The organism is Streptosporangium sp. LJ11 (assembly GCF_051918945.1).
Lineage (GTDB): Bacteria > Actinomycetota > Actinomycetes > Streptosporangiales > Streptosporangiaceae > Streptosporangium.
This window is the reverse complement of record NZ_JBPXMB010000029.1, coordinates 56,820-112,646: the sequence shown is the minus strand read 5'-3', so window position 1 is coordinate 112,646 and position 55,827 is coordinate 56,820. Positions and strand designations below refer to the sequence as shown.

Here is a 55,827-nt window from a genome sequence, read left to right as displayed (position 1 = left end):
TGACCGGCGCCCTGGCCGCGATCTCCTCGGGGATGCCCCACATCCCGAGGTCGGCCCGCCACTGCTCGTCCATGGGACGAGCCTAGGAGAGCTTCCCCCGCCCGTCGATCGGCCACCCTGGGGCGTCTCCGGGCAGCGTGACGAACGTCCCAGCCGAGGTTGTTTTCTAGGGGTTACTCGCGGGTAGCATTACAGGTAACGTTACTGGCGAGTATGGAAAGTTCCGGACCCCCGGTTTCAAGGAGCAGACCCCATGGGCCACTACAAGAGCAATGTCCGTGACCTGGAGTTCAACCTCTTCGAGGTCTTCGGGCGTCGGGACATCCTGGGCACCGGCCTCTACGCCGATCTGGACGAGGACGTGGTGCGGAGCGTCCTGGAGGAGGTCAACCGTCTCGCCACGGGCGTGCTCGCCGACTCCTTCGAGGAGGGTGACCGCACCCCGCCGGTGTTCGACCCCGCCACCGGGACGGTGACGATGCCGGAGGGCTTCAAGAAGTCCTTCGCCGCCTACCGCGACGCGGGCTGGACCAACCTCGGCCTTCCCACCGAGATGGGCGGTCCCGGCCTGCCGAGCAGCGTCAGCTGGGCCCTGGCCGAGCTCGTCCTCGGTTCCAACCCCGCCATCTGGATGTACTCCAGCGGCCCGGCGTTCGCCCACATCCTCCACATGATCGGCACCGAGGACCAGCGGCGCTACGCCGAGCTGGCCATCGAGAAGCAGTGGGGCGCCACCATGGTGCTCACCGAGCCGGACGCCGGCTCCGACGTCGGCGCGGGCCGCGCGAAGGCCGTCAAGCAGGACGACGGCACCTGGCACATCGAGGGCGTGAAGCGCTTCATCACCAGCGCCGAGCACGACCTGTCCGACAACATCTTCCACCTGGTGCTGGCCCGCCCCGAGGGGCACGGCGTCGGCACCAAGGGCCTGTCGATGTTCCTGGTCTCGAAGTACCAGGTGGACCTGGAGACCGGCGAGCTCGGCGAGCGCAACGGCGTCTACGTCACCAACGTCGAGAAGAAGATGGGCCTCAAGGTCTCCACGACCTGCGAGGTCACCTTCGGCGGCGAGCACCCTGCCGTGGGCACGCTGATCGGCGAGGTGCACGAGGGCATCAAGCAGATGTTCATGATCATCGAGCACGCCCGGATGATGGTCGGCTCGAAGGCGATCGCCACGCTCTCCACCGGCTACCTCAACGCCCTCGCCTACGCCAAGCAGCGGGTGCAGGGCGCCGACCTCACCCAGATGGCCGACAAGTCGGCCCCCCGCGTGACGATCACCCACCACCCGGACGTACGCCGGGAGCTGATGCTCCAGAAGTCGTACGCCGAGGGCATGCGGGCCCTGGTCATGCTCACCGCCACCTACCAGGACGACGTGCTGATCGCCGAGCACGAGGGCCGCAGGAACGAGCACGCCGAGGCGATGAACGACCTGCTGCTGCCGCTCGTCAAGGGCGTCGGCTCCGAACGCTCGTACGAGCTGCTCGCCCGTTCGCTGCAGACCCTGGGCGGCTCCGGATACCTGCAGGACTACCCGATCGAGCAGTACATCAGGGACGCGAAGATCGACTCCCTGTACGAGGGCACCACCGCGATCCAGGGCATGGACCTGTTCTTCCGCAAGGTCCTGCGCAACCAGGGGGCCGCTCTCGGCTCGCTGTACGCCGACGTGAAGGCCTTCGCCGCCTCCGAGGCGGGCAACGGGCGGCTGAAGGAGGGGCGCAGGCTCCTGGGTGAGGCCGCGGACGACGTCAAGGCCATGGCCGACACCATGGCGGGCTGGGCACTCGGCTCGCTGGAAACCCCGCAGGAGGTCTACAAGGTCGGCCTGAACACCACCCGGTTCCTGCTCGCCCTGGGCGACGTGGTGATCGGCTGGCTGCTGCTGCGCCAGGCCGAGGTGGCCCTGGCGGCGCTGGGGTCGGCCACCGGAGGGAGCGACCACGCCTTCTACGCCGGCAAGGTCTCGGCGGCCTCGTTCTTCGCCCAGACCGTCCTGCCCCGCATCGCCGCCGAGCGCCGCACGCTCGAAGCCACCGACCAGGACCTGATGGAACTGCCGGAAGAGGCCTTCTGACCCGGCCCGGCCCGGCCTGAACCCCGCTGGTTCAGGCCGGAGGACCACCTGCTCCCGCGGCAGGCACGATGAGGGACCGGCCCCGTTCTCAGGGGCCGGTCCCTCATCCGTTGTCCGGCCTCTCGCATTGCGACTCGCCGCGAAGAAGGATGGATCGCCGCAAAGTCATTGACATCGATCCCTTGTTATTCTCATACTGAGATTGTCTCAATCTGAGAAGGACATGTGATGGATGAATCCGAGTTCCTGGCCGGATACGACCCGCGGGCATACCCGGCGGTGGCGGTGACGGTCGACGTGGTGGCGCTCACCATTCGCGGGGGCGGGTTGCGCGTTCTGCTGATCAGGCGGGCCGAGCAACCCCATGCGGGGCTGTGGGCGTTGCCCGGGGGGTTCATCCGGCCGGGAGAGGATCTGCCACAGGCCGCGGCGCGGGAGCTGGCCGAGGAGACGGGGCTGTCAGGGCCGTCTGAATCGTCGGGCCGGATCCACATCGAGCAGCTCGCCAGTTACGGGGCGCCCGAGCGTGATCCGCGGATGAGGGTCGTGTCGATCTCCTACCTGGCGTTCGCCCCCGGCCTGCCCGACCCCCGGGCGGGCTCGGACGCGGCCGACGCCTCCTGGCACCCGGTCGACAAGCTGCCGGAGCTCGCGTTCGACCACGACCGCATCCTGGCGCACGGGCTGGAGCGGGCCCGCGGCAAGCTGGAGTACACCCCGCTGGCCACCGCGTTCGCCGGTGAGAGATTCACGATCTCCGAGTTGCGCGGCGTCTACGAGACGGTCTGGGGCGTGCCGCTGCACGCGGGCAACTTCCACCGCAAGATCCTGTCGGTGCCCGGCTTCGTGGAGAGCACCGGCGAGACCACCGAGAGCGGCGGGGCCAGGGGCGGGCCGCGCGCCAAGCTCTACCGGGCCGGCGACGCCCGGCTCCTGCACCCCGCCCTGCTGCGGCCGGCCAGGGAGGAGCAGATCAGATGACCACCACGGCCGAGGCGATCGCGCTGGTGACCGCCGCCCGCACGCCCGGCGACCTGTTCGGCGGGGACTTCCCGCACCGGACGTACCGGAGGCTGGCGAGGCTGCTCCACCCCGACCTCGCGCCGGGAGCGGAGGCCGCCGAGGCGTTCACCCGGCTGGCGAGGCTGTGGGCGGCCCGCGAAGGGGCCCCGGAGCGGGCCAAGGAGACGGTGATCACCACCAGGCGGGGCACCTACCGGATCGGCGGCGTCTTCCGCCGGGGCGCGTCGGCCGTGCTCTACGAGAGCGGCCCCGACACGCTGCTCAAGCTTCCGCGCAGCCATGCGGACAACGACCTCATGCGCCGCGAGGCGGAGTCGCTGGAGACGATCGCGCGCGACGGCGACCCGTTGCTCCTGCCGTACGTGCCTCGCCTGGTGGAGTCGTTCCGGCACCGCTCGGAAGGGGTCGAGCGGCAGGCCAACGTGATCAGCCGGGTGCCTGACGGGTTCCTGAGCCTGGACGAGGTCAGGCGGCGGCGGCCGGTGCTCGACGTACGGGACGCGGCGTGGATCTGGCGGCGGCTGCTGGTGGCCGTCGGCGCGGCCCACCGGGCGGGGATCGTGCACGGCGCGGTGTTCGGGCAGCACGTCCTCGTCCACCCGATCGACCACGGCCTGGTGCTCGTCGACTGGAGCCAGTCGGTCCCGCTCGGCACCCCGCTCACCGCCCTCGTGTCCAGGCACCGCGACGACTACCCGCCCTCGGTCCTGGCCAGGAAGCCCGCGACCCCGGCCACCGACATCCACCTCGCCACCCGCTGCGTGGCCGCCCTCATGGGCGATCCCGTCCCCACCCCGGTCAGGCACTTCGTCCGGGGCAGCCTGCTCAGCCCGCCGGACGACGCGTGGCGGCTGCTGGGAGAGCTCGACGACCTGCTCGACGACCTGTACGGGCCGAGGAAATACCGGCCGCTCCATCTCTGACCCCGACCTTCACGATTTTCATAGAACGTTCCACCCCTGATCCGAGGAGATCACCCGTGGGAAGCGGAAACTGGTCCACCGACGTCTACTCCGCCGCCGCGAGCTACCGCGCGGCCAAGGGTTCGAGCGCCTTCGCCTACAGCGACAGCGGCGCCCGCTCCGCTCACCCCGACCTCGACCCGCACGGGGTGACGCTCCGCGAGAGCCGCGACTCCGCCGAGCACCCCAACTCCCTGGCCGTGGCCGTCCTGTTCGACGTGACCGGCTCGATGGGCGGGGTGCCCCGCACCCTCCAGACCAAGCTGCCCGACCTGCTCGGGCTGCTGCTGCGCAAGGGGTACGCCACCGACCCGCAGATCCTCTTCGGCGCGATCGGCGACGCCACCTGCGACCGGGCCCCGCTGCAGGTCGGCCAGTTCGAGTCCGACAACCGGATGGACGAGCACCTGGGCAAGATCCTGCTCGAGGGCGGGGGCGGCGGCCAGATGACCGAGTCGTACGAGCTGGCGATGTACTTCATGGCCAGGCACACCTCGATCGACTGTTTCGAGAAGCGGGGCCGCCGAGGCTACCTGTTCATCATCGGCGACGAGCTTCCCTACCCGCAGGTCAAGCGGCGCGAGGTCGAGAAGGTCGTCGGCGAACGGCTCAGGCACGACATCCCGACCAAGGACATGGTCGCCGAGCTGACCAGGATCTACGACGTCTACTACATCCTCCCCGCCGGAGCGAGCCACGCCGGTGACGGCCGGGTGCTGGCCGCCTGGCGCGAGCTGCTCGGCCAGAACGTGCTGGAGCTGGACGACCTGGACGCGGTCTGCGAGACCATCGCGCTCACCGTCGGCCTCGGCGAGGACGCCATCGACCTGCGGGAAGGGCTCGACGACCTCGACGAGCTCGGCTCGAACGCCGGAACCGCCGTGGGCAAGGCCCTCGCCAAGCTCGACCGGGGCACCCTCGTGGTGGCCGACGGGCTCGACCTGGGCGGCGACAGCGGCGTGATGCGGCTCTGAAGACCTCCCCGCCGTGCGGCGGCCACCGCGAAAGCGGCGGGGAGTGCCACCACGAAGGGAGACGGTCCCTCCCCGGCGGGAACAACGCCCCGCCGGGGAGGGACCGCCGGTGGAGAGGCCGGCGGTGACCGGCTCGCCGGAGAAAAACGGGAAGGGGAGGAGACGAGGGTGAACGGGTGGCCGCATGCGTGAGCACGTGATCGTGACCGACCTCGGGTACGGCGACGCGGGGAAGGGCACCGTCGTCGACTGGCTCTGCGCCCGCGAGCCCGTCCAGGCCGTCGTCAGGTTCAACGGGGGCGGGCAGGCGGGTCACAACGTCGTCCTGCCCGACGGGAGACAGCACACGTTCGCGCAGTTCGGGTCGGGCACGTTCAGGGGCGTGCCGACCCATCTGTCCAGGTTCATGGTCGTGGATCCGCTGTCGCTGGCCAGGGAGGCCGACCACCTGGTCGAGCTGGGCGTCGCCGACCCGTTCTGCCTGCTCACCGTGGACCGGGACGCCCTGCTCGCCACGCCGTACCACGTGGCGGCGGGGCGGGCCAGGGAGCTGGCGCGCGGTGCGGACCGGCACGGGTCGTGCGGGATGGGCGTCGGCGAGACCATGGCCTACGCCCTGGAGCACCCCGACCTCGCGCCGGTCGCGGGCGACTGCGAGGAGCCGGTCCGGCTCGCCCGCAAGCTGCGCGCGCTCCGCGAGGCCCTCGGGGTGACCGGGCCGCCCGTGGAGGACTGCGTCGACGCCTACCGGGCGTTCGCCGAGCGGGTGATCCTGGTCGGCTCATCGTTCATGACCGCGCTGCTGCGCAGGCGGCCCGTGGTCTTCGAGGGGGCGCAGGGCGTGCTGCTCGACGAGTGGCACGGTTTCCACCCGTACACCACCTGGAGTACGACGACCTTCGCCAACGCGCTGGAGCTGCTCGACGGGGTGCCCGCCACGCGGCTGGGCGTGCTGCGGACCTACACCCCCCGCCACGGCCCGGGACCGCTGGTCACCGAGGACGCGGCGCTCGCGCTGCCCGAGGCCCACAACGGGACCGGCCCCTGGCAGGGGCCCTTCCGCACCGGCCACTTCGACGCGGTGGCCCACCGCTACGCGCTGGCGGTCTCCGGCGGGGCCGACGCCCTCGCGCTCACCCACCTGGACGCGCCGGTGTCGCGGATGTGCGTGTCGTACGACATCGGCGAGCTTCCGGTGGGCGCGGCGGGAGACCTCGACGGGCAGGCCGAGCTGACGGAACGGCTGCGAGAGGCCGGGCCGCGCTACGCCGACGGGATCGACGACTGGCCCGCGGCGGTGGCGGAGGCCCTCGGGGTGCCGGTGTGGCTGGGCTCGTCGGGGCCCACCGCCGCGGACAAGGTCCTTCTCGGTGGTGTGATCATGCCAGAGAGGGTATGACCAACCTCAGACTTTCTCTTTACCTGGCGGACAGCCTTACCCGGAGGAACTCATGGGTGTCGGGGTCAGCATCTTCTTTCTCACGCTCGGTGCCATCCTCCGCTTCGCCATCGAACCCGACGTCCTCGGCGAGGCCGTGCACATCGACGTGATCGGCCTGATCTTCATGATCGTCGGTGCGGTCGGAGTCGTGCTGAGCATCGTGATGGCTCCCAAGCGCGGGTACACGTCCGAGGAGCGCCTGATGCACCGCGAGAACCACCCGCCGGACGTCTAGACCTCCCCGGACCCGGGAGCGCGCCGCCCTAGACCTCGTACTGCGCCGCCGCCCGCGAGGCCACGATCGGCTTGATGTACTCGGCGATCGCCGCCTGGTGCAGCGGGTGGTCGCGGTAGACGAGGAAGTCCTCGACGCTGTCGAAGTCCGCCACGATGGCGAACTGGTGGTTGCCCGGGTTCACGCCCGCGTCGGGGCCGAGGGTGTAGGAGCGGATCTCCGAGATGGCCTCGGGCAGCTTGGCGAGCTCCGTGGCGACCCTGGCCCGCTGCTCCTCGGTGGCCTCTTCCGTCCAGGTGAACAGCACGACATGCCGGAACATGATCTTCCCTTCGTTCGGGTGCCCAAGGTGTCCTGAGTGCCCGGCAAGCGTACGGCCAGGCGCGCCACGACCCGGCGGCGCCCCCGGCCGGATTCCGGCCGTATCCCGGCCCTATCCCGGCGGCTTCCCTGCAGCTTCCCTGCGATACGGAACGGCGCCGATCCGCCGGTCCTGTACGGGAACCCGCTCTCACGCCGGGCGCAGTGCGGACCCGCGGCGCCCGGCGGACTTGATCCTTATCTGGCTGGAGCGTCTCGGCACGGCTTCGAGCACGATCTTGTGGGCCGCCTCGGGAATGAACCGGAGGTCGTGGGTGATCAGGATGGTGGTGCGCCCGGCCATCAACCGCTTGAGCGGTTCCATGATCCGTGCCGCGGTGGGCGCGTCGAGGCCCGTCATCGGCTCGTCGAGGACGAGCACGGGCGCGTCACGCAGGATGGCCCTGGCGATGGCGATCCGCTGACGCTGCCCGCCCGACATCAGCCGGCCGCGCTGCCCGATCGGCGTGTCGTACCCGAGGGGAAGCGTGGTGACGAAGTCGTGGACGTCCGCCATCACGGCGGCCCTGACGACGGCGTCCAGGTCCGCGCCGGGACTTCCGTAGGCGATGTTCTCGCGTACGGTCCCGGAGAAGAGCAGGTTCTCCTGCTGCAGGATGGTGATGTTGTCACGCAGCGACTCACGTGACAGCTCCCGGATGTCCATCCCGTCGAGAAGGACGCGCCCGGCCGTGGGGTCGTAGAAGCGCAGCAGGAGCTTCGCGATCGTGGACTTGCCCACGCCGCTGGGTCCGGTGCACACGACCAGTTCGCCCGGCTCGACGGCGAAGGACAGGTCCCGCAGCGTGGGCCTCCTCCTGTTCGGATAGGTGAAGCCGATCCCCTGGAACTCGATGTGGCCTCGCCCGCGTCCCAGGTGGACGGCGTCGTCGCGATCGGTGACGGTCGGCCGGGTCGTCAGGATCTCGATGACGCGGTCGGAGCCCGCCGCCGCCTCGGAGACGGTGAGGGCGATCTGCCCCAGGTTCTGCACCGCCGGATAGAGGTAGGCGAGGTAGGCGGCGAAGGCGAGCAGGCCGCCGATGGTGAGGCGTCCCGAGGAGATCTCCCACGCGCCGAACCCGAGAATGGTGATCAGGCAGATGGTCTCGATGACCTGCAGGACGGGCCCGTACAGGGAGGAGAGCCACGCCTGCGCCACGTTGGCCCGCATCCAGGTGCTCGCCTCTCCGTGCAGCCGCTCGGCCTCGACGCCCTGACGGTTGTAGGACTGGACGAGCGACTGGTTGGACAGCCCCTCCTCGATGACGCTGTTCATGATCCCGTTGCTGAGCCGCTCGCGCGCCGACACGGTCCTGAACCTGCTCGCGAAGATCTTGGCGACCATCAGGAAGGCCGGGACCAGCAGGAACGTCAGCAGCGCCAGGTCCCACCTGATGTAGAAGGCGGCACCGGCGAAGAAGACGACGCTGATGAGCGTGGTGAAGAGCTTGACCAGGCCGGAGCCGATGAGTTCCTCGATGGCCTCGATGTCGTCGGTGAGCCTGGCCATCAGGTCACCCAGGCGGCGGTTGTCGAAGAAGTCGGGCGTGAGCGTCTGGATGTGCTCGAACACCCTGTCGCGCAGCCGCAGCAGGAAGCGCTCACCGCCGAGGGCGGTGAGGTAGGAGCCCACGAAGGAGACCAGCCCCGCGGTCGCCGCGAGGCCCAGCCAGGCGGCGGCGGGAAGCCAGAAGGCCCCCAGGTTCTGCTTGCTGAGGACCTCGTCCGTGATGTGGCCGAACAGGCCGATCGCGGCGACCTCGCAGACGGCCGCGACGATGGCGAGCGTGCCACCGGCCACGAGCAGATGGCGGATGCCGCGGGTGTACGGCCAGAATTCCCGGAAGGTCCTGCGAATGGAGACCGTCGGCGCCAGCGGGGGACGGCGCACCGCGGCCCTCGCCCCGTGAGGCGAGAGCGACTTTGAGAATGAGAGCCGACGGTTGACCCGCCGGCTCTCATTTGTTTCTGCTAGCACCGGATCTGGCTTACCACCACCACCCGCCGCCCCCGCCGCATCCGCAGCGGCGCCGGCGTCGGCAGCATCCCCACTCCAAGAACCGGCCTGTCGGGAAGAGCTGCTTGAAAGTCATGGCTTCCCCCTTCGTGCTGAGCTTGTCGCGCTTACCAACCACGACACTAGCACCCATACCCTGACAAATCACCAAATTCAGCACGCATTAAAGATGTTTTAACAAGCCATTCGTGGAAGCCATAAAACGTATTGAGGGTAAAGGCTGACAAAAGTTCCAAGCGTCGCCCCGCAACCTCGCCCGAGCTGCGGATACGCACCTTAAAGCTTGATCCACAGGAGCCAAAAAGAGGTTTCTCATTACCGCCCGACTGGCGGCCGGTACGGCGTCCCGGCGGCCGGGTGAGACCGTTCGAAGCCCTCGCGGTTTTCCCGTCGCGGCAATTGACACGCGAAGCCGGAAAATGTCATGCAGGCACTTCGGGGTATATCGGAAGGCCCTGCCCCTGACCTGCGGGCCGTCCACGGGGCCACTCCTGCGAACGGTCCGCGGGTCCGCCCCCGGGAGGGGGCGGACCCGCCGGTGTCGTGGGGTCAGCCCCAGGCGAGCATGCGGAGCGGGTCCTCGAGCATGGCGCCGACGTCGCGGAGGAACAGCGAGCCCAGCTCTCCGTCCACCACCCGGTGGTCGAACGAGAGGGCGAGCGTGCAGACCCTGCGCGGCACGACCTGACCGTCCACCACCCACGGCATGTCCCTGACCTGGCCGAAGGCCAGGATCGCCGACTCGCCCGGGTTGAGGATCGGGGTACCCGCGTCCACCCCGAAGACGCCCACGTTGGTGATCGTGATCGTGCCCCCCGCCATGTCGGCGGGCTGGGTGCGGCCCGCCCTGGCGGTCTCGGCGAGGGCTCCGAGGGCACCGGCCAGGTCGGGCAGCGACAGGCGGTGGGCGTCCTTGACGTTGGGGACGAGCAGGCCGCGGGGGGTGGCCGCGGCGATCCCCAGGTTGACGCGGTGCTTGACCACGATCTCCTGGCGGGCCTCATCCCAGGCAGAGTTGATCATCGGGTGGCGGCGGGCGGCGACGAGCACCGCCTTGGCGACCAGGAGCAGCGGGGAGACCTTGACCCCGGCGAAGTCGGGCAGCCCGCGGAGGCGCTGGACCGCGTCCATGGTCGCCGTCACGTCCACCTGGAGGAACTCCGTCACGTGCGGCGCGGTGAACGCGGACGCCACCATGGCCTGCGCGGTCGCCCTCCTGACCCCCTTTACCGGGATCCGCTCCTCGTCCTCGCCCTCCCACGTCACGGCCGGTACCCGCGGCCGGGCGGGGGCGGCCTGGACGTCGCTCTCCCGGGCGGGGGCGGCGAGCGCGGCCTGGACGTCGTCCCTGGTGATCGACCCGTGCGGACCGGTCCCCAGGAGGGAGGCCAGGTCGACCCCCAGGTCCTTGGCGAGCTTCCGCACCGGGGGCTTCGCCAGGACCGCGTCCCTCCCCGTCCCCGGCGGGGAAACCGTGGAAGAGGCCGCGGACGGGGCCGCAGGCGAGGCCGTGACCGCACCGGGCCCGTTCACGCCGGACCGCACCGTCTCGGGAGCCCGCGTCGCGGACACCGTTCCCGCAAGCGCGCCAGGCGTCGCTCCGGAAGGCGTACCGGACGTAGACGTACCGGCCGCGGCAGATGTACCGGACGCGCCTTCGGGGGAGGACGGTTTGCGGGGGCGGCGCTTGGCCGCGCCCGGCTTGACGCCGTAGCCCACCAGCACCGGCTGCCGCACCTCGGCCGGCGGGGTCGGCACCATGTCGTCGGCCAGGGCTTCCGCCCGGTCGGCCGGCTCCTCCCCCGCCCGCTCATCGGGAACGGGGGCCGGAGGGGGACCCGTGCCGTCGTCCACCGAGATGATCGGCCTGCCGACGTCCACGACCTCGCCCTCGTCCGCCATCAGCGCGGCCACCACGCCCTCGAACGGGCAGGGAAGCTCGACGACCGCCTTGGCGGTCTCGATCTCCACGATGATCTGGTTGACCTTGACCGGGTCCCCCGCCTTCACGTGCCAGCGGACGATCTCCGCCTCGGTCAGGCCCTCTCCCACGTCGGGGAGCTTGAACTCCTTCATCTCCAGCCCCTCCTCAGAACGCGAACGCGCGGTCGACTGCGTGCAGGACCCGGTCCAGGTCGGGCAGGTAGTGGTCCTCGAGCCGCGAGGGCGGGTAGGGGGTCGAGGGTCCTCCGGCCCTCAGGACCGGGGCCTCCAGGTGGTAGAAGCACTCCTCGGTGACGCGGGCGGCGACCTCGGCGCCGAAGCCGTTGAAGACCGGCGCCTCGTGCACCACGACGCATCGCCCGGTCTTGCGCACCGACTCCACGACCCTCACGGTGTCGAGCGGGTTGAGCGAGCGCAGGTCCACGACCTCCAGGGAGCGGCCGTCCTCCTCGGCCGCCTTCGCGGCCTCCAGGCAGGTCTTCACCATCGGCCCGTACGCGAGCAGGGTGAGGTCCGTCCCCGGCCGCACCACCTTGGCCTCGTCGAAGGGGGTCCAGCCGGAGGGGTCGACGTCCACCTCGGCCTTCTCCCAGTAGCGCCGCTTGGGCTCGAAGAAGATCACCGGGTCGTCGCAGCGGATCGCCTGCTGGATCATGGTGTAGGCGTCGGCCGGGTTGGAGCAGGCCACGACGCGCAGACCCGCCGTGTGGGTGAAGTAGGCCTCGGGCGACTCGCTGTGGTGCTCCACCGCGCCGATGCCGCCGCCGCACGGGATCCGTATGACGACCGGCAGTCTCAGCTTGCCCAGCGAGCGCAGCGGCATCTTGGCGAGCTGCGTGATGATCTGGTCGGCCGCGGGGAAGACGAACCCGTCGAACTGGATCTCGCAGACCGGCCGGTAGCCGCGCAGCGCCAGGCCGATGGCCGTCCCGACGATGCCCGACTCGGCGAGCGGGGTGTCGATGACCCGCTGCTCTCCGAAGTCCTTCTGCAGGCCGTCCGTCACCCGGAACACCCCGCCGAGCTTGCCGACGTCCTCACCCATGACGAGGACCTTGGGGTCGTCCTCCATGGCCTTGCGCATGCCCTCGTTGAGCGCCTTGGCCATCGTGAGAATGCTCATGCCTCGAACCCCTCCAGGTAGGTGGCGAACTCGGCACGCTCGGCGTCGATCAGGGAGTGCCGCTCGGCGTAGACGTTGTCGAAGATGGCCAGCGGCTCGGGGTCGGGCAGTTCGAGGCAGCGCTTGCGGACGTCCCGTCCCAGCTCGTCCGCCTCGGCCTCGACCGCGTCGAAGAACTCCTGGTCGGCGATCTGGTTCTTGAACATGTAGGCCCTGACCCGCTCGATCGGGTCCTTGAGCTTCCACGCCTCCAGCTCGGCGGCCACCCGGTAGCGGGTCGGGTCGTCGGAGGTGGTGTGGGCGCCCATCCGGTAGGTGAAGGCCTCGATCAACATGGGCCCCTGCCCGGACCTGGCGTCGGCCAGCGCCTTGCGGGTGACGGCCAGGCAGGCGAAGACGTCGTTGCCGTCGACCCGGACGCCGGGGAACCCGAACCCGCTGGCCCTGCGGTACAGCGGGATGCGCGACTGCTTCTCCAGCGGCTCGGAGATGGCCCACTGGTTGTTCTGGCAGAAGAACACCACCGGCGCGTTGAACACCGACGCCCAGATGAACGACTCGTTCACGTCGCCCTGGGAGGTGGCGCCGTCGCCGAAGTAGACGATGCTCGCGGCCTCGGCGCCGTCGCGCTGGATGCCCATGGCGTAGCCGACCGCGTGCAGGGTCTGGCTGCCGATCACGATGGTGTAGAGGTGGAAGTTGTGCTCGGCGGGGTCCCAGCCTCCGTGGTTGACGCCGCGGAACAGGCCGAGGAGGTTGACCGGGTCGACCCCTCTGCACCAGGCCACGCCGTGCTCGCGGTAGGTCGGGAACGCCATGTCGGCCTCGGTCAGCGCCCGGCCTGAGCCGATCTGCGCGGCCTCCTGCCCGAGCAGCGAGGCCCACAGACCCAGCTCGCCCTGGCGTTGCAGGGCCACGGCCTCCAGGTCGACGCGTCGGACCATGACCAGGTCCCGGTAGAGCCCGCGGATCTCCTCGGGCGTCAGGTCTATGTCGTAGTCGGGGTGCTCGACCCGTTCTCCTTCGGGGGTCAGCAGCTGGATGAGCTCCGGAGGTGCTTCCGCACCACGAGAGGCGTCGGCTGTCACGTGCCACTCCTGTGTGCTCGGGGCCGTCTGGATGGGTTCTCCACCGTGGTCCGGCCGATTCGCGACGCGTTCGACCCGTCTGGTGGTGGTTCGCCCGCGCTTGTGGCCATCGTGGCAGAGGTCACATACATGTGCGCAAGACCTGCCTCGGCGTCCATATGCTCCCCGTTCCCCGCGCGTTCCCTTTCACCCGCCCGTTTCGTCCGCGTGGCGCGGAGCGGCCCCGGCCCTCTCGCGCGTACGACCCGGGCCTCGGGCTGCCGTCATCTTCGCGCGTACGGCGCGGGGTTCCTCGCGCGGGATCCGGATCCGGATCGGCCCCCGCGCCGGAGCGCGGCCGGAGCCGGTTACTCTTGAGGCGCCGGACCGTCCCCGTCACAACCAGGAGGAACACCGTGGCGCGCGTCATCGTCGACGTCATGCTGAAGCCCGAGATTCTCGACGCGCAGGGGCAGGCGATCGCCCGCGCACTGCCGCGGCTCGGCTTCTCCGGTGTCTCAGCGGTACGGCAGGGCAAGCGGTTCGAGGTGGAGCTCGAAGGGCCCGCCGACGAGGCGGCACTTTCGGACGTCCGAAAAATGGCCGAGACCCTGCTCGCCAACACGGTGATCGAGGATTACACCGTCACCGTCGAGTCCTAGGCCTTCACTCCCCGCAGATCAACCGCCCAGATCCGGCTATATCCGGCTTTATGGGCGGAGCAATCCCACGGCTTGACCACCAGTCAATAACATTACGGTTATTTTGCGGTTAGCCCGGATTCTGCAGGGAAGCCTTCACGAGGTGACGTCTGACCCCGGGAGGAAACCGGTGGACATGGAGTTCTCGCTGGCTCTGCCGCGACAGGCCGTCGGTATTCCGATGGTCCGCAGAGCGCTCGGTGACTCCCTGCGCTCGCTCGGAGTCACGGAAGACTGCATCGCCGACATCCTGCTGGCGGTGACCGAGGCGTGCGCCAACGCCGTACGGCACGGGGGTCCGGCCAACCGCTACGAGGTCGACACCGCCGTCGGCCACGGCCGTTGCGACGTCCGCATCATCGACCGGGGCCAGGGCCTCGTCCGGGTGCCGGAGCACTACCCGCCGACCGACGCCGAGAACGGCAGGGGCCTTCTCATCATGCAGGCCGTGGTGGACGAGATCTCCTTCGACATCACCCCCGGCCGGGGCACCGTCGTGCACCTGCGCAAGCACCTCGACTGGGACGACGACGCCACCTACCCTCGTGGCCGGGTGCTCGCCGCCGTATAAGACCGTACAGACCCGGCCGGTCCCGGCAGCCCCGGGAAACAGGGCCCTCCGGACCGGCGCGGAGCCGATGGACCCGGCCGTCGCGGCCCCGCCCGGCCGGATCGGCCCCCGCCCTCGCCGCGTGCCGAGGCGAGGTGTGCCCGCCACCCCCGCACACCCGGCCGCCCTCCGCTGAGCTGTGCGATCGGACACTCCGCGCCTGACCGCTCGCCGGGAGCGGATAGCCTGGGAGCACCGCCGCAGACCGACGTCCGAGTGTGTGAGACGCCGGCGCGGCGCTCGTTTGTGGAGGGGAACGCTGTCATGAGTGCTGCCCGCGTGGGCGTGGTCACTTTTCCCGGAACTCTTGACGATCAGGACGCGGCTCGCGCCGTGCGCCACGCGGGCGGCGAAGCCGTCCCGCTGTGGCACGCGGACCCCGATCTCAAGGGGGTGGACGCGGTCTTCCTGCCGGGCGGGTTCTCCTACGGAGATTACCTGCGCTGCGGGGCCATCTCCAGGTTCGCGCCGCTGATGGAGGAGCTGATCCCCGCCGCCGGAGCCGGGCTGCCGGTGCTCGGCACCTGCAACGGCTTCCAGATCCTCTGCGAGGCCCACCTGCTGCCCGGGGCGCTGATGCGCAACGCCGGGCTGCACTACATCTGCCGCGACCAGGGCATCCGGGTCGAGAACACCACCACCCCCTGGACCACGGACTTCACCGAGGGCCAGGAGATCGTGCTGCCGGTCAAGCACGGCGAGGGCCGCTACGTCGCCGACGAGGCGACCCTGGGCGCGCTGGAGGCGGGCGGCCAGGTCGTCTTCCGGTACACGGGCGGCAACCCCAACGGCTCCCTGAACGACATCGCGGGCATCCGCAACGAGGCCGGCAACGTCGTCGGCCTCATGCCGCACCCCGAGCACGCCGTCGAGGACCTCACCGGCGCCCCGAGCACGGACGGGCGCGCCTTCTTCTCCTCGATCCTGAAGAAGCTGGTGAACGCATGAGTCTCGACACCGTCAAGCGGGCCGAGGACACCCCCGACGAGCGCCAGCCGTACGCCGAGCTGGGCATGAAGATCGACGAGTACGAGCGGGTCCGCCAGATCCTCGGCCGCCGGCCCACCGGCTCCGAGCTGGCCATCTACAGCGTCATGTGGAGCGAGCACTGCTCCTACAAGTCGTCCAAGGTGCACCTGCGCCAGTTCGGCACCAAGGCCCCCGAGTCGGCGGCGCTGCTCGTCGGCATGGGGGAGAACGCCGGGGTCGTGGACATCGGCGACGGCTGGGCCGCCACCTTCAAGATCGAGTCGCACAACCACCCGTCCTACGTCGAGCCCCACCAGGGCGCGGCGACCGGCGTCGGCGGCATCGTCCGCGACATCATGTCGATGGGCGCCCGGCCGATCGCGGTGATGGACGCGCTCCGCTTCGGCGCGGCCGACGCCCCCGACACCCGGCGGGTGCTGCCCGGCGTGGTCGAGGGCATCAGCCACTACGGCAACTGCCTGGGGCTGCCCAACATCGGCGGCGAGGTCGTCTTCGACCCCTGCTACATCGGCAACCCGCTGGTCAACGCCCTGTGCGTGGGCCTGCTGCGCAAGGACCAGATCAAGCTCGCGGTGGCCCCGGGACCGGGCAACAAGGTCGTCCTGTTCGGCGCGCTCACCGGCCCCGACGGCATCGGCGGCGCCTCCGTGCTGGCCTCGGCCACGTTCGAGGACGAGTCACAGGCCAAGCGCCCCAGCGTCCAGGTCGGCGACCCCTTCATGGAGAAGCTGCTGATCGAGTGCTGCCTGGAGCTGTACCAGGCGGACGTGGTCGTCGGCATCCAGGACCTCGGCGCCGCCGGAGTCTCCTGCGCGACCACCGAGCTGGCGGCCAAGGGCACCGGCGGCATGGACGTCAGGCTCGACCTCGTCCCGCTGCGCGATCCGTCGCTGCGGCCCGAGGAGATCCTGATGAGCGAGTCGCAGGAGCGCATGATGGCGGTCGTCGCCCCCGACGACATCGACGCCTTCATGGCGATCTGCGCGAAGTGGGACATCCCCGCGACCGTGATCGGCGAGGTCACCGACTCCAACCGCCTCGTGATGACCTGGCACGGCGAGACCATCGTCGACATCCCGCCGGGCACCGCGGCCGACGAGGGCCCGGTCTACGAGCGGCCGTTCCACGAGCCCGCCGGCCAGGCCGCGCTGAACGGCGACGACCCCGGCCGCCTCGACCGCCCCGCCGACCTGCGCGCGGCGCTGCTGGAGCTCCTCGGCTCGCCGAACCTGGCGTCCAAGGAGTGGGTCACCTCCCAGTACGACCGGTACGTCCGCGGCAACACCGTGCTGGCCCAGCCCGCCGACGCGGGCGTGCTGCGCGTCAGCGAGGCCATGCCCGGTGCCGAGGAGACGACCAGGGGAATCGCGCTGGCCACCGACGGCAACGGCCGCTATGCCCGCCTCGACCCGTACGCGGGGGCCCAGCTCGCCCTCGCCGAGGCGTACCGGAACGTGGCCGTGACCGGTGCGACGCCGCTGGCGGTGACCAACTGCCTCAACTTCGGCTCCCCCGAGGATCCCGAGGTCATGTGGCAGTTCTCCGAGGCCGTGCGCGGCCTCGCCGACGCCTGCAAGACCCTCGGCGTCCCGGTGACCGGCGGCAACGTCTCGTTCTACAACCAGACGGGATCCGTCCCGATCCACCCGACGCCGGTCGTCGGCGTGCTGGGTGTCATCGACGACGTGGCCACGCGCGTGCGGAGCGGCTTCACCGGCGACGGCGACAGGATCGTCCTGCTCGGTGAGACCGACGAGGAGTTCGGCGGCTCGGAGTGGGCGCACGTGGCTCACGGCCACCTCGGCGGCCTGCCGCCCGTGGCGCGGCTGGAGTCGGAGCGCGACCTGGCCCTCGTGCTGGCCGAGGCCGCCTCGCGGGGGCTGCTGACCGGTTCCCACGACCTGTCGGACGGCGGGCTGGCCATCGCCCTCGCCGAGGCCTGCATCGCCCAGGGCGTGGGCTGCCAGGTCTCCCTGACGGGTGACGACGCGTTCGTCGACCTGTTCAGCGAGTCGTCGGCCCGCGCGCTGGTGACCGTCGCGCCGGAGTCGTTCGACGCCTTCGCGGAGCTGTGCGCGGCCCGCGAGGTGCCCTGCTACGGCCTGGGCACCACCGGCGGCGACTCCCTGAACGTGGCGGGCGTCCTGGACATCCCGGTCACCGAGCTGAGAGAGACCCACACGTCCACCCTCCCGGGCATCTTCGGCTGATCGTCTCCCGGATGAGGCACTTTCGTGGGCCAGGTCCCTCACCGTCACATGACGGTGAGGGGCCTGGCCCGTTTATATGGATCACACGGTCGGCGCCGGGGGGCGGCGCGCCGGGGACGAAAGGTCCCCGGCGCGCCGCCCGCCCGCCGCGCTCCCGCGAACGGGTCGGACGATCAGGCGGCCGCGCAGATCACGTACACGACGCCCTGGGTCTTGTCGTTGCCCCCACCCCCGTGACCGGCGGGAACGCCTTCCCTCGATCTCGTGTTCGGCGTTCCGCGCCCGATCCGGGGTCAGGACTACATGCAGATCGCGTAGACGGTGCCGCTGCTGTTCTTGCCGCTCACGGTCCAGCCGGTGGGCGTGGAGCCGGTGGGCGCGCTCGTGTAGATCTGGCCGGAAGCGCTGCCGCTGCTGCTGAAGCCGCCGCCCGTGGCGACCTTGCCCGAACCACAGCTCACGCTCTGGCTGCCGCCCTGGCCACCGAAGTCGAACTGCGTGCTGACGGTGGTGACGGTGGGGGTTCCGCCGCCGCCACCCGATCCCGGCGTACCGGGGTCGCCCTTGGGGCCCTTCAGCGACGCGATGAACTCCGCCTTGGACTTGCCCCTGTTACCCGGCAGTTCGAGCCAGACCTCGTAGGCGCTCTTACCGTCGTCGCCGTCCCTGCCGTTCCGGCCGTTCCGCCCGTCGTCACCGTCCCTGCCGGGCTTGCCGTCGGCACCCTTGGGACCGGGGGCGCCCGGCTTGCCGTCGTCGCCCTTCGGCCCCTGCGGGCCCGGCGCGCCGTCGGCGCCCTTCGGCCCCTGCGGGCCGATCTCCCCCTTTGGCCCCTGCGGGCCGGCTTCGCCCTTGACTCCCTGCGGGCCGGTGGCACCCTTGAGGCCCTGCGGGCCCTGCGGTCCGGTGTCGCCCTTGGGGCCCTGCGCGCCTCGCGGGCCCTGCGGCCCGGCGGTGGCGACACCCTGCTGGCCCTGGGTCGTCTGCCCCCACCTGATCCGGACCTCGGTCGGCCTGCATTTGGCCGTCGCGTTGACGATCCGGGTGTAGCGCGTCTGCTTGTGGACGCACGCGTGAATCTCCGCCGCCGCCGACGAGGCGACGGCGCTGCCGTTCGCGGTGAACAACGTTCCAACGAGCACGCCAACGGTCACTACGGCGAGCGAGCGTCCGCCCGGCAACGTGATAGCCACTGGGCTTCCTTTCTGCGACACCAGAGCATGGTGTGATGGGAGAGGTACACGTAGTACACGTTTCGACCGTTCCAACGGTTGCCACCGGAAACATCACACTTCGGTGTCGGAAGCCCGGCGATTAACTCGCCTGCCGACACCGCCCCCGTACGGGATAATCGGATCGTTCGGGGGAACCCGCCCGCTGGGCGTGGACGAACAAGACAGGGAACCCGCGGGGTTCCCCAGACGCGGAGGCCACCGTGCCGACCATCAACCCGACAGACGCGGTCACGGAAGACCGGGCCCGACGGGAACCGTACCTACCACCGGCGACCCAGCCGATCCGCACCGTGGTGTGGGCGCTGCATCTGGCGCTGCCGATGCTCGGGCTCTGGCTGCTGCTCGCCGAGCCCGACCTGAACATCGTGCTGCAGGACAACCCCAGTCATTTCTGGCTGATCATCACCGTGGCCGGGATCAATCTGGTCCTGGGTCTCATGGTCGGCGAGGCGTCGGCTCGGCGGGCGGACGCCCGCCTGCTGCTGGTCTCGCTCGTCTTCCTGAGCGGCGCGGGATCGTTCCTGGTGCACGGGCTGACCACGCCAGGGGTCATCCTGGACAAAATAAGCTACGGCTTCGACCTCTCGCACCCGGTCGGTCTCCTCGTGGCCTCGGTGTTCGCGTTCGCCTCGGCGCTGCCCCTGGGCGAGCGGGCGGCCGCGGCCGTGCTGAGGAACCAGATGTGGCTGCGTGGCGGCCTCGCCCTCCTGATCACCCTGTGGGGGGTGGCCTGCCTGGTGCCGCGTCTGACCCCGCTCAGCGGCTCACCTCCTGAGGGGATCGGCCTTGGCGGCCTGGAGTGGATCGGGGTGGCCCTGTTCGCGGCGGCGGCGGCGATGATGTTCCAGCTGCACCGCGGGCGCCCGGCGGTCGTGCTGATCAGCCTGGTCACCGCGTACGCCCTGCTCGCCGAGGCGCTGGTCGCGGGATTGTCCCACCGCAACTGGCACCTGTCGTGGTGGCTGTGGCACGCGCTGCTGACCACGGCGTTCGTCTTCGTCGCCTACAGCGCCTACCTGCAGTTCCGGCGGGAGGGCACGAGCGCGGGGCTGTTCGACTCGGTGGCGCTGTCGGCGACGGTCAACAGGATCAGGGCCGACTACGAGGCCGCCCTGGAGGAGCTCGTCGGTCACCTGCGGCGCAGGGAGGAGAGCAGGGTCCCGATCGCGAACAGGCTGGCGGGCAAGTTCGGGCTCACCGACGCGCAGGTGGCGGTGCTCGACCGGGCGGGCGAGGCGCTGGCCAACGAGCGGGAGCTGAGCGACCGGCTCGCGGCGCTGGCCGACATCGGCAGGCAGGCCCGCGTGGGCCTGCCAGAGAAGGAGATGCTCGCCCAGGGTCTCGACCGCGTGCGGCAGGCGTACGGGGACGTCCGGATCAAGCTCGTCGACAACGGCCGGGTCACCGTGAACTCCAAGGAGTACGGCCAGCGGGACTTCCCCGAGGACCGGCCGATCCGGCTGGAGGGGAAGCTCCTGCACCCGCTGACGGTGAAGGGCAGGCTCGCCGGGGCGCTGGAGGTGCCGATCGGCAGGACCCCGCAGGACGAGGCGCTCGCCGCCACGCTGGCCGGCCAGATGTCCATCTCCCTGGAGAACGCCCGGCTCTACAGCGAGCTGGAGACCCTCTTCCGGCAGTACATGTCGCCGGACGTGGCCCAGTCGCTGCTCGCCGACCCGCAGACGGCGGCGCTGGGCGGCGAACTGGTGGAGCTGACCGCGCTCTTCGCCGACCTCAAGGGCTTCACGAGCTTCTCCGAGCGGGTGGCTCCCGGCGAGATCGTCGAGATGCTGAACCGGTACCACACCGCGGCCGTGCCCATCGTGCTCGGCAACGGCGGCACGATCGTGCAGTTCGTGGGCGACGCGCTGCTCGCGCTGTTCAACGCCCCCGCCCGGCAGGAGGACCACGCCCTCGCCGCGGTGCGGGCGGGTCTGGCGATGCAGGAGGCGGCCGAGGAGATCGCGGCGGGGATGCCTGGATATCCTCGGTTCAGGATCGGTATCAACACCGGTGAGGCGCTCGTCGGAAACATCGGCAGCCCCGAGTTGCGCGGGTTCAACGCGATGGGCGACTGCGTCAACGTGGCCGCCCGGCTCGAGGGGATCGCGGAGCCCGGCAGCGTCGTGATCGGTCAGACCACCCTCGACCTGATCGGCCCCCGGGCCAAGACCCAGTCCCTGGGCTGGCTCAACCTCAAGGGTAGGGAACAACCCGTCCATGCCTACGTGCTGTCTGGGCTCTCGTAAAAGTACCTTTCGCCGCGAGAGCCGTACGAACACAATCGAGATCGCCAGGAGGTGGTTATGACTTCTTCCCCCGAACCGGGCGAATTCATCACATTGCTCACGGAAGACGAGGTAAAGGCCCTGTACGCCGCCGGGCGACCCCGGCGCTGGGACAGGGGCGCGACGATATGCACCGAGGGCGACGTGAGCGACTGGGTGCTCATCCTGACCTCCGGCCGCGTCAAGGTGTCCTCGCACACCGCGGTCGGCAGCGAGGTGGTCCTCGCGGTGCGAGGGCCCGGGGCGCTGCTCGGCGAGTTCGCGGCGATCGACGGGCTCCCCAGGTCCGCCACGGTCACCGCCCTCGAACCCGTGGAGGGGATCACGGTCCGCGACTTCTCCTCGTACCTGCAAGCTCATGGGAGAGTCGCCGTACTGCTGATGCAGATGGTGACCGGCAAGATGCGCGACTCCGACCGCAAGCGCATCGAGTACGGCGCGTTCGACACCACCGGCCGCGTGGCCACCCGGCTGGTCGAGCTGGCCGAGCGGTACGGCGAGCCGGACAACGGCGGGGTGCGGGTGGCGCTGCCCCTCTCCCAGGACGAGCTGGCCGGCTGGACCGGGGCCTCCCGCGAGGCGGTCAGCAAGGCGCTGCGCTCCCTGCGCGATCGCGGGCTGATCGAGACAGGCCGGCGTCGCGTGATCATCCACGACATGGAGGGCCTGCGCAAACGGGCCCGCTGAGGGCACGCCGTCCCGAAAAGGGCCGTACGGATCAGCGGAGGGGCGTGCCCGCCCTGGAGAGGAAGGGCACGCCCTCGGCACGCGAAAGCCGGGGCGCGCTTCGGGGTGAGACCGGATCACGGTCGACGTACAACGTACGTCAGACTGGGAGCCATGGTCGCAATTCCCCAAGACCTGCCTGGATCCCCCGAATACCTATCAAAACTCCGCTACGCGTGGCGGGTCTGCTCGGTCACCAGCCTCGGCCTGGTCATGATCGGCATCTCCGGCAGCACCCTGAACGTGGCGCTTCCCACCGTGGTCAGGCACTTCCACGCGGACGCGTTCTCCGCGGGCTGGGTCCTGCTCGCCTTCCTGCTCGTCAACACCGCGACGCTGGTGTTCTTCGGCCGGGTGGCCGACCTGCTCGGCCGCCGGGAGATCTACCTGGCGGGGTTCGTCCTGTTCACCGCCGGATCGTTGCTGGCCGGGCTCTCGCCGGGCATCTGGTTCCTGATCGCGATGCGCGCGGTGCAGGCGGTCGGCGCCGCGATGATCCTCGCCAACGGCACAGTGATCATCACCGACGCCTTCCCTCCCGACCGGCTCAGCCAGGGCATGGGCGTCTACATCGGCACCCTCTCGGTCGCCCAGCTCGCCGGCCCCACCCTGGGCGGCCTCGTCGCCGAGACCGCCGGCTGGCAGTGGATCTTCTGGATGAACGTGCCCGCCGGGTTGATCGCCCTCACCTGGGGGGCGTTCACGCTGCGCCGCGTCTCGCGGGGAGAGCGCCGGCCGGTGGACGCGCTCGGCAACCTGATCGTGTTCGCCGCCCTCTCCGCCGCCCTGATCGCGCTGTCCGAGGCGGGGTCGCGCGGCCTGTCGAGCCCCGTGGTGATCGTCGGCGCGGCGATCGCGGCGGTGCTGGTGCCGGTACTGGTCGTGGTGGAGCGCCGGGCCTCGCATCCCGTGCTCGACCTGCGGCTGTTCGGCGAGCGCATGCTGGCCTTCGCCAACCTCGCCTCCTTCTGCAACGCGCTGGCGCGCTCGGCGCTGATCCTGCTGGTCGCCCTCTACTTCCAGGCCGCCAGGGGCGTCGACGCCGTCACCGCGGCCCTGGGCGTGCTCCCCGTCCCGATCGGCATGGCCCTCGCCTCCCCCGTCGCCGGCGCCCTCGGCCGCCGCGTCAGGCCGTACGCGCTGTCGGTGGGCGGCGCCCTGATGAGCGCGACCGGGCTGGGCATCCTGCTCCTGAACACCGACCCCGCCACGCCGTACTGGATCATCGCGGTGGGCCTGTTCCTGTGCGGCTGCGGCAGCGGCACCTTCCTGACCGGCAACACGACCCAGGTCATGTCCGCCCTGCCCGCCGGGAGCCTGGGCGTGGTGAACGGCTTCCGGCTCATGATCATGAACGTCGGGATCGTGCTGAGCGTCGCCCTCACGCTCAGCGTCCTGACCAGCTCGGTCAGCGCCGAGCTGCGCGGGCAGGTGTACGCGGGCACGCTGTCGCGCGTCTCCCCCGTCGCCGTCGAGCACCTGATGACCGGTTTCCAGCGGACCTACGCCGTCCTGTTCGCCGTCGCGCTCACGGGCGCCCTGACGGCCGCCCTCGCCCGTCCCCGCCGCTCCGGTCGCGCGAGGTCGCCCTCCTGAGTCAGTGCCCTCCTGAGCGGGCGGAGAGCGCCTCGATGCCGGCCATGAGGAGGTCGACGCCGAAGGTGTCGTAGAGATCGGGGGCACTGCCCTCGGAGAGGGGCACGGCCATCTCCACGATGTGGGGGTAGACGTCCGGCGGCAGCGACTGGAGCCTGAGCCGCTTAAGGCGCGTCCGCTCGGCCGCCTCCTGCTCGGAGAGGCCGGGAGGGCAGTTCCGCCCCGGACCCGCCGCCAGCGCGATCGCGCCGCTGAGCAGGTACCGGGAGATCATGCAGCTCTCGTCGGAGGAGAACCCGCCGCGCTTGGCGAGGCCGAGGGCGGTGTCCCAGACCGCCAGGTAGGCGGGCACCTCTATGTGGTCCACCGCACCCAGCACGTCCGCCGCGCACGGGTGGCGCCGGAGCACCCTGACCAGGCCCGCGACGAGCTCGCGGAGCCCCTCCTGCCACGGGCCCGTGTAGCCCCCCTCGATCACGAAGCCCTCGATCAGGTGGCCCGCCATACCGGCGGTCAGCTGCTCCTTGTTCTTGAAGTGCCAGTAGAGCGCCATCGGGGTGACGCCCAGCTCCTGGGCGAGCCTCCGGATGGTCACCGCCGCCAGTCCCTCGGCGTCGCCGATCTCCAGCGCCTGCTCGACGACCGCCTCGCGGGTCAGTTTCCCCATCACGCTTGACAACTATACGCCGTACGGGTTCCACTGTGCACCGTACATGTACGACGTATAAGTACAACGTAGAGGACGGGGAATGACGGATACCCGCAGGTGGTGGGCGCTGGGAGCGATCTCGCTGGCCACCTTCATGACATATCTCGACAACAACGTGGTGAACGTGGCGCTGCCCACGATCCAGCGGGACCTCGGGCTGAGCATCTCCGGGCTGGAATGGATCGTGAGCGGCTACATCCTGGTGTTCGCCGGGCTGATGCTCGTCGGCGGGCGCCTGGCCGACGTCTTCGGGCGGCGGCGTGTCTTCCTGATCGGCCTCGTCGTGTTCACCGCGGCGTCGTTCGCGGCCGGGATGGCCACCGACGGCGGCGCGCTGATCGCCACCCGGGCGGTGCAGGGCGTGGGGGCGGCGTTCCTCACCCCCACGGCGCTGGCCCTGCTCACCTCGATCTTCCCCGACACCAGGGAACGCGCGACGGCGGTCGGCCTGTGGAGCGCGGTCGGCGCGCTCGCCCTCGCCCTCGGCCCGCTGACCGGCGGGTTGATCAGCGAGCGCTGGCACTGGGGCTGGATCTACCTGATCAACGTGCCCATCGGGATCGTGACGCTCGGCCTCGCGCTCTGGGCGATCAGGACGGCCCCCCGGGAGACGGTACGGCGCGGCCTCGACGTCCCGGGCCTGGTGACGTCGAGCCTGACGCTGTTCGCGCTGACGTACGCGCTCATCGAGGGTGCGGGGGCCGGATGGACCTCCCCGGAGATCCTGGGCGCCTTCGGGATCGCGGCCGTGTCGGCGCTCGCCTTCGTCACGATCGAGCGCCGCGGCCGGGAGCCGATGATCGACCTGTCGCTGTTCCGGTCGCGGGTGTTCAGCGGGGGCACGCTGTCGATGGGCCTGTGGTCCTTCGGGGTGTTCGGCATCTACTTCTTCACCGCGCTGTACCTGCAGAACGCGCTGGGCTTCTCGCCGATCGAGGCCGGGGCGGCGTTCGTGCCGATGGCGCTGGTGATGGCCGTCACCGCCACCCTCGCCCCGAGGCTCGACCGGGCCCTGGGCACCGCGCGGACCGTGGCTGCCGGGCTCCTGCTGATGGCCGTGTCGGTGTTCGGGATCTCGTTCGTCGGGGAGGGCGGGTCGTTCGGCGACCTGCTGCCGTGGTTCCTGGTCTACGGGGTGGGCGGCGGCATGCTGGTGCCGCTCACCACCGCGATCCTCGGCGCGCTTCCGGCGGGCAGGACGGGGGTCGCCTCGGGCGTGCTGAACGTCTCGCGCGAGATCTTCGGCCTGCTCGGCATCACGGTCCTGGGGGCGATCCTCGGCGCGCGGCAGTCCTCGCTCCTGGCGGAGGGCGCCGGGCAGCCGGCCGCCTTCCTGGACGCCTACCGGTACACGCTGGTCGTCGCCGCGGCCATCGTGCTGGTGGGCGTGCCGGTGAGCCTGCTGTCGCTGCGGGCCTCCCGGGCCGCACGCCCGCCGGTGGCCACCGAGGAACGTCCCGCCGTACCGGTGGGTTAGGGCCCCGGACACGCGGAAGGGCACCGGCCCGCGTCCCCGGGGTGGGACGCGGGCCGGTGCCGGAAGCGGTGCGAGCCGGCGGCCGGATCAGGAGCCGGTCCACGTCCCCCCGAGCGGGCGCGGGCCGGTGCCCGGACGGAGCCGGTGCCGGGACGCGAACCGCGGGCGGACGCGGGTGCGAACCGGCGGCCGGGTCAGGAGCCGATCTTGCCGCCCTTCGCGTGCCAGGCGACCACGACGGACGGGCGGGGCTGGGAGGTACCGCCGTCAGGCCAGTGGCTGCTGGGGGTCTCGGGGGTGGCGCCGTCGGTCTCACCGGGGTGCTGCACGGCCACGAAGACGCTGCGCTGGTCCGCGCTGACCAGCGGGCCGCAGGTCTCCGCGCCGACCGGCACGCTCAGGAACTGCTTCAGGTGACCGCGCTCGGGGCCACGGACCGGCATGGCGAACAGGCCGTCGTTGGCGCCGAGCTGGTTGCCGTCGGTGGAGATCCAGAGGTTGCCGTCGGCGTCGAAGGCGACGTTGTCCGGGCAGGAGATCGGCGAGACCTTGGTCTTGTCGAACCCGGCGAAGTAGGTCGCCGGGTCGTTCGGGTCGCCGCAGACCAGGGGCAGGGACCAGGCGAAGGTCGTGGCCCCGGCGTCGTTGCGCCGCTCGACGATCTCCAGGACGTGGCCGTGCTTGTTCGCCGGACGCGGGTTGGCCTCGTCCACCTGGGCCGGGGTCCGGTTGCTGTTGTTGGTCAGGGCCACGTAGACGCCGCCGGTGACGGGGTTGCGCTCCACGTCCTCGGGACGGTCCATCTTGGTCGCGCCGACCTTGTCGGCCGCCGTACGGGTGTAGACGAGCACCTCCGCGGCCGTCATCCCGGGAACGTGCGAGACCTTGCCGGTAACCAGCGGGATCCACTCGCCCGAGCCGTCGAACCGCCCGTCGGCGGGGAGCTTGCCGGTGCCGTCGATCTCGGTGGCCGGGCTGTTACCGGTGAACTTCGCCACGTACAGCGTGCCGTCGTCCAGCAGGGTCCGGTTGTGCCGGTCGAAGCCCCGGATGTAACGCTCCCGGGAGACGAACTTGTAGACGTACTCGAACCGGGAGTCGTCGCCCATGTAGGCCACCACCCGGCCGTCGGCGGCCAGGGAGGTGGTGGCGCCCTCGTGGGCCAGCCTGCCCAGGGCGGTTCGCTTGATCGGGGTGGAGTCGGGGTCGAACGGGTCGATCTCCACGATCCAGCCGGTGCGGTTGACCTCGTTCGGGTGCTTGGCCAGGTCGAAACGCTCCTCGACCCTGTCGAACCTGCGGTTGCCGCTCGGGACGCCCGTCGTGATGTTCACCCCGTACCGGGCGAGGTACGGCTTCTGCGCCTCGGGCACGCCGTTGCCGTTGACGAAGTACTGGTTGAAGTTCTCCTCGCCGCTGAGCACCGTTCCCCACGGCGTGGTGCCGCCCGCGCAGTTGTTCAGCATGCCGACCGGCGTGGTGCCCTTGGGGTCGGCGGCGGTCCTCAGCAGGGCGCTGCCGGCCGCAGGGCCGGTGAACTTCATGGGGGTGTGCACGGTGACGCGGCGGTTGTAGCGGCGGGAGCCCCGGGTGACCAGCTTCCACTGGCCGGACCCGCCCACCCGCTCGATCTCGACCACCGAGCCGCCGTGCGCGGCCATCCCGATCCTGATCTGCTCCTCCGTCGCGGAGGTGCCGTCCGTGTAACCGCGGAACATCAGGCTCTCGTCGCTGTACTCGTGGTTGACCCAGAGCAGGCCCCGGTGCTGCCCCATCGGGAAGAGGGTGACGTAGTCGCAGTTGTAGCCGAACTGCTTGGCCTGCGCGGCTGCCGTCTGGTTCTCGAAGTCGAACGCGGGGGCGCCGGGCAGAACCGGGTCGCCCCAGCGCACCACGGCCGCCGACAGGTAGCCCGAGGGGACCGTCACCTTGTCGTCGGTGTTCGGCGCGATCGCGGTGAAGCGGAGACCGCTCTTCTGGCCGTGGTCGTGACCGTGGCCCCCGCCGAAGGTGCTCGCGTCCACGTCCACGTCCACGTCCGGGTCGGCGAGGGCGGGGAGCGCCGTGCCGATCCCGACCCCGGCGACGACGGCGCCCAGGGCACCGGCCCGCAGCATGGCGCGACGGGTCATCGCCTCGGCGACCACGTCGCCGAAGTAGCTGTTGTCGCTGGTGTTCGTCACATCGTGGGCGCACTGGTCACCGCAGCGGAACCGGCAGGTGAGCGCGCTGCGTCCACCCTTGTGCGGGCTCGTGAGCAGGGGGAGCAGTCGGCGCGGCGACATGTTCGCCACAGGGTCCTCCAAAAAGGGGCGAGGTCTTTCGGCCCGGAGGCTACGCGGGCCGGCCGAACCCGAGGTGAACGACGTCGACCGGGATGATGAACCGTTTGCCGGGACGAGCCGTCCGGGGCGCTGTCCCGGGACGCGGCTCCGGCGGGCATCATGGATCACGTGCCACCTCACAAGCCCGACGCGGCCAAGGTCCGCGCCGCCCTCGACACCCAGCTGAGCGCTCTCGACGAGCCGCCCTACGACGGACCAGGAGGGCTCGCGGCGCTGCTGGGCGCCTGCGTGAGCGTGGTGATGAGAGCCTTCGAGCGGGGAATCCGCCCGGAACGGGAGATCACTCGCTTCGCCGTACGGCACCTGCTGGACGAGCTGGCGACGGCCGCGCCGGGCCGGACCGTCGAGGTCCGGGTCCCGCCCTACGCGGCGGTGCAGTGCGTCGAGGGTCCCCGTCACACCCGGGGCACCCCGCCCAACGTGGTGGAGACCGACGCGCGCACCTGGCTGGAACTCGCCACCGGCGGCCTGACCTGGTCCGAGGCGATGGCCGCCGGAAAGATCGCGGCGAGCGGGGCCCGCGCCGACCTGTCCGGCCACCTCCCTCTCCGATAGCCGCCCCGGGCAGGCTGTGACCCCCGTCGGCCCCCGTCGACCCCCGTCCGCCGTTACGGGGCGGTCGGCACCTGGACGCCGAACCTGTCCTCGATGCAGCGCCGCTGCAGCTCCGGCGGCAGGTTGACGCAGTCGCCGACCTTGCTGTAGAGCCAGCTCATGAACACCGCGGCGATCACCAGGGTGAGAAGGCTCAGCGCGATCCCCACCCAGGCCCGGCCCGGCCTGGACTTCTTGACGAGCGCGACGATGCCGACGATCAGGCCGACGATCGCCACCAGCACGCCGAGGCCGCAGACGACGAGCGACACGATCGCGACGATCCCGAGCACGAGCGCGGCGGTGCCCAGCCCGCCGCCGGGCTTGCGCCCCTCGTCCGGGTACGCCGGGTAGGGCGTGGCGTACGGATAGCCGGGCGCGCCCGGAGGGGCCGGGTACGGTGTGCCGCCCTGGAGCGGCTGGGAGGGACCGGTCGCGGGTGACGGCTGCGCACCGGGACCGCCGTAGGGCTGCCCGGCCTGCTGCGCCTCCCCGTACGTGGGCTGCTCCCCGTAGCCATACCGGCCCGTTTGCTGTGGATGGCCCGGCTGGGGCGCTCCCGGGGCGCCGGGAACGGGCGGCCGGTCCGCCTGGAAGCCACCGGCGGGCTCGGCGGGCCGCTGCGGGGCCTCAGGTTCCCCGGAGGACGCCGGTTGCTCGTAGCGCGACGGCGGGGTGGGGGCTGCCGGTGTCCCGGGGTGGTCCGTCCCCCCGGGTCGGCCGGACTCGCCGGAGGTCTCCGAGGCGCTCTCCCAGCCGGGGTAGGCGGACGGCGTGGTGCCCGGCACCGTGTAGGGCTGCCCCTCGGGCACCGCCCCCTCACGAGTCCCTTCGGGCACCCCCTCACCGGTGCCCCCGGGCGCGCCCTCCCGCGCTCCCTCGGCCCTGCCCTCGGATGCCCCCCCGGACTCCGAAGACCCCGAGTCCTCCGAAGCCCAGGATGGGCCGGGAGTCCCGGACTGCCCCAGGTACCCCGGCGCGGCGTACGGGCCGCCCGCCTGGTCGGGCGGCGGCACCTCCGGCGCGGTCGGCGTGTCCGGATGCGGCGGAACCCGTGGTTCGGCGGGAATCGCGGCCGGCGGCCAGGTCGGGGCCTCATTGGGATCGGGCACGGGTGTCTCGGGATCCGGCTCCTCCCACGGCTCCGGCGTCGGGGGCGTCGACGGCGTCGACGCCCCCGACCCCCACACGGAACCCTCGCCGGGCTCCCGGCCCTGGGGCTCGGCCCGGCCGGGGATCTCCGTCCACCCGGTCGGCTCGGCCCTGCCGGAAGGTTCGGCGGAACCGGCCTGGCCTGGAGACTCGGCGGAGCCTGAGGGATCGGCCCACCCGGTGGACTCGCCCGCCGGGGCGGGGGGTTGCCGCCACGTGGGCGGCTCGTTCGAGGGAGGGACGGGCCAGGCGGTCGTCTCCGGGACGGCGGGCTCGTGCTCGCCGGGCACGGCCGCCTCCTCGGAGGTGTCCTGTGGCTCCTCCGAGCCGGACCCTTCCTGTCCTTCCTGCTCTGGGCGCCTGTCCCGCGGCACTCGCCGCGGGTCGGGCTGGTTCGGGTCCACAGGTGTTGTCACGTCTCTTCTCCCGACGCTCGGGCATGCCGGATATCTCACACTCCCCTGTCAGCCACCGGCGAAACAGGCTGACACGGCAAAACACCGATGATCGTTCGGTCAGGGTGCTACATGCCGCGGAACGGACCCTGGGTGCGAGCAGGGAAGAAGCCGACCTAGAATGAAGCATGTGCTGAAGGGCGACGGCCATCTGAGCCATGACCTTGATCCTCACGACCGGCCTCCGAAGGACGCATGTGGCGTCTTCGGGGTGTGGGCCCCTGGGGAGGAAGTCTCCAAACTCACCTACTACGGGCTGTACGCGTTGCAGCACCGCGGCCAGGAGTCCGCGGGCATCGCGGTCAGCGAGGGCAGCAGGATCCTCGTCTACAAGGACATGGGCCTGGTGGCCCAGGTCTTCGACGAGTCCGTGCTCGGGACCCTCCGCGGCCACCTGGCGATCGGCCACTGCCGCTACTCGACGACCGGGTCGAGCGTCTGGGAGAACGCGCAGCCGACGCTGAGCTCGACCGAGTCCGGCGGGCTCGCGCTCGCCCACAACGGCAACCTGATCAACACCCCGGAGCTGGCCAGGCGCCTGGCCCCCGGATCCACCAGGGCGACCACCGACACCGAGGTGCTGACGACGCTGCTGGCCCAGGACCGCAGCCAGTCCATCGACGACGCGGCGGCCGAGCTGCTTCCGCAGGTCAGGGGCGCCTACTCGCTCGTCTTCATGGACGAGAAGACTCTCTACGCGGCCCGCGACCCACAGGGCGTCCGCCCGCTGGTCCTCGGGCGCCTGGAGCGCGGCTGGGTGGTCGCCTCGGAGACCGCGGCGCTGGACATCGTGGGCGCCACGTTCGTCCGCGAGATCGAGCCGGGCGAGCTGATCACCATCGACGAGCGCGGCGTGCGCTCGCGCAGGTTCGCGCTCGCCGAGCCCAAGGGCTGCCTGTTCGAGTACGTCTACCTGGCCCGCCCGGACACCACGATCGCCGGGCGCGGCGTGCAGACCACGCGCGTCGAGGTCGGCCGCGTGCTGGCCCGCGAGCACCCGGTCGAGGCCGACCTGGTCATCCCGACCCCCGAGTCGGGCACTCCCGCCGCCGTCGGCTACGCCGAGGAGAGCGGGATCCCCTACGGTCAAGGTCTGGTCAAGAATTCCTACGTGGGCCGGACCTTCATCCAGCCGTCCCAGACGATCCGCCAGCTGGGCATCCGGCTGAAGCTCAACCCGCTGAAAGAGGTCGTCGCGGGCAAGCGCCTGGTGGTCGTGGACGACTCGATCGTGCGGGGCAACACGCAGCGGGCGATCGTCAAGATGCTGCGCGAGGCGGGCGCCACGGAGGTGCACGTCCGGATCTCCTCCCCGCCGGTCAGCTGGCCGTGCTTCTACGGCATCGACTTCGCCACTCGGGCCGAGCTGATCGCCGGTTCGCTGAGCGTGGAGGAGATCCGCGCCTCGCTCGGCGCCGACTCGCTCGGATACATCTCGCTGGAGGGCCTGACCGCGGCCACCACGATCCCCGCCGACCGGCTCTGCCGTGCCTGCTTCGACGGCGAGTACCCCATCCCGATCGACCAGGACAACGTGGGCAAGTACGTGCTGGAGGCCAAGCGTTGAGCGGGCCGGGCGCGCAGAGAGAGGCTTCATGACCAGCTACGCGGCCGCCGGAGTGGACATCGACGCGGGCGAGCGCGCCGTCGAGCTGATGAAGTCGAAGGTCGCGCGGGCGCGCAGGCCCGAGGTCGTGGACGACGCCAGCGGTTTCGCCGGCCTCTTCGACGCCTCGGCCCTGCTGTCGTACCGGCGGCCGCTGCTCACCACGTCGACCGACGGCGTCGGAACCAAGGTCATGCTGGCCCAGCGGCTCGACAAGCACGACACGATCGGGATCGACCTGGTCGGCATGGTCGTCGACGACCTGGTCGTCTGCGGCGCCGAGCCGCTGTTCATGACCGACTACATCGCCTGCGGCAAGGTGGTCCCCGAGCGGATCGCCGAGATCGTGGGCGGTGTCGCCGAGGGCTGCCGCCTGGCGGGCTGCGCTCTCGTCGGCGGGGAGACCGCCGAGCACCCCGGCGCCATGGAGGCCGGCGAGTACGACCTCGCGGGTGCCGCCACCGGGGTGGTTGAGGCCGACAGGATGCTCGGCCGCGACAGGGTCCGCGCGGGCGACGTGGTCCTCGCGCTGGCCTCCTCGGGCGTGCACTCCAACGGTTACTCGCTGGTCAGGCACATCATCGACCGGGCCGGGCTGTCCCTGGAGGCCGAGCTGCCCGAGCTGGGGCGGACGCTGGGCGAGGAGCTGCTGGAGCCGACCAGGATCTACTCCCTCGACTGCCTGGAGCTGGCCCGCGCGGTCGACGTCCACGCGTACGCCCACATCACGGGCGGCGGCCTGGCGGGCAACCTGTCCCGCTCGCTGCCCCCCGGTCTGGACGCGCTGCTCGACCGCTCGTCATGGACCCCGCCCGCCGTCTTCGAGGTGCTCGCGGGGCACGGCGGGGTGGCTCAGGCCGACATGGACCGGACGTTCAACCTGGGTGTGGGCATGGCCGCGGTCGTCCCCGCCGAGGCCGTGGAACCGGCCCTGGCGCTGCTCGGGGAGCGGAACCTCCCCGCCTGGGTGCTCGGCGAGATCGTCGAGGGCTCGGGCCAGGCGCGTTTCCGCTGATCCGCCCGCCTTCCCGGCGAAGGCGACCCCGCGGCTCCCGTGTCCCTCCCGGCCGGTGTCACCGGCCGGGAGGGGACGCGCCGGATCCTGTCACCGGTCCGAAGAGCCGGAAAGGGATGCGCCGGATCCCCGGCGGGTACGGCGAAAAGCGCTCCGGACCACCGGAGCGCCGCATATTGTCGACTCGTAGCGAGAAGAACACCCGGTGGCCTGTGCTCACCACCGGGTGTCCTGCTCACCGTCAACCTGAAATCCGCCTAGCGGCGGCCGGATGTCCCGTCGTCGCGGTCATCTCCGGAGCCGAAGTCATCGGCGTAATCGGCGTACCGATCCGCCAGCTCGTCGTAGGCGTCGTTGGAGTCGTCATTGTGGTTGGAGTCGTCTCTGACTCCGAGCTCGTCGCGCAGACGCTCAAGATCAGTGCCACCGCTGTTGTACTTCAGCTGGCGAGCAACCTTGACCTGCTTGGCCTTTGCTCGGCCGCGCCCCATTGGCTCGACCCCCTCGTGTGGGGTCGTGCCCGACCCCTCGTCGCTAACGCACCACGCACTGACGCCACCTGACTTAGGCGTCAGCTCTCGTTCGCCTACAACCGTACCCGTTTTACGCCCGGCTCGGTACGTCGTATGGGCGTGTGGGGCTAGTGGCCCAGCCAAATGCCCCTAATTCGCCCGACTTCCGACATTCTGCGCTCAGCCAGCCTATCGGCTGCGACGGCCGGAGGGACGCCATCCTCCGCCGCACTAGAGAAGATCTTGAGAGTCGTGTCGTAGATCTGGGTGGCCTTTGCCTGGGCCCGCTCCATGTTGAATCCCCTGATCTCGTCCGCGACCTGGATGACGCCGCCGGAATTGACCACGTAGTCGGGCGCGTAGAGGATCCCGCGGTCGGCGAGCTGCTTCTCCACGCCGGGGTGGGCCAGCTGGTTGTTGGCCCCGCCGCAGACGATCGCGGCGCGCAGACGGGCCACCGTCTCGTCGTCCAGCGCCCCGCCGAGGGCGCACGGCGCGTAGACGTCGACGTCGGCGGCGGTGAGCTCCAGCCGGTCGGCGACGACCTCGACCTGGGGGTGGATCCGCCGCAGCCGTTCCACGGCCCCCTCGCTCACGTCGCAGACCACGACCTCCGCGCCGTCCTCGATCAGATGGCCGACCAGGCGGTGGCCGACCTTGCCCACACCCTCGACGCCGACGCGCCTGCCGCGCAGCGTCGGCGTCCCGTACGTGTGCTCGGCGGCGGCGCGCATGCCCTGGAACACGCCGAGGGCGGTCAGGATCGACGAGTCGCCGGCCCCGCCGTTGGCCAGCGTGCGGCCGGTCACGTAGGAGCACTCGCGGGCCACGATGTCCATGTCCTCGCTGTAGGTGCCCACGTCGCACGCCGTGTAGTAGCGGCCCCCGAGCGACTGGACGAACCTGCCGTAGGCGCGCAGCAGCGCCTCGCTCTTGTCCGTCGCCGGGTCGCCGATGATGACGGCCTTGCCGCCACCGAGGTCGAGCCCCGCCAGGGCGTTCTTGTAGGCCATCGCCCGCGAGAGGTTGAGCACGTCGGCCAGCGCGGCCTGCTCGCTCTCGTAGGGATAGAACCTGGTGCCGCCCAGGCCGGGGCCCAGGGCGGTGTTGTGGATGGCGATGATCGCGTGAAGGCCGCTGCGCTCGTCGGAGCAGAAAACGACCTGCTCGTGCCTCGCCTGGCCGCCGGTTGCCGGGCCCGCGTCCTTGTGGGACAGCCCGAAGACGTCGGTCACTGTGGTGACTCCCAGTCGTTCGTTACCGCCGCACCGTCGCGGCGGAGATCACCCTCAGCGTAACCACATGTCCGTAAAGGCACGACGTGCACGAACGTCCCATCTCAATGGCCGAGACGACCACCGCGGAAGCCGGTCCGCTGCGGACAACGGCCGGTCCTTCGTGACACGATGCGGTCGTGCTGCCCTATGCCGCGTACCTCCGCGTCTACGAACCGCTGGTCGCGTTCGCCCCGGCGGAGCGCGTCTCGTGGGCCGCCTACGCCGAGGCGGCCGACCGACCGCGCCGAGCGAGCGCCCTCCACGCCGAGCACGGCGAGGCGATGCGACGCCTTCTGGGGGTGCCACCGGCTCCGGCACCCGCCCAGGAGAGCCCCAACGCCTATCTGAGGCGCGTGGAGGAGGTCCTGTACGTCTGCCCGTGGCAGAGCAGGCTGAGGTCCTGGCTCGCCTTCTCACGCTTTCGCGGGGCGACCCCGCCCAAGCTGATGGAGCGTTTCGTGCCACCCGCCGTCGCGGAGCAGACGGCCGACGACTTCGACCGGTTCAAGCGCCGCACCGACTCCGCCGCGCTGCGCACGCACATCCGCGGCTCCACCTGGCACGTTCCGACCTCGTGGTTCGTCCCCTTCGACGGCAACGAGCGCTGGCTGGTCATCGACGGCGGCGAGGGCAAGGGGGGCACGACCACCACGCGCAACCTGATCTACGTCACCTCCATGGCCCACGCCAGGCGCCGCAGCGCCCGCGCCCTGCAGATCATCAGGAGGCAGGTGGGCGAGGTCTCGGTCACCGCCGAGGTCGAGGACGTGGCGCGCTGGCTGGAGGAGTTCCACCCGCATTCGCTGGTCGAGCTCGACTACGGCGGCATCGTCAACCTCATGGACGACGAGACGCTCCAGGCCGACGAATCCGTGGCGGAGCTCGCGGCGGCGCTGACAGGTCTGGAAAAAGGCGAGGAAGAACTGGCGTTCGCCATGTACCAGCGCGTCATCCTCCGCTGGCGATCAATACAACTTCTCGAATCGGCAAACTGAGTCGCAAATCATCCCTTCGACCTGCGTAAGTAGGTCCGTCGATGACCGGGGATGCACCTACGAACTGAGTAGTTTGCCGTTTTCACTGCGATACCACGAAACGTGTCGCTAGAATCACCGAGCGTGACAACAACACGTGCACAAGAGAGATGAGTCGCTCAAAGACTCGCCAATCGCTCTACGTGGCTGTATGGTCACATCGGGTGATGCCGCATATGGCCCAAACAGCCGCACGCAAGGGCCATAGGCGGACATCCGTGACAAGCGTCAAGTCGCAGGATCGCTGTCGCCGGTCCACATGGAGGAGAGGCCGCACAAATGTCAGCTCGTACACCCGAGGCAGAGCCGCTGCTCACCCCGGCGGAGGTCGCAACCATGTTCCGCGTCGATCCCAAGACCGTGACCCGGTGGGCGAAGGCGGGCAAGTTGACGTCCATCCGCACCCTGGGTGGACACCGCCGGTACCGGGAGACTGAGGTTCGCGCGCTGCTCGCGGGGATTCCGCAGCAGCGCTCAGAGTAAGACGGGGGCCGTCACTGACCTAGGGGGATTGGTGCGCGCTCACCCTTTGAGCGTGTAGGCCACACGGGTTTGTGGGGAGCGGCGTCGCCCGCCCGGCGCCGCCCCAGCACGTACCCCGCCCTCCGGCGCGTGCTCCGAACGACCGAGCGCGTGCTCCGAAGGGCTCGGAAGTATCTTCCAGGGGGTTTCTCTCAGCCGTCCGCCCCGGGCCTCTCCCGGTCCGCAGGGCGGCTCGATCCACCTCTGACCAGGTTGTCCAGCAACTCGCCGACCTGCGAGTCGTGCTCGGCCGCCACGCCGAGCAGCGCCACCATCTGACCGATCAGCATGCGCTCCAGCGCCGGCCGCTCGATGTCGCGGCGCTCCAGCCAGTCGAGGCCCGCGGTCTCGACGGAGGCGATCCACGAGCGCAGCGTGACGCGGAGCACGGGGCCCGGCTCCTCGACCCGCATCTGCTTCATGATCAGTTTGAGCAGCCGGTGCCTGACCGCGTCGACGACCTCCCCGGTCTCACCGCTGCTGTTGGCGGGGCCGCCCTTGAGCAGCGCGGCGAAGCCCGTCGCGTGTTCCTCGACGAAGTCGAAGTAGCGGGTGAGGCCCCCGGTCAGCTCGTCCAGCGGATGTCCGCCCTGAGGTCTGAGCCTCGCCTCCAGCTGGGCTGCGGCGCTCTTCAGCGCGGCGACGTAGAGCTCCTGCTTGCCGCCGAAGTAGTGGTAGACCAGGGCCCGCGACGCGCCGGCCGCGGAGGCCACGTCGTCGATCGACACGTATTCGGCGTCACGCCTGCTGAACAGCTCCAGGGCCGCCGCCATGAGCTCCTCGCGGCGCCGGTCGACGGTGAGCCTGCGCCGCGCCGGTCGCGCGCCGCCCGCCGCGGGTTTCGCCCGTTCGGCGGCTCCGGATGTCGACCCCACACCGCGAAGCCTATCGGAGCCGATCCGCCCGGCGCCGGGGTCAAGATCGGAGTTCCCTTCCGCGCAAGCCGTACCCCATTCGGAACTCGATCGTTTTGAGTGACAGGTGCCCATCCACCATCGCGGGGGAGAGCCATGTCAGGACCGCCGGTCAACACCACCGTCACCCGAGCCCGCGGGTTCGCCGAACCCGTTCTGTCCGAGGGGGGCGGCGGGCCACGCCCGAGACCCACGATCCGCAACGTGGCCGAACGAGCCGGTGTCTCCAAATCACTGGTCTCGCTCGTCCTGCGCGGATCGCCCCACGTCAGCGAACATCGCAGGCAGGCCGTGCTCCAGGCGGCCAGAGACCTCGGCTACCGGCCCAACGCGGTCGCGCGCAGCCTGGTCGAGGGCCGCACCCACCTGGTCGGGGCGCTCGTCGCCGACCTGCACAACCCGTTCTACGCGGAGTTCCTGGACGGCCTGCAGGAGAGCCTGCACGGCGACGGGCTGAGACTCCTCATCGGCAACAGCCAGTGGGACCCCGCCTTCGAGGACGAGGCGGTCGAGGCGTTCCTCGAACTGCGCGTCGACGGGCTCGTCCTGCTCGGCATCGCGCCCACCAGCGGGACGCTCATCGAGGCCACCGGCTACACGCCGACCGTGGTGGTGGGCGAGCGCGACATCGACCTCGGCGGCGTGGACATCGTCGTCGACGACGACCAGCTCGGCGCCCGCCTCGCCGTCGACCACCTCGTGGAGCTCGGTCACCGCAGGATCGCCCACATCGAGGCCTCGGGCATCTCCTCCGGGCGCTTCCGGTGCGAGGGCTACCTGGTCGCGATGCGCAGGCACTCCCTGGCGCCGTACATCATGGTCGAGGAGGGCGAGTCCAGCGAGGAGGGCGGCGCGAGGGCGGCGCACAGCCTGCTCACGCGCGATCCCCGGCCCACAGCGATCTTCGCCGCCAACGACCTGGTGGCCATGGGCGTGCTGTCCGCGGCCGCCGAGCTGGGTCTGCGGGTTCCCGAGGACCTGTCCGTGGTCGGGTACGACAACATCCACCGCGCCGGGACCCAGCCGATCTCGCTGACCACCGTGGACCAGCCGCGCCGCGCCATGGGCCGTTCCGCCGCCGCGCTGCTGAACGACCGGATCGGCGACCCCGGCAAGACCTCGCGCCTGCGCCAGGTCGCGCCGCAGCTGGTCGTACGGAACAGCACGAGTTCCGCCGAACGCTAAAGAGCCTGCCTGGAGCGTTACAGCACGCCCAGGCAGGCTCCATGACCTCCCAAAGACCAGGTCAACATCGTGAACGGCGGCGCGCCGCCGGTGTTGACTCTGGCCGAGACGAGGGGGTAACAATGCGTGATCCGGAACTGGTGTCATGCGCCCAGCGGGCCGCCGCCGAACTCGAGCGGGCGTGGGCGCACTGGCGGGCCGCCCGGGGCCGCAACGGCGACGCCGGGGCCGAGTCCGTGGCCAGCTACGTGGCCCATTCGATCGACCACCCCTGGGGACGGCCTCGCGTGGTCCTCGGGCTGGACGCCGAGGACGCCAGGGAGCTCGCCGCGCTCCTGCAGAAGCTGGAGGTCGGCGAGCACGCCTGGTGACGGGCCCACGCCGCCGCCTTCCGTGACGGAAAGCACATTTGACGGGAAGGCGTCTCTGACGGGGAAGCACCACACGCCTCGTGACAGGCGGGTGAGGGGAGCGCCTCACGCCTCGTAACAGGCGGGCACATATCGCGACAACGGCCGTGTCATGCCCTCAGGCCACGTAAGTTGGGTGGTCGACGACTTCCTTGGGGGCGATGAGCGTGACCGGTAAAGCACTCGCGGCGACCCTTGTCCTGTGCGGGCTCGGCGTCGCCGCCTGCGGTGGAACCGCCGCGGGCGCGGACCTCGCGCGGGAGCGCGGGCCCGTTCCTCCCGCGGCCGGAACGGCCGCGGCCCCGGCGGCCGACGGCACCGCCGGCACCCCGGCAGGCCCGGCGGCCGGCGCGGCGGGCGATCCCGCCGCGAGCCCCGCCACCGGGCGCGGCGGCGAGGGCCGCGAGTCGCTCAGCGGCAAGGTCGTGGTCATCGACCCCGGCCACAACGGGCAGAACTACCGCCACCCCGCGGAGATCAACAAGAAGGTCAACGTCCTGACCCAGTGGAAGGCCTGCGACACCACCGGCACCGCCACCGCGAACGGCTACAGCGAGGCGGCCTTCACCTGGGACGTCTCCCAGCGTCTGGCCAAGATCCTCAAGAGCCGCGGCGCGACGGTGAAGTTGACCCGCGACAGCAACTCCGGCGTCGGGCCGTGCATCACCCAGCGGGCCGCGATCGGCAACAGGGCGAAGGCGGACGCGGCGATCTCGATCCACGCCGACGGGTCGAGCACCGCCAACCACGGCTTCCACGTGATCATGCCGGAGAAGATCGGCGGCCCGGTCGACCCGGTGGTCGGGGCCTCCAGGAAGCTCGGCCTGGACGTGCGGAACGCCTTCAGGCGCGGCACCGGCCTGTCGTACTCCACCTACATCGGCAAGAACGCCCTCGACTACCGCAACGACCTCGGCGGCCTGAACCTCTCCACGGTTCCCAAGATCTTCGTCGAGTCCGGCAACATGAGGAACCCCGCCGAGGCGGCCAAGTTCCAGCAGCCGGCGTTCCGGCAGAAGATCGCGCTCTCCCTGGCCAACGGGCTGCAGCAGTACCTGGGGCGGTAAGCCCCCCGGCCCGGCCCGTGTCAGCGGCCCGGCGGGCCGTCCAGGCCCAGGGCCTCGAGGTTGTCGCGGGCCGGGTGGCGGCGCGCGGCCGGGCCCGCGGCGAAGGCGCGCAGGATGTTCCCCGTCGCCTTGCGGACAAAGGCCCCGGCCCGGTCCGTGACGCCGTGGCCGCAGCGGGCGCCCCGCATGGCGCACACCCAGCGCATCGTGCCCGAGCTGAACACCGCGGCGCCGCTCGGCACGGTGTAGTAGGCGCTGTGCGCGACCGTGGCGCGGCCTCCGCAGTTCACCGGGGACACCGACAGGACCTCCATCGGGCGTGGCACGCCCGCGCCGACCCTGTCGGTCTCCACGCCCACCATCCCGGGGAAGGTGGTGCCGCGCCGCACCCCGGTCCCCCTGAAGATCCAGTTGCCGGGACGCCTGACCACGTAGGCGGACTCGGAGGGAAAGCAGTCGTACATCGGGCCGGTCAGCGAGCTCTCCGGCCTGGCGGTGGCGCGCCACAGGATCGTCCCGGGGTCCTCGGCGGCGTCCTTGTGGCAGACGACCAGGCGGCGCGGGCCCAGGCGCCTCGCGGCGAGGCGGACCCGCCAGTAGACGGCGTTGGCGCCCAGGAAGGCGAGGTTGGTGCCGTGGTCCCGGGCGGCCTCGACGGTGCGGCGCATGCCCGGCGACCAGTACTCGTCGTGCCCCAGGGACACCAGGCCCCTCGCCCCGTCGAGAACGCGCGGGTCGCGGTCCAGGTCCAGGCTCGTGACGTAGGCGAGCGGTACGCCGCGGCGCTCGGCGAGCTCGATGGCGTCGCGTTCCATGTCCAGGAAGAGCCGTGCCCCTGAGGCGTCGTACGGGCGGTCGAAGCTGACCGCCCGGGACCTGTCCCCGAAGCCGCCGGGCCCCTCGTAGAGGCTGCGGCCGCCCCAGCCGTTGTACGCCTGCCAGGTGGTGACCGCGTTGACGACGACCAGGCGCCCCCTGGTGGAGGCGGACCTGACGGTGAGGGGGACGTAGCGCCGTCCCCCGGTGGCGGCGTCCAGCCGGATCAGGTAGGAGCCCTCGGGCCAGCCCGAGGTGTCCACCTCGGGACCGGGTTTCCAGTGGGCGGCGGTCACCGTCCCGGTGGCGGCGATCGTCCTGGGCGGCGCCTGCCTCGTGCCGGGCAGCCCGGCCGCCCGCCAGACCCGCCTGGCCCCCGCTCCGCCGTACCAGCCCATCCGGAAGGCCCTGGCGGTGTAGCGGTCGGCGGTGGTCGAGACGTACAGCCGGAAACGCTCTCCGGGCAGCACGCTCACCCGGTCGGCGAAGCCCTCGATCTCGTGCTCGGCGCCACGCCGGCGCAGCCGCCAACCGGGATCTCCCGCCCTGGCGTTCTCCGCCACGGTGGTGCCGGCCCCCTCGGCGCTCCGCACCGCGGAGGAGGACTCCGAGGGAGTGGGCGAGGGCGGGGTAGGGCTCTCGACGGTGGCGGAACACCCGGCGGCCAGCATGATCGCCGCCGGTACCGCCACCAGGACCGCCGGCGGGGTGCGAGCCGGGTGCCTGGACGCTTGGAACATGAGCAGCAGCATGACCGCGCGAGGGTTCTCCCCCGGCTCTCCCGCGCGGTACTTGGGCGGTTCTTGGTTCCATGTCCGGAGTCGCCAGGGTAAAGGGCTTATTTCTCTGGCGGTTTGGCATGATTCAAGCCATGGACCTCCTGCCGCTTCCCTCCGCTTTCACTCCTGCCAGCGGTTTCCTCGGCCTTCCCCACGGGGTCGTCGTCTCCGGTCCCGCCGAACTGGTGGACGCCGTACGCCTCGCGCTCGCCGTGCTCGATCCGCGTCCCGGCGAGGCGGGGACGATCACGGTGGAGCCCGACGCGTCGCTCGGCCCCGAGTCGTACGCCCTGGACGTGACGGACGGGGGCGTGCGGATCGCGGCCGGAGACAGGGCCGGGGCCTTCTACGCGGGCCAGACGCTGCGGCAACTGCTGCCCGCGGCGGCGTTCCGCGCGGTGGCCGGTGCCGGGGCGGGCTGGAGCGTTCCCCTCGGCCAGGTGCGGGACGCGCCCCGGTTCTCCTGGCGCGGGGTGCACCTGGACGTGGCGCGGCACTTCATGCCCAAGCGCGAGGTGTTCAGGATGGTCGACATCATGGCGGCCCACAAGCTGAACCGTCTCCACCTGCACCTGGTGGACGACCAGGGGTGGCGGGTCGAGAGCCGCCGGCACCCGCGGCTGCACGAGGTGGGCGCGCACCGCCCGCGCACGATCACCAGCTACTACCGGGAGGAGCCGGCCTTCGACGACGTCCCGCACGGCGGCTACTACACGCTGGAGGACCTCGCCGAGATCGGCGCCTACGCGCGGGCCCGCGCCGTGACGGTCGTGCCCGAGATCGACGTACCGGGACACGCCTCGGCGATCCTCGCCGCCTATCCCGAGTTCGACGCCCGCGCCACCGGCGGGCGCCGGCCCGAGCCCTTCACCGTGCTGGAGCGCTGGGGCATCTCCCCGGCGATCCTGTCCCCGCTGCCGGAGACGGTCGACTTCCTGACCGGCGTGATCGAGGAGATCACCGAGGCGCTGGGCGAGACCCCGTACGTCCACATCGGCGGGGACGAGTGCGTGCTCGACGACTGGGCCGCCTCCCCCGAGATCGTCGCGTTCCAGGTGGAGCTGGGGCTGGAGAGCGTGAGCGACCTGCACGCCTGGTTCCTGCGCCGGCTCGCGGACGAGCTGGCCGAACGCGGCAGCAGGGCGGTGGTGTGGGACGAGGCGTTCGTCAGCGGCATGCTCAGGCCCGACACGATCGTGATGCCCTGGCGCGGGCCGGGGGTGGCCAGGCGTGCCGCCGCCGCCGGGCACGACGTGGTGCAGACCCCGGTCTTCCCGCTGTACTTCGACTACGCCGAGGCCTCCTCCGAGGAGGAGCCCTTGGCGATCGGCGACGCGATCACCGTCTCGGACGTCGCGGCCTTCGCCCCGGCGCCGGAGTCATGGACGGCCGGGGAGCGGGAGCGCGTGCTCGGGGCGCAGTTCCAGCTGTGGAGCGAGCGGCTGCCCGACGGGCGCGCGGTGGACTACCGCGCCTGGCCCCGGGGATGCGCGCTGGCCGAGGTCACCTGGTCGGGCTCGGCCGGGAACGGGTTCGACGCCCGGCTGGAGGCGCACCTGGGCCGCCTCGACGCGCTCGGCGTCGAGTACCGGCCGCTGACCGGCCCGCGTCCCTGGCAGCGGGGCGGGACCGGTCACCGGCGCCACCGCCCGGGGGTCGTCAAGGTGGAGGAGACCATGAAGCACCTGGAGAAGATGACCCACGAGGCCGACTCGACCCGTCCCAGCATGTGACCGGTCTCCCGGCCCCTGAGGGCCGGGACGGCACGGATGACGGGGTGGAGAAGGGCGGTGTCCCGGCCTCCGCCGGGCCGGGCCGGTGCGAGTGACGGGGGCGCAGAGCAGGAACGGTGTCCCGGCCTCCGCGGGACCGGTCGTCGCGAGCGGCGGGGCGCGGAGAAGGAAGGTGTCCCGCGCCGCCCCTGTCAGGCGAGAACCTCGTAGCCCGCTTCCTTGACGGCGGCGCGGACGGCCGCGTCGTCGAAGGAGTCGCCGGAGACGTCGACCCTGCCGGTCTCGAGATCGACGTCGACGCCGGTGACACCCGGGACCTCACCGACCTCCTCCTTGACCGAACTCACGCAGTGGCCGCAGGTCATACCGGTGACGGTGTATGTGGTCGTGCTCATCGTGCCTCCATGTCCTGAAGTTACCCACCCAGGGTATAAGGTGAGCCGCCTTGCGGGCCGATGGGGTGAGGAGTCGGGACCCGCCGCGAAGGTTCGGGCCGCGACGGTTCCGACCGCGCCGCGACCGGGTCAGCTCACGGGGCTCCGGCTCGCGGTACGGCCGATGATCTGGCGGAGGTCGACCACGCCGTGACGACGGAGGCGGCGGGAGAGGTCGCGGTTCACGCGGTGCGCCCAGAGGGGACCCTCGTAGATCAACGCGCTGTAGCCCTGGACGAGCGTGGCCCCGGCGAGCAGGCGCTCCCAGACGTCGTCCACGTCCTCGACGCCACCGACGGAGACGAGCACCAGGCGATCGCCCACCCTGGCGCGCAGCCTGCGCAGGACCTCCAGGGACCGGGCCTTCAGCGGACGCCCCGACAGGCCGCCGCTCTCGTGGCTGTGGTCACGGCCCGCGGGCTCCGCACAGGCCAGTGCCTGCCTGCCGATCGTGGTGTTGGTGGCGATGATGCCGTCGAGCCCGAGGTCCAGGGCCAGGTCGGCGACCGCGTCCACGTCGGCGTCCGCCAGGTCAGGAGCGATCTTGACCAGTAGCGGGGTGCGCTTGGGCGTGGCGTCGGCGACCTCCTTCACCGCGCGCAGCAGCGGGCCCAGCAGCTCCACTGCCTGGAGGTCGCGCAGGCCGGGGGTGTTGGGCGAGCTGACGTTGACGACCAGGTAGTCGGCCAGGGGGGCGAGCTCCCTGGCGCCGGCCACGTAGTCGGCGACGGCCCCCGACTCGGGCACGACCTTCGTCTTGCCGATGTTGACGCCGACGATCGCGGGGACGCCCCGTGGCCTGGACAGCGACCGGGCCGCGGCGGACGCGCCCGCGTTGTTGAAACCCATCCGGTTGATGATCGCCCGGTTTCTCACGAGACGGAACATCCGGGGTCTGGCGTTGCCCGGCTGGGCATGGGCGGTGATCGTGCCGACCTCGACGTGACTGAAGCCGAGCGCGGACACGGCCTCGACACAGCCGGCGTCCTTGTCGAAGCCGGCCGCCAGCCCGAACGGGCCGGGAAAGTGCACGCCGAAGGCCTGCACGCGCAGCGCGGGGTCGCGTGGCGCGAGGCGGCGGTGAACCAGCCGCCTGACCACGGGTGTCACCGAGAGGACGCGGAGAGCGCGCACCGCCATGTGGTGCGCGTCCTCGGGGTCGAGGCGGCGGAGGACCTGCGAGAAGACGAATCGATACATCACCGATCAGGTTAGTGCCCCGGCGGGGTGCGGCTCGCGCCGACCGCGCCTCCGGGGTGCCTGATCAGGAGGTACCGATCGAATTCCAGCAGCCGCAGCAACCGGAGCACCGGCCCTGACGGCCGCACGATGATCATCTCTTGGCCCAGGCCGCGCACGTGTTCGTCGGCCCGCAACAGGGCCCGCGCACCCGCGCAGTCGATGAAGACCACCTGGGCCAGGTCGAGTTCGACCGTCGCCGCGGTGAGCCCACCGAGGACGCGCCACAGTTCGGCGCCCTTGACGGCGTCGAGATCACCGCGAACGGTGATCTCGACCCTGTCCCCGGCGGGTCCGGGCGACGTGAGCAGGATCACCGTATTTCGCCCGCCCCCTCACCGAGCACCTCGGCCGCCAGGTCGGCGACGCGGCGGCGGGTGTCGCGGGCCTGCTTGCGCAGGCCGGTGAAGGCCTGGGTGGCGGTCAGGTCGTGCTTGCCCATCAGGTAACCGATCGCCCGCTCGATGACCACGCGGTAGTCGAGGGCGTACTGGAGCTGGTCGGCCAGGGCGCTCTTCTCCTCGGCGGCCATCGCGGCGGTGAGAAGCTGCTCGATCACGTCCGCGTAGCCGTAGAGCGCCTGGACGTCCGACTCGTCCCACTCGTAAAAATCGGCCTGGTAGACGTTCAGGGTGCCCACCGGCTCACCGCCAAGACGCACCGGCACCCCGGCCACCGCCCGCACCTCCGGGTGAAGCCGGTCGGCGAGCTTCGGCCAGCGCGGATCGACGCGCACATCACTTGAGGTCACCGCGGAATTCTCCTCGTACGCGGAAACGCACGGCCCCTGGCCGAGATGGAGTTGTGCGCCCTCAAGACTGCGTCCCCGCTCATCGGTGGCGACCAAATAGCGGAGATCTTTACCTTCTTCGGCAAACATCAGTCCCGCACCCGCATATCCGAACAGCGAGTTCACCACATCCACGGCACGCTCCAACTGATGGACTATGCCTGTGGTGGACGAGGTCGTCTGAAGCCTTCTCAGGCTCGCGACCAGCGCTTCCGGATCAATGTGAGTCATACGTGTGGCGCCTTTCAGCGTCGACCTGGTTACTTGACGTGCACACTACGGCTTCCCTGGAAAAGGAGGTCTATGAGCCATGGTCTGAAGGACCATCACCATGAGCTCGCCGAGGCGCTCTCCCGTCCGGACTTTCGCGGGCTGCCATTCATGGCTCGTCCGGTCGTAAAAATTCAGCGTGCCGATCAACCGCTCCTCCGCCCGCAGGGGCACGGAGAGCACCGCCCGCACCTCCGAGACCCGCGCGGCCACCCCGGGGAACCCGAACGGCCTGGCCGCCCTCAGGTCGTCGACCGCGACGTCCTCACCTCGGGACAGGGCCTCGATGGCCGGTCCGGCCCCGATCTGCTCCTGGATCAACTCCAGCCGCCGGCCCTGGTCGTCGGACCCTCCGATCGCCCGCAACCGGTCGTGGTCGTCTATCAGCATGAGGGCCGCCCCGTCGGAGCCGAGGACATCGGCGAGAGCGCTCAGGGTACGGTCGACGAGCCGGGAGAATTCAAGGACCTGGGTCATGGGCGGGCTTCCTCCATGTCGAGGTAGCTCCGCGGACACAAGGCGGAATGATCTGCGGATCAGAGCCTAGTGCTGCCCGGCGACTCCGGCCAAGCTGCCCGGCCTCGGCCGGGCGGCCGAGGCCGGACATCACCGTCAATACATCGTTAAGCATTCGGCAAACGATGATTGGCAGGGTAGGCGTTATGAACATCCTGTCACGTTCGGCCATCGTCCGGCGACGGCGCACCCTGGCCAACCTCGTGCTCAGCGACCTGGCCGACACCGGTGACGTCACCGTCCCCGCCTGGTGGGACGAGGAGATCCAGCGGGAGTTCGGCGGGCTGGGCGGATTCCTCGCCGAGCTGAGCCGCCAGTGGTGGACGGCCTACGCCGCGCATCTGGACGCGCTGATCGAGCTGGGTCTCGACGACCCCTCCCAGGCGTGGGACGACGTCACCGAGCAGATGCCGTGGCTGCGGGCCGTCCTCGACGCCTACACGGACGACGCGGCGCTCGCCGAGGCCGAGCGGCGGCACTGCGACGTCCTGCGCTGGACGACCCGCCGCGAACCCCGGCACGCGGCCTGACGCACTGACACATGGCATGGGAGGGCCCGGAGCCCGGAGTCCCCGCCTCGGCGGCCCGGAATCCCGGCGATTCACAGCTTCCGTACCCCTGGATTCCGCGCGCTCGGGGCCCCGCCGGCCCGATCCCCCACCTGTCGTGCGAGGAATATTCGCGAGGAATCGGGTAGCCATGAACGATGGTCAGATTTGCCGAGGGTAAACCTCAACCTCACAGAAATCCCGATGATCATGCTGCTGACCTGCGCCTGGGGGTGCGCCTGACGATGGCGCTGGCGGCGGTGGCGGTCTTCACGGTGCCGTTCGTGATCCTGCTCGTGCTCGTGAGGACCTCTTTCTCCCCGCTCACGGAGCTCGACGAGGGCATCGCCCTGAGCCTGCACGCCCACGCGCTGGAGAATCCCGGCTACACCACCTTCCTCAGCGTGGGAACCGAGGTGTTCGGTCCCTGGACGTGGCGCGTGCTGGTGGTGCTGACCGCCGTCTGGCTCTGGCGCCGGGGCGCGCCGCGCCTGGCGATCTGGGCGGTCGCCACGATCACCTTCGGCGGACTGCTGAACCTCGCCCTCAAGATGATCGTCGACCGCGCCAGGCCCGCGCTGCCGGATCCCGTGGCCTGGGCACCCGGCGCCTCCTTCCCCTCCGGGCACGCGATGGGAGCGGCGCTGGGCGCGTGCATCCTCGTGCTCATCCTGCTGCCCTTCCTGCGCGGCACGGCCTCGCGGATCACCGTCTGGGCCGTCGCGGCGGTCATCATGGTGTTCGTCGCGTACAGCCGGGTGGCGCTCGGCGTGCACTGGACCAGTGACGTGATCGCGGGAGTCGCGCTGGGCGTGGCGGTCGTGGTGGGGGCGGCGGCGGGCTTCGAGGCCTGGCGCCGGGGAGAGGGCCGCAGGCCCGCCGAACCGCACGTGGAAGGCGTCGAGCCCGAGGCGTTCCGAGGAGGTCGTTCGGGGTAGCTGGCGCGCCATGTCGAAAATGTCGGTGGATTTCAAAGGCGTGGCGCGCCTCATCCTGGCGCCGCTGGCCATCATGGCGGTGCTGACGATCGGCGTCGGACTCCTCATCACCAAGGTCCTGCAGACGACGACCCTCATCGCGAACGACCAGGGGGTCAACGCGCAGCTGGCCGGAGAGCGTACGGCCTACTGGAGTTCGATCACCGATGTGGTGTCGAGCATGTCCGACACCCCGGTGATCATCGCCGGCACCGCGCTGCTGGCCGTCGTCTTCCGGCTGACCTTCAAGCGCTGGAACGAGTCGATCTTCCTGGCGCTGGCGGTCTTCTCGCAGTCGGCGATCTTCCTGCTGGCGACCGTCTTCGCCGAGCGCAAGCGCCCCGCCGTCGAGCACCTCGACCCCGCCCCGCCCACCTCCAGCTTCCCCTCGGGGCACACCAGCGCCGCGGTCGCCTTCTACTGCGGCATCGCCCTGGTGCTGACCGTCCACACCCACCGCTACAAGATCCTGAACGTGCTGTGGTGGGTGGTCGGCCTCGGCATTCCCCTGGGCATCGCCTACTCGCGCATGTATCGCGGCATGCATCACCTGAGCGACGTGAGCTGGGGCTTCCTGCTCGGCGTGGTCTGCATCGCGGTGGCGGCCAACGCCTTGCTGTTCCGGTCGGTGATCGAGGAAAAAAAGAAAAAAGTTCTGAGCACGTAGCGATCCCCGGCCGTGCCGGGGCTCCGGGGGCGGCGAAGATCGCTGGGACGAGGATCGGCGGGGGTGAGAGAGGGACATTCACCACCCGCCGGGTCGCTTCACATGAGACCGTTGTGAAGCAGCACCACCAAGGTTCAACCTGTCACCTCGTGTGGCTCAAAGATCACAATGTGCTACGAAGTAAGATGGAAACCTCGCCGGGAGATTCAAGTCTTCCCGTCGGGGCACGAGCAGCCAGCCGGCCGGACCGAGAGACGTTCGACGGCTACCCTCAAGGAAGGAAGCCGGCCATGGATCGCCAGTCCGTCGTCTGCCATAAATGCACGGGCGTTCTCCTCGCCACCGACTCTCGCACCTACACGGCGCAGCGAGGCCGCCTGATCGTGACCAACGGCTACTGCACCTGCCCCGCCGAGCAGGCTCCCGTGGAGCAGGCCGCCCAGCGGCAGCAGCAGCCCCAGCCCGCCGTGGAGCAGCCCACCTCGCACCGGCAGCCCACCCACCCCCAGCAGCACCCCCAGCAGCAGAGCGCGCCCGCGGGACAGAACTCGATGGTCGTCGCCTAACGTCCGCTCGGGGAGCGGTCGCGGCGTCGCAAGGGCGCACGCGACGGCTCGGCCTCCGGCGACCGCGCGCCGCCACCGCGACCTCGCAGGCCGTCCCCTCTGACTGATCTGGTCATATTCGCCGATCAGCCGCTGTCACGGATCCGGACACCTCTTCGGTCGTCCACCCTCTCGGATCCGGACACCTCTCCGATTCTCCGATCGTCCGCCTTCTCGTGTCTCTCGATCCGGACACCTCTCCGGTCGTCCCACGAGTCCGGACGCACTCGCCGATCGGTCGCCCTCCCGGGACCTCCCGGAACCGGCCGCCGAGTCCCCGGCGACGTCACGCGGTGGCGCTCAGCCGCTCAGCCCCCAGGCCAGCACCACGGACAGACCGCTCGTCGCGAGCAGGCCGACGAGCACCACTATGGCAATCACCCGACGGTTCATGCTTGAAAGCCTAACCAGGCATCCGGGTGGTCTCGCACGCCGGCGCACCCGGGGACCACGCGGGGCCCGGGGGAGAGTACGAGATCACGACGGCCAGCCCGTCGAGGGGACCTGCCCGCTCTCGGCGCGGATGATGTGGATGACCGCGTTGATGAGCGCCAGGTGGGTGAAGGCCTGGGGGAAGTTGCCGAGGTGGCGTCCGGTCACCGGATCGATCTCCTCGGCGTAGAGACCGAGGGCGCTGGCGAAGGAGAGGACCCTCTCGCAGAGCCTGCGGGCGCGGGTGTGCTCCCCGATCTCCGTCAGTGCCGAGACGAGCCAGAACGAGCAGATCGCGAAGGTGCCCTCCTCCCCGGTCAGGCCGTCGTCCGTGCTCTTCGTCTCGTAGCGCAGGACCAGGTCGTCGGCGGTCAGCTCGTCGGCGACGGCCAGCACGGTGGCGCGGACCCTGGGGTCGTCGGGCGGCAGGAAACGCACCAGCGGGATGAGCAGGAGCGACGCGTCGAGGGCGTCGGTGCCGTAGTGCTGCCTGAAGACCCCGTGCTCGCTGACACCGTGGGCGCACACGTCGGCGTGGATGTCGTCGGCGACCGCCTGCCAGCGCGCGGCCAGTTCCGGCTCCTCCCTGAGCCGGGCGAGCCTGGCGCCCCTGTCGGTCGCCACCCAGCACATGACCTTCGAGGAGGTGAAGTGCTGGGGCTCTCCGCGTACCTCCCATATGCCACGGTCAGGCTCCCGCCAGTGCCTGATGGCGGACTCGACCTGCCGCTTCAGGATGGGCCAGATCCGCTCGTCCAGGCGGTCCCGCGACCGGGTGTGGATGTAGAAGGAGTCTAGGACGGATCCCCAGACGTCGTTCTGGCGGTGCCGGTACGCGGCGTTGCCGACCCTGACGGGCCTGGCGCCCTCGTACCCGTGGAGGTGGTCGAGGATGTGCTCGTCCAGCTCGCACTCGCCGTCGATGCCGTACATGACCTGGAGTTCCTCGTCCCGTTCCGCCACGTCGGCGATGAACCAGAAGAAGTCGTCGGCCTCCCAATCGAAGCCCAGCGTGTACAGGCCCCAGAGGGCGAAGGTCGAGTCCCTGATCCAGGCGTAGCGGTAGTCCCAGTTGCGGTCGCCGCCCGGTGTCTCGGGCAGTGAGGTGGTCGAGGCCGCGATGAGGGCACCCGTGGGGGCGAAGGTCAGGCCCTTGAGGGTGAGGGCGCTGCGCTCCAGGTACCTCCGCCAGGGGTGGTCGGGGAAGACGCCCCTGGCGAGCCAGTGCTGCCAGTGGTGGGCGGTCCACACGAGCCGCTCGTAGGCCTCCTGGAAGGTGTACGGCGGCTTGTGCGGGGTCCACGACAGCGCGCAGAAGCGCGTGTCGCCCTCCTTGAGGAGGGTGCGCGCCGTCGCGCGCCCGGCCTCGAACCCCATCCGCATGTCGGTGGTGAGCCGCAGTTCCAGGGGCTCCCCCTCGGCCGTCGCGACGCCCTGGTGATAGCCCCTGTCGGCGTACGACCAGCGCGCGGGCCTCCGGCCGTAGTCGAAGATCGGCTCGCAGTCGAGCGTGATCTGCACCTCTCCGCTGACGCAGCGCACCGTGCGGAGCAGCACGTGGGAGGCGTCGTAGTCGGTCGGCGCCCTCCTGTGCGTGTGGGAGAGCTCGTCGTGGTGGTGCCAGGGCCCCATGAGCAGCAGGTCGCGCACGATGATCCAGCCGGTGGGGGTGCCCCAGCTCGTCTCCAGGATCATGGTGCCGGGCAGGTAGCGGCGCGCGGCGGGCACCCTCAGGTCGGCGGGACCGAGCCGGAAGCCCCCCGCGCCCCGGTCGAGGATGGCGGCGAAGACGCTGGGAGAGTCCATTCGCGGCAGGCAGAGCCACTCGACGTTCCCGCTCGGGGCGACCAGGGCGGTGACCTCGCAGTCGGACAGGAAGCCGTAGTCGGCGATGGGCGGGAAGGGGGAGGGGCCGGGCAGCGCATCCGCCGTCGAATTCGGTGTCATCGGCTCTCCTTGAGCGTGGAGACCCCCGCCCTCGAACGGAGATGTCCTCGAACGGAGAAGAACGTTAGGCGCCCTTCCTACCCCGGCTACCGGGGTCAGGCACGTCTTTCCGCTGATCGGGCGTGCCCTCGTACTCTCCTCCCCTCACGAGGGGACCGTACTCCGCCACGGCGCGGGCGGACTCCCTTGACATGCCTGTCCGTCCGCGTCCGCCGTCGGTACGGGAGCGGGCTCCCCTTCTCGGCTCCCCGCCCCGGATACCCGCCGCTCAGCGAAGAATGGCGCGGTCCATTCCCGATCCGCCGCTTGACCCCATAAGTCACATTATTCCCAGCTGTACGTGAACTTTTCGGACAAGTTGCTGTCGAATCTGCTATCAAGATGCCCGACCAAGGTTCACATCAGAGAGGGTCATCGTGGGGCGCGACGATATCCAAGGACCGTACGAGGAAGATCCTCGCGAGCAGACCGGTCCCCTCGGACCGGCGCAGTACGAACCCGAACGTCCCGCCGGCGACGTGTTGTCGGACGGCTGGAACGAGATCGACTTTCCGGAGCTCACGCCGGGCGACGGGTCACAGGTGATCGTCCACGTCGACGGGTCCCGGGAGATCGTCCGGGCCGACGGGTCCCGGGAGATGGTCTACCTCGACGAGCGTCGTGACATAGGGGACACCGACATCACGTCCGACGGCCCCCTCTACCGCGAGGAGGACGAGGCGACGCCGTCGCGCGGTTTCCTGGGGTCGGGCTGGCGCGAGGACCCCGATCCCCACGAGGAGCGCCGCCGCAGGGGCAGGAGCAGGAGCAGGATCCTGCTGGCGGTCGTGGGCGGCGTCGTGATCGCCGGGGTCGCGGGCGGCTGGCTGCTCTCCGCATCCCTGGACGAGAAGACCGGCACCACGTGCTCGCCCGGCGTACGGTGCTCGGTGGCCGACCTGCCGCAGGCGCCTTCGGAGACGCCGACGCCCCTGCCCGAGGAGGAGACGGCGGGGCCGTCCGACGAGCCGTCCACGGCCGACGAGCCCCCGACCACCGCTCCCACCAGGGCTCCCCGGACCCAGGAGCCCTCCGGCCGGCCGTCGCCGACCCGCAGTACCTCGCCGAGGGAGACCCGTCCGACGGCGTCCTCAGAGGACGCCGAGCAGGAGGAGACCTCGCGGCAGGACCCGGCCCCGAGCTCGCGGATCACCTCCGAGCCCGCGCCCTCGCCGACGAGCCAGACCCCCACGGAGGACGCCACCCCGAGCCAGCAGCCGACGACGGCACCGCCGCCGCAGGACACCGGGACGAACGGCGGCTCGGGCAACGGCGGCTCGGGCGGCGGCCGGGGCGGCCTGCTCGACTGGCTGTTCTGACCGTCACGGCGCAGACGTACCGTGAGCGCGACTCGGCGGCTCCGGCGGTCCCGCGGCCTCCGGTGGACCCCGGCGGGCCGCTGAGGGCTTCAGAGGGCTCCGGGGAGCGCCGCCGGCTCGGCGGGTCTCCGGGCGCGTCGACCGGCGGGCCGGGGCTCGCACCGGCGCGCCCGCCGGGACCTACCGCGCGGGCGTGCCGGCGGCGTGGTCGCTCCGGGGGCGCTGGGAACGCCGGACCCCGGCGCGGTGCTCCTGGGGGCTGACGCCGCGTTCGCGTTTGAAGGCGGCGCTGAGCGCGAACGCGCTGCCGTAGCCGACCTGCGTGGCCACCGCGCCGACGGTGGCGTCGGTCTCGCGCAGCAGGTCGGCGGCCATGGCCAGCCGCCAGCCGGTGAGGAACGTCATGGGCGGCTCGCCCACCAGCTCGGTGAAGCGGCGGGCCAGGGCGGCACGGGAGACGCCGGACCCCGCGGCCAGCGTGGCCACCGTCCAGGGGTACGCCGGGTCGCCGTGCAGCATGCGCAGGGCCTTGCCCACCACGGGGTCGCTGTGGGCGCGGTACCAGGCGGGGGCGCCGGCCTCCGGGCGGGAGAACCAGGCCCGCAGGACGGCGATGAGCAGCAGGTCGAGCAGCCGGTCGAGCACGGCCTCCTGGCCCGGCTCGTCCTTGACGATCTCGTCGCCGAGCAGCGGGATGACGGGGCAGTCCCAGGCGTCCTCCGGGAGGACCAGCAGCGGCGGCAGCGCCTCCAGCAGACGGCGGCTGATCTCCCCGCGCATCTGGTAGGTGCCGGTGAGGAGCACCGTCGACCCGTGGGGGTCGTTGCCCCAGGTGCGGACGCCCAGGTGCATCTCCTGGGCGAGGCCTCGCCCGTCGAGGGTGGTGCAGTGCTGGCCCGGATGGATCACCACGTCGGGCGGTGTGGCCGGATCGTCGGCGACCGTGTAGGGATCGGGACCGAGGATGATCGCGACGTCCCCCGGACCCAGGCGCACCGGGGCGGCGTCGTCGAGGACCACCCACGCCTCACCCCGCACCATGGCCGTCAGGGCGAGCGGCGCCCGGTCCTGGATCCGCAGGGACCAGGGCGGGTTCAGGATCGAGCGGAGCAGGAACGCTCCCCTGGCCCTCGGACCGTCCAGGAAGTCGGTGAGTGCGTCCATGACTTCACCGTAGACGCTGAAATATGGAATTGCGCTTCTCGACCATGGCCCGTCTCACCTCTGGCCAGTTCACTGGTCCTGTGACAGAAAACACCCATGAGAAGAACACGGCGCCGGTCCTCGGTGGCACGGGCGAGACCGGCCGCCGCGTGGTGGAGCGGCTCACCGCGCGCGCTCTGGGGCTGACGGCAGGACTCCCCCAACGGCCAAGGAGAATGTGATGTTGATGTTCCGAGGCGTCGCGCTGGTCGCGGCGGCCATCACCACGGGACTCGTGGCAGGTCTCTTCTACGCCTACGCCTGCTCCGTCATGCCCGGTCTGGCCCGGGCGGACGACCGGACCTTCGTCAGCGCGATGCAGCGGATCAACGTGGCGATCCTCAACGGCTGGTTCGCCCTCTGCTTCGGCGGCGCGCTGGTGCTGACCGTCCTGTCCGCGGTACTCCACCTCCGGGCGGACGGGCGGCCCGTGCTGCCCTGGATCGTGGCCGCGCTCGTCCTGTACGTGGTGATGCTCGCCGTCACGATGGGGATCAACGTGCCGCTCAACAACGCGCTCGACGCCGCCGGGGACCCCGACCGCGTCGCCGACCTCGCGGCGGTGCGCGAGCGGTTCGAGGCGGCGTGGGTCCGCTGGAACCTCATCCGCACGCTGGCGTGCGTGGCCGCCTTCGGCTGCATCACCTGGGCCCTCGTCGTGTACGGGCGTACCGGCCTGCCGAACGGGTCATGACCGCGGAGACCCTGACCACCCGTCCTGACCACCGACACGCACGGGAGCCCTCCGATGACCGGGTACCGGATTCTCGCCGCCGACGACGACCCCGCGATCCTGCCGTACGCGAGCGGCCCGCCCGCCGCCCGAACCCACGGGGGAACATGAGAACGACCGGCATCACCCATCGCCTGCGAGGACCCGTCGTCGCGACGATCGCCGCGCTCACGCTGGCCGGCTGGGCGGTCCCGGCCCGCGCCCTGCCCCTGGCGGCGCCGATCCCCCTCACGCGGGCCGCGCCGGACGTCGCCGAGGCGGGCTCCTTCGACCTCGTACGGCCGTCGGCGCGCCCGGTCGAGCTGCGGAGCGCCCCGAGGCGGCTCTCGGTGACCTACGCCTACAAGGGAGACGAGCGCACGTTCGACGACTTCCTCGCGCGAACGAAGACCAACGGCCTCGTCGTCCTGGACGGCCGGCACATCGTGGCCGAGCGCTACGTCAAGGCCGATCGCGGTACCCGGTTCCAGTCCTGGTCGATGGCGAAGTCCTTCACGTCGACCGCGATCGGCATAGCCCTGCACGAGGGCCGCATCCGCTCGATCGACGACCCGGTGACCCGCTACCTGCCCGAACTGCGCGGCTCGGGCTACGACGGGGTGTCCATCCGGAACCTGTTGCGAATGTCGTCGGGAATCGCCTGGGACGAGCGCTCCGACGTGCCGAAGGTGCAGATGGCCGCGAACCGGGGCCGGCCGGTCGGGGAGCTGGCGGCACGGCAGGTGCGCGGCTGGGAGCCCGGCAGCAGGTTCGAGTACACGAGCATGAACTCCTTCGTGCTCGCCAAGCTCGTCACCCGTGCCACGGGCATGCCGTACCACCGGTACGTGGAGGAGAAGATCTGGAAGCCCGCCGGCATGGCGTCCACGGCGCGCGTCGACAAGGACTCCGGCGGCGACAGCCTCGGTTACTGCTGCT

The 55,827-nt window shown here is 70.8% G+C and carries 51 protein-coding genes (2 of these 51 running past the window's edge); 30 read left to right on the top strand and 21 right to left on the bottom strand.

Translation table 11 applies throughout. The annotated features are described in order from the left end of the window. Window positions 1–73: the start of a class I SAM-dependent methyltransferase gene (locus ACTOQ3_RS35180; RefSeq protein WP_440087792.1), read on the bottom strand. The gene continues 713 nt to the left of window position 1, outside the view; only the first 73 of its 786 coding nucleotides appear in the window; its start codon is at window positions 71–73; its stop codon lies beyond the left edge, outside the window. 180 nt (window positions 74–253) lie between these two features. Here ACTOQ3_RS35180 and ACTOQ3_RS35175 point away from each other — a divergent pair, with 180 nt between their 5' ends. From ACTOQ3_RS35175 to ACTOQ3_RS35150, 6 genes are all read left to right on the top strand, one after another. Continuing rightward, window positions 254–2,083, top strand: coding sequence for an acyl-CoA dehydrogenase (locus tag ACTOQ3_RS35175; RefSeq protein ID WP_440087791.1), 1,830 nt, complete (start codon window positions 254–256; stop codon window positions 2,081–2,083). A gap of 228 nt (window positions 2,084–2,311) precedes the next feature. Further along, window positions 2,312–3,064 (top strand): NUDIX hydrolase, encoded by a 753-nt coding sequence (locus tag ACTOQ3_RS35170; RefSeq protein WP_440087790.1) that lies wholly within the window; start codon window positions 2,312–2,314, stop codon window positions 3,062–3,064. Next, the gene (locus ACTOQ3_RS35165) at window positions 3,061–4,029 is read left to right on the top strand and encodes a lipopolysaccharide kinase InaA family protein (protein ID WP_440087789.1); all 969 of its coding nucleotides are present in this window, start codon (window positions 3,061–3,063) and stop codon (window positions 4,027–4,029) included. Before ACTOQ3_RS35170 ends, ACTOQ3_RS35165 begins: the two co-directional genes overlap by 4 nt. Before the next feature lie 56 nt (window positions 4,030–4,085). Continuing rightward, the gene (locus tag ACTOQ3_RS35160) at window positions 4,086–5,042 is read left to right on the top strand and encodes a hypothetical protein (RefSeq protein ID WP_440087788.1); all 957 of its coding nucleotides are present in this window, start codon (window positions 4,086–4,088) and stop codon (window positions 5,040–5,042) included. Window positions 5,043–5,226: 184 nt separating this feature from the next. Further along, complete coding sequence (locus ACTOQ3_RS35155; RefSeq protein WP_440087787.1) at window positions 5,227–6,441, top strand: adenylosuccinate synthetase; 1,215 nt, start codon at window positions 5,227–5,229, stop codon at window positions 6,439–6,441. A gap of 52 nt (window positions 6,442–6,493) precedes the next feature. Then, window positions 6,494–6,718, top strand: a complete 225-nt coding sequence (locus tag ACTOQ3_RS35150; RefSeq protein ID WP_440087786.1) for a DUF6458 family protein — start codon at window positions 6,494–6,496, stop codon at window positions 6,716–6,718. A gap of 28 nt (window positions 6,719–6,746) precedes the next feature. On the opposite strand, the gene ACTOQ3_RS35145 is transcribed toward ACTOQ3_RS35150, so the two are convergent. From ACTOQ3_RS35145 to pdhA, 5 genes are all read right to left on the bottom strand, one after another. After that, window positions 6,747–7,040: a Dabb family protein gene (locus ACTOQ3_RS35145; RefSeq protein ID WP_440087785.1), complete on the bottom strand. Its 294-nt coding sequence runs from the start codon at window positions 7,038–7,040 to the stop codon at window positions 6,747–6,749. A gap of 189 nt (window positions 7,041–7,229) precedes the next feature. After that, window positions 7,230–8,972 (bottom strand): ABC transporter ATP-binding protein, encoded by a 1,743-nt coding sequence (locus ACTOQ3_RS35140; RefSeq protein ID WP_440087784.1) that lies wholly within the window; start codon window positions 8,970–8,972, stop codon window positions 7,230–7,232. Between the two features lie 675 nt (window positions 8,973–9,647). Beyond that, window positions 9,648–11,174 (bottom strand): 2-oxo acid dehydrogenase subunit E2, encoded by a 1,527-nt coding sequence (locus tag ACTOQ3_RS35135; RefSeq protein WP_440087783.1) that lies wholly within the window; start codon window positions 11,172–11,174, stop codon window positions 9,648–9,650. Between the two features lie 13 nt (window positions 11,175–11,187). Continuing rightward, entirely contained in the window at window positions 11,188–12,165 is a 978-nt protein-coding gene (locus ACTOQ3_RS35130) for an alpha-ketoacid dehydrogenase subunit beta (protein ID WP_440087782.1), read from the bottom strand. Further along, entirely contained in the window at window positions 12,162–13,253 is a 1,092-nt protein-coding gene (gene pdhA / locus ACTOQ3_RS35125) for a pyruvate dehydrogenase (acetyl-transferring) E1 component subunit alpha (RefSeq protein ID WP_362695714.1), read from the bottom strand. The genes ACTOQ3_RS35130 and pdhA overlap by 4 nt, the downstream gene beginning before the upstream one ends. Window positions 13,254–13,648: 395 nt before the next feature. Here pdhA and purS point away from each other — a divergent pair, with 395 nt between their 5' ends. The 4 genes from purS (at window position 13,649) to purL (ending at window position 17,743) form a co-directional block, all read left to right on the top strand. After that, on the top strand, window positions 13,649–13,894 hold the full coding sequence (purS, locus tag ACTOQ3_RS35120; RefSeq protein WP_440087781.1) for a phosphoribosylformylglycinamidine synthase subunit PurS: 246 nt from the start codon (window positions 13,649–13,651) through the stop codon (window positions 13,892–13,894). Window positions 13,895–14,069: 175 nt separating this feature from the next. Then, window positions 14,070–14,504 carry an ATP-binding protein gene (locus ACTOQ3_RS35115; protein WP_440087780.1) on the top strand — a complete coding sequence of 145 codons (435 nt, stop codon included), beginning with the start codon at window positions 14,070–14,072 and terminating at the stop codon, window positions 14,502–14,504. A gap of 303 nt (window positions 14,505–14,807) precedes the next feature. Beyond that, on the top strand, window positions 14,808–15,491 hold the full coding sequence (gene purQ / locus ACTOQ3_RS35110; RefSeq protein WP_440087779.1) for a phosphoribosylformylglycinamidine synthase subunit PurQ: 684 nt from the start codon (window positions 14,808–14,810) through the stop codon (window positions 15,489–15,491). Further along, entirely contained in the window at window positions 15,488–17,743 is a 2,256-nt protein-coding gene (gene purL / locus ACTOQ3_RS35105) for a phosphoribosylformylglycinamidine synthase subunit PurL (protein ID WP_440087778.1), read from the top strand. The genes purQ and purL overlap by 4 nt, the downstream gene beginning before the upstream one ends. Window positions 17,744–18,042: 299 nt before the next feature. On the opposite strand, the gene ACTOQ3_RS35100 is transcribed toward purL, so the two are convergent. Further along, window positions 18,043–18,936: a hypothetical protein gene (locus ACTOQ3_RS35100; protein ID WP_440087777.1), complete on the bottom strand. Its 894-nt coding sequence runs from the start codon at window positions 18,934–18,936 to the stop codon at window positions 18,043–18,045. Between the two features lie 242 nt (window positions 18,937–19,178). On the opposite strand from ACTOQ3_RS35100, the gene ACTOQ3_RS35095 reads away from it, so the two are divergent. From ACTOQ3_RS35095 to ACTOQ3_RS35085, 3 genes are all read left to right on the top strand, one after another. Beyond that, on the top strand, window positions 19,179–21,227 hold the full coding sequence (locus tag ACTOQ3_RS35095) for an adenylate/guanylate cyclase domain-containing protein (protein ID WP_440087776.1): 2,049 nt from the start codon (window positions 19,179–19,181) through the stop codon (window positions 21,225–21,227). A 57-nt stretch (window positions 21,228–21,284) separates the two neighbouring features. Then, window positions 21,285–21,953: a Crp/Fnr family transcriptional regulator gene (locus ACTOQ3_RS35090; RefSeq protein ID WP_362844439.1), complete on the top strand. Its 669-nt coding sequence runs from the start codon at window positions 21,285–21,287 to the stop codon at window positions 21,951–21,953. A gap of 153 nt (window positions 21,954–22,106) precedes the next feature. Then, the gene (locus ACTOQ3_RS35085) at window positions 22,107–23,588 is read left to right on the top strand and encodes an MFS transporter (RefSeq protein WP_440087775.1); all 1,482 of its coding nucleotides are present in this window, start codon (window positions 22,107–22,109) and stop codon (window positions 23,586–23,588) included. A gap of 1 nt (window position 23,589) precedes the next feature. Here ACTOQ3_RS35085 and ACTOQ3_RS35080 read toward each other — a convergent pair whose 3' ends face one another. Beyond that, window positions 23,590–24,255, bottom strand: coding sequence for a TetR/AcrR family transcriptional regulator (locus tag ACTOQ3_RS35080; protein ID WP_440087807.1), 666 nt, complete (start codon window positions 24,253–24,255; stop codon window positions 23,590–23,592). 82 nt (window positions 24,256–24,337) lie between these two features. Here ACTOQ3_RS35080 and ACTOQ3_RS35075 point away from each other — a divergent pair, with 82 nt between their 5' ends. Next, complete coding sequence (locus ACTOQ3_RS35075) at window positions 24,338–25,774, top strand: MFS transporter (protein WP_440087774.1); 1,437 nt, start codon at window positions 24,338–24,340, stop codon at window positions 25,772–25,774. 194 nt (window positions 25,775–25,968) lie between these two features. On the opposite strand, the gene ACTOQ3_RS35070 is transcribed toward ACTOQ3_RS35075, so the two are convergent. After that, window positions 25,969–28,059 (bottom strand): PhoX family protein, encoded by a 2,091-nt coding sequence (locus tag ACTOQ3_RS35070; protein ID WP_440087806.1) that lies wholly within the window; start codon window positions 28,057–28,059, stop codon window positions 25,969–25,971. Window positions 28,060–28,218: 159 nt separating this feature from the next. Between ACTOQ3_RS35070 and ACTOQ3_RS35065 the strand changes: the two genes are divergently transcribed. Continuing rightward, on the top strand, window positions 28,219–28,674 hold the full coding sequence (locus tag ACTOQ3_RS35065; protein WP_440087773.1) for a sterol carrier family protein: 456 nt from the start codon (window positions 28,219–28,221) through the stop codon (window positions 28,672–28,674). A 53-nt stretch (window positions 28,675–28,727) separates the two neighbouring features. Here the strand turns inward: ACTOQ3_RS35065 and ACTOQ3_RS35060 are convergent, their stop codons facing one another. Then, a complete protein-coding gene (locus ACTOQ3_RS35060; RefSeq protein WP_440087772.1) occupies window positions 28,728–30,281 on the bottom strand; it encodes a hypothetical protein in 1,554 nt (517 codons plus the stop codon). A 160-nt stretch (window positions 30,282–30,441) separates the two neighbouring features. On the opposite strand from ACTOQ3_RS35060, the gene purF reads away from it, so the two are divergent. Next, a complete protein-coding gene (gene purF, locus ACTOQ3_RS35055) occupies window positions 30,442–31,887 on the top strand; it encodes an amidophosphoribosyltransferase (RefSeq protein WP_362844424.1) in 1,446 nt (481 codons plus the stop codon). Window positions 31,888–31,915: 28 nt separating this feature from the next. Continuing rightward, the gene (purM, locus tag ACTOQ3_RS35050; RefSeq protein ID WP_440087771.1) at window positions 31,916–32,941 is read left to right on the top strand and encodes a phosphoribosylformylglycinamidine cyclo-ligase; all 1,026 of its coding nucleotides are present in this window, start codon (window positions 31,916–31,918) and stop codon (window positions 32,939–32,941) included. A 257-nt stretch (window positions 32,942–33,198) separates the two neighbouring features. On the opposite strand, the gene ACTOQ3_RS35045 is transcribed toward purM, so the two are convergent. Continuing rightward, the gene (locus ACTOQ3_RS35045) at window positions 33,199–33,432 is read right to left on the bottom strand and encodes a DUF3073 domain-containing protein (RefSeq protein WP_344747622.1); all 234 of its coding nucleotides are present in this window, start codon (window positions 33,430–33,432) and stop codon (window positions 33,199–33,201) included. Between the two features lie 149 nt (window positions 33,433–33,581). Then, window positions 33,582–34,688, bottom strand: a complete 1,107-nt coding sequence (locus ACTOQ3_RS35040) for a Leu/Phe/Val dehydrogenase (RefSeq protein ID WP_440087770.1) — start codon at window positions 34,686–34,688, stop codon at window positions 33,582–33,584. Between the two features lie 179 nt (window positions 34,689–34,867). Between ACTOQ3_RS35040 and ACTOQ3_RS35035 the strand changes: the two genes are divergently transcribed. Beyond that, window positions 34,868–35,725, top strand: a complete 858-nt coding sequence (locus ACTOQ3_RS35035; protein ID WP_440087769.1) for a hypothetical protein — start codon at window positions 34,868–34,870, stop codon at window positions 35,723–35,725. Window positions 35,726–36,043: 318 nt separating this feature from the next. Beyond that, window positions 36,044–36,247, top strand: coding sequence for a developmental transcriptional regulator BldC (gene bldC, locus ACTOQ3_RS35030; protein ID WP_013133571.1), 204 nt, complete (start codon window positions 36,044–36,046; stop codon window positions 36,245–36,247). 191 nt (window positions 36,248–36,438) lie between these two features. Here bldC and ACTOQ3_RS35025 read toward each other — a convergent pair whose 3' ends face one another. Next, on the bottom strand, window positions 36,439–37,161 hold the full coding sequence (locus ACTOQ3_RS35025) for a TetR/AcrR family transcriptional regulator (protein WP_440087768.1): 723 nt from the start codon (window positions 37,159–37,161) through the stop codon (window positions 36,439–36,441). A gap of 135 nt (window positions 37,162–37,296) precedes the next feature. On the opposite strand from ACTOQ3_RS35025, the gene ACTOQ3_RS35020 reads away from it, so the two are divergent. The 3 genes from ACTOQ3_RS35020 (at window position 37,297) to ACTOQ3_RS35010 (ending at window position 39,862) form a co-directional block, all read left to right on the top strand. Then, window positions 37,297–38,385 carry a LacI family DNA-binding transcriptional regulator gene (locus tag ACTOQ3_RS35020; RefSeq protein WP_362695684.1) on the top strand — a complete coding sequence of 363 codons (1,089 nt, stop codon included), beginning with the start codon at window positions 37,297–37,299 and terminating at the stop codon, window positions 38,383–38,385. Between the two features lie 122 nt (window positions 38,386–38,507). Beyond that, window positions 38,508–38,756, top strand: coding sequence for a hypothetical protein (locus tag ACTOQ3_RS35015; protein WP_362695682.1), 249 nt, complete (start codon window positions 38,508–38,510; stop codon window positions 38,754–38,756). Between the two features lie 200 nt (window positions 38,757–38,956). Beyond that, window positions 38,957–39,862, top strand: a complete 906-nt coding sequence (locus tag ACTOQ3_RS35010) for an N-acetylmuramoyl-L-alanine amidase (protein WP_440087767.1) — start codon at window positions 38,957–38,959, stop codon at window positions 39,860–39,862. 20 nt (window positions 39,863–39,882) lie between these two features. On the opposite strand, the gene ACTOQ3_RS35005 is transcribed toward ACTOQ3_RS35010, so the two are convergent. Next, window positions 39,883–41,430: a N,N-dimethylformamidase beta subunit family domain-containing protein gene (locus ACTOQ3_RS35005; protein WP_440087766.1), complete on the bottom strand. Its 1,548-nt coding sequence runs from the start codon at window positions 41,428–41,430 to the stop codon at window positions 39,883–39,885. Window positions 41,431–41,549: 119 nt separating this feature from the next. Here ACTOQ3_RS35005 and ACTOQ3_RS35000 point away from each other — a divergent pair, with 119 nt between their 5' ends. After that, complete coding sequence (locus ACTOQ3_RS35000; protein ID WP_440087765.1) at window positions 41,550–43,190, top strand: beta-N-acetylhexosaminidase; 1,641 nt, start codon at window positions 41,550–41,552, stop codon at window positions 43,188–43,190. A gap of 191 nt (window positions 43,191–43,381) precedes the next feature. On the opposite strand, the gene ACTOQ3_RS34995 is transcribed toward ACTOQ3_RS35000, so the two are convergent. The 5 genes from ACTOQ3_RS34995 to ACTOQ3_RS34975 form a co-directional block, all read right to left on the bottom strand. Beyond that, entirely contained in the window at window positions 43,382–43,585 is a 204-nt protein-coding gene (locus ACTOQ3_RS34995) for a heavy-metal-associated domain-containing protein (RefSeq protein ID WP_440072063.1), read from the bottom strand. A 129-nt stretch (window positions 43,586–43,714) separates the two neighbouring features. After that, window positions 43,715–44,824, bottom strand: a complete 1,110-nt coding sequence (locus ACTOQ3_RS34990) for a quinone-dependent dihydroorotate dehydrogenase (protein ID WP_440087764.1) — start codon at window positions 44,822–44,824, stop codon at window positions 43,715–43,717. An 11-nt stretch (window positions 44,825–44,835) separates the two neighbouring features. Then, a complete protein-coding gene (locus ACTOQ3_RS34985) occupies window positions 44,836–45,180 on the bottom strand; it encodes an STAS domain-containing protein (protein ID WP_440087763.1) in 345 nt (114 codons plus the stop codon). Beyond that, window positions 45,177–45,884 (bottom strand): GAF and ANTAR domain-containing protein, encoded by a 708-nt coding sequence (locus ACTOQ3_RS34980; protein WP_440087762.1) that lies wholly within the window; start codon window positions 45,882–45,884, stop codon window positions 45,177–45,179. Before ACTOQ3_RS34980 ends, ACTOQ3_RS34985 begins: the two co-directional genes overlap by 4 nt. Before the next feature lie 45 nt (window positions 45,885–45,929). Beyond that, entirely contained in the window at window positions 45,930–46,400 is a 471-nt protein-coding gene (locus tag ACTOQ3_RS34975) for a GAF domain-containing protein (RefSeq protein ID WP_440087761.1), read from the bottom strand. Between the two features lie 185 nt (window positions 46,401–46,585). On the opposite strand from ACTOQ3_RS34975, the gene ACTOQ3_RS34970 reads away from it, so the two are divergent. From ACTOQ3_RS34970 to ACTOQ3_RS34955, 4 genes are all read left to right on the top strand, one after another. After that, a complete protein-coding gene (locus ACTOQ3_RS34970; RefSeq protein ID WP_440087760.1) occupies window positions 46,586–46,969 on the top strand; it encodes a hypothetical protein in 384 nt (127 codons plus the stop codon). Between the two features lie 251 nt (window positions 46,970–47,220). Continuing rightward, window positions 47,221–47,925 (top strand): phosphatase PAP2 family protein, encoded by a 705-nt coding sequence (locus ACTOQ3_RS34965; protein WP_440087759.1) that lies wholly within the window; start codon window positions 47,221–47,223, stop codon window positions 47,923–47,925. A 40-nt stretch (window positions 47,926–47,965) separates the two neighbouring features. Beyond that, a complete protein-coding gene (locus ACTOQ3_RS34960) occupies window positions 47,966–48,631 on the top strand; it encodes a phosphatase PAP2 family protein (RefSeq protein ID WP_440087758.1) in 666 nt (221 codons plus the stop codon). A 290-nt stretch (window positions 48,632–48,921) separates the two neighbouring features. Then, window positions 48,922–49,197 carry a hypothetical protein gene (locus ACTOQ3_RS34955; protein WP_440072055.1) on the top strand — a complete coding sequence of 92 codons (276 nt, stop codon included), beginning with the start codon at window positions 48,922–48,924 and terminating at the stop codon, window positions 49,195–49,197. A 516-nt stretch (window positions 49,198–49,713) separates the two neighbouring features. Here the strand turns inward: ACTOQ3_RS34955 and ACTOQ3_RS34950 are convergent. Then, window positions 49,714–51,615, bottom strand: a complete 1,902-nt coding sequence (locus ACTOQ3_RS34950; protein WP_440087757.1) for a glycoside hydrolase family 15 protein — start codon at window positions 51,613–51,615, stop codon at window positions 49,714–49,716. Window positions 51,616–52,031: 416 nt separating this feature from the next. Here ACTOQ3_RS34950 and ACTOQ3_RS34945 point away from each other — a divergent pair, with 416 nt between their 5' ends. Next, complete coding sequence (locus ACTOQ3_RS34945; RefSeq protein ID WP_440087756.1) at window positions 52,032–52,973, top strand: hypothetical protein; 942 nt, start codon at window positions 52,032–52,034, stop codon at window positions 52,971–52,973. 180 nt (window positions 52,974–53,153) lie between these two features. Here ACTOQ3_RS34945 and ACTOQ3_RS34940 read toward each other — a convergent pair whose 3' ends face one another. Then, the gene (locus tag ACTOQ3_RS34940; RefSeq protein ID WP_440087755.1) at window positions 53,154–54,137 is read right to left on the bottom strand and encodes an AraC family transcriptional regulator; all 984 of its coding nucleotides are present in this window, start codon (window positions 54,135–54,137) and stop codon (window positions 53,154–53,156) included. A gap of 220 nt (window positions 54,138–54,357) precedes the next feature. On the opposite strand from ACTOQ3_RS34940, the gene ACTOQ3_RS34935 reads away from it, so the two are divergent. Continuing rightward, window positions 54,358–54,870 carry an anthrone oxygenase family protein gene (locus ACTOQ3_RS34935; RefSeq protein ID WP_440087754.1) on the top strand — a complete coding sequence of 171 codons (513 nt, stop codon included), beginning with the start codon at window positions 54,358–54,360 and terminating at the stop codon, window positions 54,868–54,870. Between the two features lie 146 nt (window positions 54,871–55,016). Next, window positions 55,017–55,827: the 5' portion of a serine hydrolase domain-containing protein gene (locus ACTOQ3_RS34930; RefSeq protein WP_440087753.1), read on the top strand. The gene runs 332 nt beyond the window's last position; only the first 811 of its 1,143 coding nucleotides appear in the window; its start codon is at window positions 55,017–55,019; its stop codon lies beyond the right edge, outside the window.

Coding starts and splice junctions, on each gene's coding strand:
- ACTOQ3_RS35175 (WP_440087791.1), top strand. CDS start 254: ATGGGCCACTACAAGAGCAATGTCCGTGACCTGGAGTTCAACCTCTTC.
- ACTOQ3_RS35170 (WP_440087790.1), top strand. CDS start 2,312: ATGGATGAATCCGAGTTCCTGGCCGGATACGACCCGCGGGCATACCCG.
- ACTOQ3_RS35165 (WP_440087789.1), top strand. CDS start 3,061: ATGACCACCACGGCCGAGGCGATCGCGCTGGTGACCGCCGCCCGCACG.
- ACTOQ3_RS35155 (WP_440087787.1), top strand. CDS start 5,227: ATGCGTGAGCACGTGATCGTGACCGACCTCGGGTACGGCGACGCGGGG.
- ACTOQ3_RS35150 (WP_440087786.1), top strand. CDS start 6,494: ATGGGTGTCGGGGTCAGCATCTTCTTTCTCACGCTCGGTGCCATCCTC.
- ACTOQ3_RS35145 (WP_440087785.1), bottom strand. CDS start 7,040: ATGTTCCGGCATGTCGTGCTGTTCACCTGGACGGAAGAGGCCACCGAG.
- ACTOQ3_RS35135 (WP_440087783.1), bottom strand. CDS start 11,174: ATGAAGGAGTTCAAGCTCCCCGACGTGGGAGAGGGCCTGACCGAGGCG.
- ACTOQ3_RS35130 (WP_440087782.1), bottom strand. CDS start 12,165: ATGAGCATTCTCACGATGGCCAAGGCGCTCAACGAGGGCATGCGCAAG.
- ACTOQ3_RS35115 (WP_440087780.1), top strand. CDS start 14,070: ATGGAGTTCTCGCTGGCTCTGCCGCGACAGGCCGTCGGTATTCCGATG.
- purQ (WP_440087779.1), top strand. CDS start 14,808: ATGAGTGCTGCCCGCGTGGGCGTGGTCACTTTTCCCGGAACTCTTGAC.
- purL (WP_440087778.1), top strand. CDS start 15,488: ATGAGTCTCGACACCGTCAAGCGGGCCGAGGACACCCCCGACGAGCGC.
- ACTOQ3_RS35090 (WP_362844439.1), top strand. CDS start 21,285: ATGACTTCTTCCCCCGAACCGGGCGAATTCATCACATTGCTCACGGAA.
- ACTOQ3_RS35085 (WP_440087775.1), top strand. CDS start 22,107: ATGGTCGCAATTCCCCAAGACCTGCCTGGATCCCCCGAATACCTATCA.
- ACTOQ3_RS35080 (WP_440087807.1), bottom strand. CDS start 24,255: ATGGGGAAACTGACCCGCGAGGCGGTCGTCGAGCAGGCGCTGGAGATC.
- ACTOQ3_RS35075 (WP_440087774.1), top strand. CDS start 24,338: ATGACGGATACCCGCAGGTGGTGGGCGCTGGGAGCGATCTCGCTGGCC.
- ACTOQ3_RS35070 (WP_440087806.1), bottom strand. CDS start 28,059: ATGTCGCCGCGCCGACTGCTCCCCCTGCTCACGAGCCCGCACAAGGGT.
- ACTOQ3_RS35065 (WP_440087773.1), top strand. CDS start 28,219: ATGGATCACGTGCCACCTCACAAGCCCGACGCGGCCAAGGTCCGCGCC.
- purF (WP_362844424.1), top strand. CDS start 30,442: ATGAAGCATGTGCTGAAGGGCGACGGCCATCTGAGCCATGACCTTGAT.
- purM (WP_440087771.1), top strand. CDS start 31,916: ATGACCAGCTACGCGGCCGCCGGAGTGGACATCGACGCGGGCGAGCGC.
- ACTOQ3_RS35045 (WP_344747622.1), bottom strand. CDS start 33,432: ATGGGGCGCGGCCGAGCAAAGGCCAAGCAGGTCAAGGTTGCTCGCCAG.
- bldC (WP_013133571.1), top strand. CDS start 36,044: ATGTCAGCTCGTACACCCGAGGCAGAGCCGCTGCTCACCCCGGCGGAG.
- ACTOQ3_RS35020 (WP_362695684.1), top strand. CDS start 37,297: ATGTCAGGACCGCCGGTCAACACCACCGTCACCCGAGCCCGCGGGTTC.
- ACTOQ3_RS35015 (WP_362695682.1), top strand. CDS start 38,508: ATGCGTGATCCGGAACTGGTGTCATGCGCCCAGCGGGCCGCCGCCGAA.
- ACTOQ3_RS35010 (WP_440087767.1), top strand. CDS start 38,957: ATGAGCGTGACCGGTAAAGCACTCGCGGCGACCCTTGTCCTGTGCGGG.
- ACTOQ3_RS35005 (WP_440087766.1), bottom strand. CDS start 41,430: ATGCTGCTGCTCATGTTCCAAGCGTCCAGGCACCCGGCTCGCACCCCG.
- ACTOQ3_RS35000 (WP_440087765.1), top strand. CDS start 41,550: ATGGACCTCCTGCCGCTTCCCTCCGCTTTCACTCCTGCCAGCGGTTTC.
- ACTOQ3_RS34995 (WP_440072063.1), bottom strand. CDS start 43,585: ATGAGCACGACCACATACACCGTCACCGGTATGACCTGCGGCCACTGC.
- ACTOQ3_RS34990 (WP_440087764.1), bottom strand. CDS start 44,824: ATGTATCGATTCGTCTTCTCGCAGGTCCTCCGCCGCCTCGACCCCGAG.
- ACTOQ3_RS34980 (WP_440087762.1), bottom strand. CDS start 45,884: ATGACTCACATTGATCCGGAAGCGCTGGTCGCGAGCCTGAGAAGGCTT.
- ACTOQ3_RS34975 (WP_440087761.1), bottom strand. CDS start 46,400: ATGACCCAGGTCCTTGAATTCTCCCGGCTCGTCGACCGTACCCTGAGC.
- ACTOQ3_RS34970 (WP_440087760.1), top strand. CDS start 46,586: ATGAACATCCTGTCACGTTCGGCCATCGTCCGGCGACGGCGCACCCTG.
- ACTOQ3_RS34955 (WP_440072055.1), top strand. CDS start 48,922: ATGGATCGCCAGTCCGTCGTCTGCCATAAATGCACGGGCGTTCTCCTC.
- ACTOQ3_RS34950 (WP_440087757.1), bottom strand. CDS start 51,615: ATGACACCGAATTCGACGGCGGATGCGCTGCCCGGCCCCTCCCCCTTC.
- ACTOQ3_RS34940 (WP_440087755.1), bottom strand. CDS start 54,137: ATGGACGCACTCACCGACTTCCTGGACGGTCCGAGGGCCAGGGGAGCG.
- ACTOQ3_RS34935 (WP_440087754.1), top strand. CDS start 54,358: ATGTTGATGTTCCGAGGCGTCGCGCTGGTCGCGGCGGCCATCACCACG.